General features: G+C 62.7%; 41 protein-coding genes and 1 other RNA gene. 9 read left to right on the top strand and 33 right to left on the bottom strand.

Annotation, left to right across the window (positions count from 1 at the left end; all coding sequences use genetic code 11):
- From mutT to secA, 4 genes are all read right to left on the bottom strand, one after another.
- Positions 1 to 387: 8-oxo-dGTP diphosphatase MutT (gene mutT, locus VA602_RS07385; RefSeq protein WP_323452878.1), on the bottom strand; the 387-nt coding region annotated here is incomplete at its 3' end.
- Positions 384 to 1,016 carry a glutathione S-transferase family protein gene (locus tag VA602_RS07380; RefSeq protein ID WP_323452877.1) on the bottom strand — a complete coding sequence of 211 codons (633 nt, stop codon included), beginning with the start codon at positions 1,014 to 1,016 and terminating at the stop codon, positions 384 to 386. The genes VA602_RS07380 and mutT, both read right to left, overlap by 4 nt.
- A 106-nt stretch (positions 1,017 to 1,122) precedes the next feature.
- The gene (gene argJ, locus VA602_RS07375; protein WP_054894017.1) at positions 1,123 to 2,340 is read right to left on the bottom strand and encodes a bifunctional glutamate N-acetyltransferase/amino-acid acetyltransferase ArgJ; all 1,218 of its coding nucleotides are present in this window, start codon (positions 2,338 to 2,340) and stop codon (positions 1,123 to 1,125) included.
- A 163-nt stretch (positions 2,341 to 2,503) separates the two neighbouring features.
- Positions 2,504 to 5,239 (bottom strand): preprotein translocase subunit SecA, encoded by a 2,736-nt coding sequence (gene secA, locus VA602_RS07370; protein WP_054894016.1) that lies wholly within the window; start codon positions 5,237 to 5,239, stop codon positions 2,504 to 2,506.
- 350 nt (positions 5,240 to 5,589) lie between these two features.
- On the opposite strand from secA, the gene VA602_RS07365 reads away from it, so the two are divergent.
- Positions 5,590 to 6,045 carry a DUF721 domain-containing protein gene (locus VA602_RS07365; protein WP_063546007.1) on the top strand — a complete coding sequence of 152 codons (456 nt, stop codon included), beginning with the start codon at positions 5,590 to 5,592 and terminating at the stop codon, positions 6,043 to 6,045.
- A gap of 106 nt (positions 6,046 to 6,151) precedes the next feature.
- On the opposite strand, the gene lpxC is transcribed toward VA602_RS07365, so the two are convergent.
- The 18 genes from lpxC to rsmI all read right to left on the bottom strand — a co-directional run bounded on the left by lpxC (position 6,152) and on the right by rsmI (position 25,567).
- Positions 6,152 to 7,063 carry a UDP-3-O-acyl-N-acetylglucosamine deacetylase gene (lpxC, locus tag VA602_RS07360; RefSeq protein WP_054894014.1) on the bottom strand — a complete coding sequence of 304 codons (912 nt, stop codon included), beginning with the start codon at positions 7,061 to 7,063 and terminating at the stop codon, positions 6,152 to 6,154.
- 112 nt (positions 7,064 to 7,175) lie between these two features.
- On the bottom strand, positions 7,176 to 8,372 hold the full coding sequence (ftsZ, locus tag VA602_RS07355; RefSeq protein ID WP_054894013.1) for a cell division protein FtsZ: 1,197 nt from the start codon (positions 8,370 to 8,372) through the stop codon (positions 7,176 to 7,178).
- Between the two features lie 55 nt (positions 8,373 to 8,427).
- Positions 8,428 to 9,684 (bottom strand): cell division protein FtsA, encoded by a 1,257-nt coding sequence (ftsA, locus tag VA602_RS07350; protein ID WP_054894012.1) that lies wholly within the window; start codon positions 9,682 to 9,684, stop codon positions 8,428 to 8,430.
- Between the two features lie 14 nt (positions 9,685 to 9,698).
- Positions 9,699 to 10,568, bottom strand: a complete 870-nt coding sequence (locus tag VA602_RS07345) for a cell division protein FtsQ/DivIB (protein WP_054894011.1) — start codon at positions 10,566 to 10,568, stop codon at positions 9,699 to 9,701.
- 5 nt (positions 10,569 to 10,573) lie between these two features.
- Positions 10,574 to 11,530, bottom strand: coding sequence for a D-alanine--D-alanine ligase (locus tag VA602_RS07340; RefSeq protein WP_054894010.1), 957 nt, complete (start codon positions 11,528 to 11,530; stop codon positions 10,574 to 10,576).
- Positions 11,527 to 12,981 carry a UDP-N-acetylmuramate--L-alanine ligase gene (murC, locus tag VA602_RS07335; RefSeq protein WP_054894009.1) on the bottom strand — a complete coding sequence of 485 codons (1,455 nt, stop codon included), beginning with the start codon at positions 12,979 to 12,981 and terminating at the stop codon, positions 11,527 to 11,529. The genes VA602_RS07340 and murC overlap by 4 nt, the downstream gene beginning before the upstream one ends.
- Complete coding sequence (gene murG, locus VA602_RS07330; RefSeq protein WP_112899083.1) at positions 12,974 to 14,053, bottom strand: undecaprenyldiphospho-muramoylpentapeptide beta-N-acetylglucosaminyltransferase; 1,080 nt, start codon at positions 14,051 to 14,053, stop codon at positions 12,974 to 12,976. Before murG ends, murC begins: the two co-directional genes overlap by 8 nt.
- Complete coding sequence (gene ftsW / locus VA602_RS07325) at positions 14,043 to 15,257, bottom strand: putative lipid II flippase FtsW (protein ID WP_065864182.1); 1,215 nt, start codon at positions 15,255 to 15,257, stop codon at positions 14,043 to 14,045. The genes murG and ftsW overlap by 11 nt, the downstream gene beginning before the upstream one ends.
- Complete coding sequence (murD, locus tag VA602_RS07320; RefSeq protein WP_323452876.1) at positions 15,254 to 16,600, bottom strand: UDP-N-acetylmuramoyl-L-alanine--D-glutamate ligase; 1,347 nt, start codon at positions 16,598 to 16,600, stop codon at positions 15,254 to 15,256. Before murD ends, ftsW begins: the two co-directional genes overlap by 4 nt.
- A 6-nt stretch (positions 16,601 to 16,606) precedes the next feature.
- Positions 16,607 to 17,689, bottom strand: coding sequence for a phospho-N-acetylmuramoyl-pentapeptide-transferase (gene mraY / locus VA602_RS07315; RefSeq protein ID WP_054894005.1), 1,083 nt, complete (start codon positions 17,687 to 17,689; stop codon positions 16,607 to 16,609).
- Positions 17,689 to 19,056, bottom strand: coding sequence for a UDP-N-acetylmuramoyl-tripeptide--D-alanyl-D-alanine ligase (locus VA602_RS07310; RefSeq protein ID WP_323452875.1), 1,368 nt, complete (start codon positions 19,054 to 19,056; stop codon positions 17,689 to 17,691). Before VA602_RS07310 ends, mraY begins: the two co-directional genes overlap by 1 nt.
- On the bottom strand, positions 19,049 to 20,536 hold the full coding sequence (locus VA602_RS07305; RefSeq protein WP_323452874.1) for a UDP-N-acetylmuramoyl-L-alanyl-D-glutamate--2,6-diaminopimelate ligase: 1,488 nt from the start codon (positions 20,534 to 20,536) through the stop codon (positions 19,049 to 19,051). Before VA602_RS07305 ends, VA602_RS07310 begins: the two co-directional genes overlap by 8 nt.
- Complete coding sequence (locus VA602_RS07300) at positions 20,536 to 22,266, bottom strand: peptidoglycan D,D-transpeptidase FtsI family protein (RefSeq protein ID WP_162714455.1); 1,731 nt, start codon at positions 22,264 to 22,266, stop codon at positions 20,536 to 20,538. The genes VA602_RS07305 and VA602_RS07300 overlap by 1 nt, the downstream gene beginning before the upstream one ends.
- A complete protein-coding gene (gene ftsL / locus VA602_RS07295; protein WP_054894001.1) occupies positions 22,266 to 22,559 on the bottom strand; it encodes a cell division protein FtsL in 294 nt (97 codons plus the stop codon). The genes VA602_RS07300 and ftsL overlap by 1 nt, the downstream gene beginning before the upstream one ends.
- A complete protein-coding gene (gene rsmH / locus VA602_RS07290) occupies positions 22,556 to 23,503 on the bottom strand; it encodes a 16S rRNA (cytosine(1402)-N(4))-methyltransferase RsmH (protein ID WP_407682498.1) in 948 nt (315 codons plus the stop codon). Before rsmH ends, ftsL begins: the two co-directional genes overlap by 4 nt.
- Entirely contained in the window at positions 23,500 to 23,955 is a 456-nt protein-coding gene (gene mraZ / locus VA602_RS07285) for a division/cell wall cluster transcriptional repressor MraZ (RefSeq protein ID WP_004575120.1), read from the bottom strand. The genes rsmH and mraZ overlap by 4 nt, the downstream gene beginning before the upstream one ends.
- A 309-nt stretch (positions 23,956 to 24,264) precedes the next feature.
- An RNA gene (gene rnpB / locus VA602_RS07280) (RNase P RNA component class A) lies at positions 24,265 to 24,624 on the bottom strand.
- 67 nt (positions 24,625 to 24,691) lie between these two features.
- On the bottom strand, positions 24,692 to 25,567 hold the full coding sequence (rsmI, locus tag VA602_RS07275) for a 16S rRNA (cytidine(1402)-2'-O)-methyltransferase (protein ID WP_323452873.1): 876 nt from the start codon (positions 25,565 to 25,567) through the stop codon (positions 24,692 to 24,694).
- A 187-nt stretch (positions 25,568 to 25,754) separates the two neighbouring features.
- Between rsmI and VA602_RS07270 the strand changes: the two genes are divergently transcribed.
- The 5 genes from VA602_RS07270 (at position 25,755) to VA602_RS07250 (ending at position 29,499) form a co-directional block, all read left to right on the top strand.
- Positions 25,755 to 27,572, top strand: a complete 1,818-nt coding sequence (locus VA602_RS07270) for a penicillin-binding protein activator (protein ID WP_323452872.1) — start codon at positions 25,755 to 25,757, stop codon at positions 27,570 to 27,572.
- Positions 27,572 to 27,943 (top strand): YraN family protein, encoded by a 372-nt coding sequence (locus tag VA602_RS07265; protein ID WP_323452871.1) that lies wholly within the window; start codon positions 27,572 to 27,574, stop codon positions 27,941 to 27,943. Before VA602_RS07270 ends, VA602_RS07265 begins: the two co-directional genes overlap by 1 nt.
- A gap of 88 nt (positions 27,944 to 28,031) precedes the next feature.
- Positions 28,032 to 28,625 carry a phosphoheptose isomerase gene (locus VA602_RS07260; protein ID WP_054893997.1) on the top strand — a complete coding sequence of 198 codons (594 nt, stop codon included), beginning with the start codon at positions 28,032 to 28,034 and terminating at the stop codon, positions 28,623 to 28,625.
- Positions 28,622 to 29,200, top strand: a complete 579-nt coding sequence (locus VA602_RS07255; protein WP_063546017.1) for a BON domain-containing protein — start codon at positions 28,622 to 28,624, stop codon at positions 29,198 to 29,200. The genes VA602_RS07260 and VA602_RS07255 overlap by 4 nt, the downstream gene beginning before the upstream one ends.
- An 80-nt stretch (positions 29,201 to 29,280) precedes the next feature.
- Positions 29,281 to 29,499 carry a YgdI/YgdR family lipoprotein gene (locus VA602_RS07250; RefSeq protein ID WP_063546018.1) on the top strand — a complete coding sequence of 73 codons (219 nt, stop codon included), beginning with the start codon at positions 29,281 to 29,283 and terminating at the stop codon, positions 29,497 to 29,499.
- Between the two features lie 46 nt (positions 29,500 to 29,545).
- Here VA602_RS07250 and VA602_RS07245 read toward each other — a convergent pair whose 3' ends face one another.
- The 7 genes from VA602_RS07245 to rplM all read right to left on the bottom strand — a co-directional run bounded on the left by VA602_RS07245 (position 29,546) and on the right by rplM (position 34,414).
- Complete coding sequence (locus VA602_RS07245) at positions 29,546 to 29,977, bottom strand: ClpXP protease specificity-enhancing factor (protein WP_054893994.1); 432 nt, start codon at positions 29,975 to 29,977, stop codon at positions 29,546 to 29,548.
- A 10-nt stretch (positions 29,978 to 29,987) separates the two neighbouring features.
- The gene (locus VA602_RS07240) at positions 29,988 to 30,611 is read right to left on the bottom strand and encodes a glutathione S-transferase N-terminal domain-containing protein (protein ID WP_153773195.1); all 624 of its coding nucleotides are present in this window, start codon (positions 30,609 to 30,611) and stop codon (positions 29,988 to 29,990) included.
- A gap of 121 nt (positions 30,612 to 30,732) precedes the next feature.
- The gene (locus VA602_RS07235) at positions 30,733 to 31,512 is read right to left on the bottom strand and encodes a cytochrome c1 (RefSeq protein ID WP_054893992.1); all 780 of its coding nucleotides are present in this window, start codon (positions 31,510 to 31,512) and stop codon (positions 30,733 to 30,735) included.
- Positions 31,512 to 32,723 (bottom strand): cytochrome b, encoded by a 1,212-nt coding sequence (locus tag VA602_RS07230; RefSeq protein ID WP_054893991.1) that lies wholly within the window; start codon positions 32,721 to 32,723, stop codon positions 31,512 to 31,514. Before VA602_RS07230 ends, VA602_RS07235 begins: the two co-directional genes overlap by 1 nt.
- Entirely contained in the window at positions 32,723 to 33,316 is a 594-nt protein-coding gene (petA, locus tag VA602_RS07225; protein WP_054893990.1) for a ubiquinol-cytochrome c reductase iron-sulfur subunit, read from the bottom strand. The genes VA602_RS07230 and petA overlap by 1 nt, the downstream gene beginning before the upstream one ends.
- 262 nt (positions 33,317 to 33,578) lie before the next feature.
- Complete coding sequence (rpsI, locus tag VA602_RS07220) at positions 33,579 to 33,971, bottom strand: 30S ribosomal protein S9 (RefSeq protein WP_054893989.1); 393 nt, start codon at positions 33,969 to 33,971, stop codon at positions 33,579 to 33,581.
- Between the two features lie 14 nt (positions 33,972 to 33,985).
- Positions 33,986 to 34,414: a 50S ribosomal protein L13 gene (gene rplM / locus VA602_RS07215; RefSeq protein ID WP_054893988.1), complete on the bottom strand. Its 429-nt coding sequence runs from the start codon at positions 34,412 to 34,414 to the stop codon at positions 33,986 to 33,988.
- A 257-nt stretch (positions 34,415 to 34,671) separates the two neighbouring features.
- Here rplM and VA602_RS07210 point away from each other — a divergent pair, with 257 nt between their 5' ends.
- The gene (locus VA602_RS07210) at positions 34,672 to 35,712 is read left to right on the top strand and encodes an NADP(H)-dependent aldo-keto reductase (RefSeq protein WP_323452870.1); all 1,041 of its coding nucleotides are present in this window, start codon (positions 34,672 to 34,674) and stop codon (positions 35,710 to 35,712) included.
- Positions 35,713 to 36,004: 292 nt separating this feature from the next.
- A complete protein-coding gene (locus VA602_RS07205) occupies positions 36,005 to 36,901 on the top strand; it encodes a GlxA family transcriptional regulator (RefSeq protein ID WP_172964850.1) in 897 nt (298 codons plus the stop codon).
- Between the two features lie 61 nt (positions 36,902 to 36,962).
- Here VA602_RS07205 and zapE read toward each other — a convergent pair whose 3' ends face one another.
- The 3 genes from zapE to VA602_RS07190 form a co-directional block, all read right to left on the bottom strand.
- Positions 36,963 to 38,057, bottom strand: coding sequence for a cell division protein ZapE (gene zapE, locus VA602_RS07200; protein WP_054893986.1), 1,095 nt, complete (start codon positions 38,055 to 38,057; stop codon positions 36,963 to 36,965).
- An 84-nt stretch (positions 38,058 to 38,141) separates the two neighbouring features.
- Positions 38,142 to 39,491 (bottom strand): tryptophan--tRNA ligase, encoded by a 1,350-nt coding sequence (locus VA602_RS07195; protein ID WP_323452869.1) that lies wholly within the window; start codon positions 39,489 to 39,491, stop codon positions 38,142 to 38,144.
- A 25-nt stretch (positions 39,492 to 39,516) separates the two neighbouring features.
- Positions 39,517 to 40,152 carry an alpha/beta hydrolase gene (locus VA602_RS07190; protein ID WP_323452868.1) on the bottom strand — a complete coding sequence of 212 codons (636 nt, stop codon included), beginning with the start codon at positions 40,150 to 40,152 and terminating at the stop codon, positions 39,517 to 39,519.
- A gap of 135 nt (positions 40,153 to 40,287) precedes the next feature.
- Here VA602_RS07190 and VA602_RS07185 point away from each other — a divergent pair, with 135 nt between their 5' ends.
- Positions 40,288 to 40,725: a YhcB family protein gene (locus VA602_RS07185; RefSeq protein ID WP_054893983.1), complete on the top strand. Its 438-nt coding sequence runs from the start codon at positions 40,288 to 40,290 to the stop codon at positions 40,723 to 40,725.
- Between the two features lie 61 nt (positions 40,726 to 40,786).
- Here the strand turns inward: VA602_RS07185 and VA602_RS07180 are convergent.
- On the bottom strand, positions 40,787 to 41,387 hold a 601-nt coding region (locus VA602_RS07180), incomplete at its 5' end, for a PLP-dependent transferase (RefSeq protein ID WP_323452867.1).

The raw sequence follows: 41,387 nt of genomic DNA, 5'->3' as shown, positions 1-41,387 counted from the left end.
CGGCAGGCGCGTGGCCGCCACGATCGGTTTATTGGCCTCGGGAAATGCATACTGGTCCAGGTCTCGCGGAGCAACCCACGCCAATGGCTGGCCCTCGGCGCCATGGGGCTCGCCGGTGAAAGCCGACACCTCGCGCACGTCCAGCAGCACCTGCTTGTCCGAGTAGTCATGGCTGACCTTGATCAGCGGCCGAGAGGCGCTGACGACGATACCCAGCTCCTCGTGGAGCTCACGGGCCAGTGCGGCCTCGACGCCCTCGCCCTGTTCCACCTTGCCGCCGGGACATTCCCACAGACCGCCCTGGTGCTGAGTATCGGCGCGGCGCGCGATGAGGATGCGCCCGTCGACGCCGCGAATGACGGCTGCAACTACATGGATCCGTTTCACCCGTTACACTCCATCAAGCCCGCCTTCTGCCAGGCCTGGAAGGCCTGCCAGTTGTAGATCGTTTCGATGTACGCCGCAGCCTGCGCGGGCACTTGCACACGGTAGGTTCGCAAACGCACCGCCACCGGGGCGAAGAAAGCATCGGCCAGCGTAGGCCGTCCGAACAGGAACGGGCCGCCGTCCTTGGCCATCAGGCGGCACTCGCCCCACAAGGCGACGATGCGGTCGATATCGACCTGCACTTCGAGCGGCACGCAATCCAACGCCTGATCGCGCGACAGATCGAACGGCATCGCACCGCGCAAGGCGAAGAAACCACTGTGCATCTGCGCACACGCCGAGCGCGCCTGGGCACGCGCAGCGACATCAACCGGCCAGAGCTGCGCCTCGGGGTGCTGTTCGTTGAGGTATTCGGCGATGGCCAGGGAGTCGGCGATCACGCCGTGCTCGGTCTTGAGCAACGGCACCTTGCCGGTGGCCGAGAATTCGAGAATGCGCTTGCGGGTATCAGGCTGGTTGAGTTTGATCAGTGTCTCGTCATAACCGACGCCAGCCAGCTCCAGGGCCAGGGCGCCGCGCAGCGACCAGGAAGAATACAGCTTGTCGCCGATGATCAGGTGATAGCTCATGGTTCGGCTCCATTGCTCTTTGGATTCAGGGCTGCTGCGCAGCCCATCGCGACACAAGGCCGCTCCACAGGTCCCCTTCGAGCCTGTGGCAGCGGCCTTGGGTGGATCAGGTACGGTATTCGGCGTTGATCTTCACGTACTCGTGGGACAGATCAGTGGTCCAGATGGTTTCGCTGCACTGGCCGCGACCCAGTTCGATACGAATGGTGATCTCCTCCTGGGCCATCACCGCCGAACCTTGCTCTTCGGTGTAGCTCGGGCTGCGACCGCCCTTGCTGGCGATGCACACGCTGTCCAGGTACACATCGATCAGGCTGACGTCCAGTTCCGGCACGCCTGCACGGCCGACGGCAGCCAGAATGCGGCCCCAGTTGGGGTCGGAGGCGAACAGTGCAGTCTTGATCAGCGGCGAATGAGCGACGGCATAGCCGACATCCAGGCACTCCTGATGATTCCCGCCGCCATTGACCTGCACGGTCACGAACTTGGTGGCACCTTCGCCATCACGGACGATGGCCTGGGCCACTTCCATGCACACATCGAACACAGCCTTCTTCAGCGCTTCGAACAGCGCGCCACTTGCCTCGGTCACCTCCGGCAGGTTGGCCTTGCCGGTGGCGATCAGCATGCAGCAATCGTTGGTCGAGGTGTCGCCATCGATGGTGATGCGGTTGAACGACTTGTTGGCACCGTCGAGCATCAGGTCCTTGAGCACAGCCGGGGCGACCTTGGCGTCGGTGGCGATGTATCCGAGCATGGTGGCCATGTTCGGGCGGATCATGCCTGCACCTTTGCTGATCCCGGTAACCGTGACGGTGACGCCGTCGTGCTGGAACTGACGGCTGGCACCCTTGGGCAGGGTGTCGGTGGTCATGATGCCAGTAGCGGCTTCGGCCCAGTTGTTTTCCGAAAGGTTGTCCAGCGCAGCCTGCAGCGCACCTTCGATCTTCTCGACCGGCAGCGGCTCGCCGATCACCCCGGTGGAGAATGGCAGCACGGACTCGGCAGGCACGCCGGTCAGCTCGGCCAGCTTGGCGCAGGTGCGCTCGGCGGCGGCCAGGCCCGGCGCACCGGTACCGGCGTTGGCGTTACCGGTGTTGGTCAGCAAGTAGCGCACGGTGCCCTGCACGCGCTGCTTGGAGAGGATTACGGGAGCGGCGCAGAAGGCGTTGAGGGTGAACACGCCGGCAACGCTGGAGCCTTCGGCGCAGCGCATCACCACCACGTCCTTGCGCCCAGGGCGCTTGATGCCCGCCGAAGCGATGCCGAGTTCGAAACCGGGAACCGGGTGCAGGGTAGGCAGGGGACCGAGACCGACAGCCATTGGAGCGCTCCTAGAAAATGAATGAGTTGCGAAAAGCGGGGCCGCTTTGCGCCCCATCGCGGCACAAGGCCGCTCCTACAGGTTCTGTGCGATGCCTGTGGGAGCGGCCTTGTGCCGCAATGGGCCGCCAAGCGGCCCTGTAGATGTCAGGTGACGGATCGAATCACTCGATCTGACCATGGCAATGCTTGAACTTCTTGCCCGAACCACACCAGCACGGCTCGTTGCGGCCCAGCTTCTGTTCGTTGCGAACGGGCGCAGAGGCTACAGCCACTTCGGCGCCCTCCTCGCTCAGTTGCTCGCTTTCCAGACCTGGGGCTGCGGCATGCTGGAACTGCATGCGGCTGGCCAGTGCCTCGGCCTCGCGGCGCAGGCGGGCTTCTTCTTCGGCAGGGTCTTCGCGGCGAACCTGGACGTGCGAGAGCACACGGATGGTGTCGCGCTTGATCGACTCGAGCAGCTCCTGGAACAGGGTGAACGACTCGCGCTTGTACTCCTGCTTCGGGTTCTTCTGGGCGTAGCCGCGCAGGTGGATACCGTGACGCAGGTGATCCATGGTCGACAGGTGGTCTTTCCAAAGGTCGTCCACCACGCGCAGCAGAATCTGCTTCTCGAAGGTGCGCAGGGCGTCGATGCCGGCCTGGTCTTCCTTCTCGGTGTAGGCAGTGGTGATCTCGTTCAGCAGCTTCTCGCGCAGGGTCTCCTCGTAGAGGTGATCGTCCTCGTCGAGCCACTGCTGGATCGGCAGCTTCATGGCGAAGTCGCTCGACAGCGCGGCCTCAAGGCCCGCCACGTCCCACTGCTCGGGCAGCGACTGCGGCGGAATGTGCTGGCTGATGGTGGCGTCGAGCACTTCCTTGCGGAACTCGGCGATGGTGTCGCCGATGTTCTCGGCAGCCAGCAGGCTGTTGCGCATGTGGTAGATCACCTTGCGCTGCTCGTTGGCCACGTCGTCGTATTCGAGCAGCTGCTTGCGGATGTCGAAGTTGCGACCTTCGACCTTGCGCTGCGCTTTTTCGATGGCGTTGGTGACCATGCGGTGCTCGATGGCTTCGCCGGACTGCATGCCCAGCGCCTTCATGAAGTTCTTCACCCGGTCGGAGGCGAAGATACGCATCAGGCTGTCTTCCAGCGACAGGTAGAAGCGGCTCGAACCGGCATCGCCCTGACGGCCGGCACGGCCACGCAGCTGGTTGTCGATACGACGCGACTCGTGACGCTCGGAAGCGATCACGTGCAGGCCACCGGCTTCCAGCACCTGCTGGTGGCGCTTCTGCCAGTCGGCCTTGATCTGCGCGATCTGCTCGCTGGTCGGGTTTTCCAGGGCAGCGACTTCGGCTTCCCAGTTACCGCCCAGCAGGATGTCGGTACCACGACCGGCCATGTTGGTGGCGATCGTCAGGGCGCCCGGCGCACCGGCCTGGGCGATGATCTCGGCTTCCTTCTCGTGGTACTTGGCGTTCAGGACCTTGTGGTCGATGCCTTCCTTCTGCAGAAGGTTGGACATGTGCTCGGAGGTCTCGATGGTCGCGGTACCCACCAGGACGGGACGGCCCTTGGCCATGCTTTCCTTGATGTCGGCGATGATCGCCGCGTACTTCTCGTCGGCGGTGAGGTAGACCAGGTCGTTGAAGTCCTTCCGTGCCAGCGGCTTGTTCGGCGGAATGACCATCACGTTGAGGTTGTAGATCTGGGCGAACTCGAACGCTTCGGTATCGGCAGTACCGGTCATGCCGGACAGCTTGGTGTAGAGACGGAAGTAGTTCTGGAAGGTGGTCGAAGCCAGGGTCTGGCTCTCGGCCTGGATGTTCAGGTTTTCCTTCGCCTCGATGGCCTGGTGCAGGCCTTCGGACAGGCGGCGGCCCGGCATGGTACGGCCGGTATGCTCGTCGATCAGCAGGATCTGGCCGTCCTGGACGATGTACTCGACGTTGCGGTGGAACAGCTTGTGCGCACGCAGGCCCGCGTAGACATGGGTGAGCAGGCCCAGGTTGTGGGCCGAGTAGAGGCTCTCGCCTTCGGCCAGCAGGCCGGACTGGGTGAGCATCTCCTCGATGAACTGGTGACCGGCCTCGTTGAGCTCGACCTGGCGGCTCTTCTCGTCGATGGTGAAGTGACCCTCTTGAGTCACCTGGCCTTCGACTTCCTCGATGTGCTGCTTCAGGCGCGGGATCAGGCGGTTGATCTCGATGTACAGCTTGGAGCTGTCTTCGGCCTGACCGGAGATGATCAGCGGGGTACGCGCTTCGTCGATAAGGATGGAGTCGACTTCGTCGATCACGGCGAAGTTCAGCTCACGCTGGAACTTCTCGTCCTGGCTGAACGCCATGTTGTCGCGCAGGTAGTCGAAACCGAATTCGTTGTTGGTGCCGTAGGTGATGTCGGCAGCATAGGCGGCTCGCTTTTCTTCCGGCGGCTGGAAGGCCGAGACGATGCCCACCTTGAGGCCGAGGAATTCATACAGCGGACGCATCCAGTTGGCGTCACGGCGAGCCAGGTAGTCGTTGACCGTGACCACATGCACGCCCTTTCCGGACAGCGCATTCAGGTAGACCGCCAGGGTACCGACCAAGGTCTTGCCTTCACCGGTACGCATTTCTGCGATCATGCCCTCATGCAGGGTCATGCCACCGATCAGCTGGACATCGAAGTGGCGCATGCCCATGACACGCTTGCCGGCCTCACGGGCCACGGCGAAGGCTTCGGGCAACAACTGGTCGAGGGTTTCGCCTTTGGCCAGGCGCTCTTTGAACTCTGCGGTCTTGCCACGCAGTTGCTCGTCGGAGAGGGCCACCATCTTCTCTTCGAAGGCATTGACGGTGCTGACCGTCTTGAGCATGCGCTTGATTTCACGCTCGTTCTTGCTTCCAAAAAGTTTTTTTAACAAAGGCGCAAACATATCGGCAGGATCTTCCACACTTAGGGATGGAGGGCGGCCCCGTGAGTCGCCCGTGCAGCCCTTGGGCCGCATGCGAACGAGCATTCTACCCGGAAACGTTGGTGAGGAAAGTGGTGGATTTCCACGATGCTGGCACAGCGCTTTAAACGGGGCCTCTCTAACATAGGGACATTTTCCTCAAGTTCAAGGCGGCCAGAGATGAAACGTGTTTGGCGTCCTCGCGGGCGGGCCTGCGCCTGCACCCTCTGCACCGCCCCCGGGATCGGTGCTGCCGGCAAAGCGTCCGGCACAGGCAACGGCCCTGGCGGCATCTGTTAGACTGCCAATCTTGTAACCTCATGCGTACTCCGATGGCCTACAAACCCCCTTCTGCCCAGCCACCCGCCGCCTTGCTGCGCCAGGCCAGGCCGCTGCGCCTGCTGCTCAACCAGGCCGAGCGCCTCGAGCACCTGCAGCGTTTGCTGGAAAGCCAGTTGCAGCCCGCTGCCAGGGCACACTGCCATGTGGCCTCCTGGCGCGATGGCTGTCTGCTCCTGGTGGTGACGGACGGCCATTGGGCAACGCGTCTGCGCTACCAGCAGAAGCGCCTGCTGACAACGCTGCGAGCCATGGAAGCCTTCGCCAACCTGCAGCGCATCAAGTTCCAGGTGCAACCACCAGTTGGCGCACCCGCGCGCCCGACACACACCACCGAGTTGTCGCAACAAGCGGCACAAAGCCTGCGCGAGACGGCGCAAGGCATTGATGACGAAAAACTGCGGGCCGCGCTGGAACGGCTTGCAGCACACGCCCACGACAAGACCTGAAGTTCCAGGCGTTATCTGCGAAGGCGTCAAACACCGCTCGGCCATGGGCGCGCCAATAAAAAAGGCCACCCGAAGGTGGCCTCAATGAACTAGAGAGTGTTCGAACTTACACGGCCGCAACAGGGCGCATGTAGGAGATCGGTGCCGTACTGGCATCTTCGAAAGTCACCACTTCCCAGGCGTCCGTTTCTGCGATCAGCTTGCGCAGCAACTGGTTGTTCAGCGCGTGTCCGGACTTGTAGCCCTTGAACTCGCCGATCAGGCTGTTGCCCAGCAGATAGAGGTCGCCAATGGCGTCGAGGATCTTGTGCTTGACGAATTCGTCATCGGAGCGAAGTCCGTCTTCGTTGAGCACACCGGTCTCGTCGACCACGATGGCGTTCTCGACACTGCCACCCAACGCAAGGTTGTGCTTGCGCAGGTACTCGATGTCACGCATGAAACCGAAGGTGCGTGCTCGGCTGACTTCCTTCACGAACGACGTGCTGGAGAAATCAACCACTGCACTCTGGGTCTGGCCCTTGAGGACCGGGTGATCGAAGTCGATCTCGAAGCTCACCTTGAACCCGTCGAAGGGCAGGAAGGTGGCGCGCTTGTCGCCCTCCTCCACGCTGACTTCGCGCAGGATACGGATGAACTTTTTAGCGGCGTCCTGTTCTTCCAGGCCGGCGGACTGAATCAGGAATACAAAGGGACCGGCGCTGCCATCCATGATCGGCACTTCCGAGGCGGAGAGCTCGACGTAGGCGTTATCGATGCCCAGGCCCGCCATGGCAGAGAGCAGGTGCTCGACCGTATCGACCTTGACGTCACCGTTGACCAGCGTCGTCGACATGGTTGTCTCGCCGACGTTGGCCGCACGCGCCGGGATCTCGACCACAGGGTCGAGGTCAGCGCGGCGGAAAACGATGCCGGTATCCACGGGTGCTGGCTTGAGAGTCAGGTAGACCTTCTCTCCGGAATGCAGGCCGACACCTGTGGCACGAATGGTATTCTTCAGGGTGCGTTGTCTAATCATGGCATTGGCCGCTTTAGCGCTAATTGCGAATTGGTATCAACAAAGGCTGAGAATGATAGCAGACCCGGCCTTTGCTGAACACCAATCACCCTTATACCCCTGATAAATTCCATCAATCGGCCTGGCGACGCAGGAAGGCCGGGATGTCAAGGTAGTCCAGATCGTCCTGTGGGTTGAGTTTAGCCGCAGCCGCAGCGCCTGCGTGTGCCTGGTTGCGCATCACGGTCGGACGCTCCAGGTCACGGTAGTTCACCGCCGACTGCTCCTGGCGAACCGGAGCCGGGTTGGAGGACTCGTACACCTGCTGTGCGGTCTGCAGCGTGTTGTCGACGACCTTGACCGGCTTCTCGATGCGCGCACCCAGGCCAGTAGCGACCACGGTGACGTGCAGCTCGTCGCGCATGTCAGGATCGATCACGGTGCCGACCTTGACCATCGCGTGGTCGGAGGCGAAGGCCTCGATGATGCTACCCACGTCGGAGTACTCACCCAGCGACAGGTCAGGACCTGCGGTGATGTTCACCAGGATACCGCGGGCACCCTGCAGGTTGACGTCTTCGAGCAGCGGGTTGCGGATCGCCGCCTCGGTGGCTTCACGAGCACGGTTCGGACCGCTGGCGCAGCCGGTGCCCATCATGGCCATGCCCATCTCGCCCATCACGGTACGAACGTCGGCGAAGTCGACGTTGATCATGCCCGGACGCTTGATGATGTCGGAGATACCGCGCACGGCGCCAGCCAGCACGTCGTCGGCCTTGGCGAAGGCAGACAGCAGGCTTGCATCCTTGCCCAGGATGGTCAGCAGCTTCTCGTTGGGGATGGTGATCAGCGAGTCAACGCTTTCAGCCAGCATGCGGATGCCTTCATCGGCGATCTGCATGCGCTTGCGCCCCTCGAACGGGAACGGACGGGTCACCACCGCAACGGTGAGGATGCCCATTTCCTTGGCCACTTCGGCGATGATCGGCGCAGCACCGGTACCGGTACCGCCGCCCATGCCAGTGGTGATGAACACCATGTTGGTGCCTTGCAGCACTTCGGCGATGCGCTCACGGTCTTCCAGCGCGGCCTGACGACCGACTTCCGGATTGGCACCGGCACCCAGGCCCTTGGTCACACCGGTCCCCAGTTGCAGGATGGTGCGTGCGCCAATGTTCTTCAGCGCCTGGGCATCGGTGTTGGCGCAGATGAATTCCACACCTTCGATGCTGCTTTTGACCATGTGGTTGACGGCGTTGCCACCACCACCACCGACACCGATCACTTTGATGACCGGGCTTTGCGGGACGTTGTCTACGAGCTCGAACATTTTCCCTCTCCTTACAGTTCTCTAGTTTTTGCGCCTACCACTACTGCTTTGAAACTTAGAAGTTGCCTTGGACCCAGCGCTTGAAGCGCTCAAGCACCGGGGCCTTAGGTTCATCGCCATAGCTGTTGCTGCTACTGTTGCCGGTCAGGGGCAGGTCCTCGGTCTGCTTTTGCAGGCCGTAGGTGAGCAGTCCCACGCCGGTTGAATAGATCGGGTTGCGCACCACGTCGCTCAGCCCCCGAACGCTGTGCGGCACGCCGAGGCGTACCGGCATGTGGAAGATTTCCTCGGCCAGTTCCACGGCGCCTTCCATCTTCGATGTACCGCCGGTCAGGACGATGCCGGCCGGCACCAGATCCTCGTAGCCGCTGCGACGCAACTCGGCCTGGATCAGGGTGAAGAGCTCGTCGTAACGCGGCTCGACCACTTCTGCCAGGGCCTGGCGCGACAGTTCGCGCGGCGGACGATCGCCGACGCTCGGCACCTTGATGGTCTCGCCGGCGCCGGCCAGCTTGGCCAGGGCGCAGGCGTAGCGGATCTTGATTTCCTCGGCGTACTGCGTAGGTGTACGCAGGGCCATGGCGATGTCGTTGGTGACCTGGTCGCCGGCGATCGGGATCACCGCGGTGTGGCGGATCGCGCCTTCGGTGAAGATGGCGATGTCGGTAGTGCCGCCGCCGATGTCCACCAGGCACACGCCCAGTTCTTTCTCGTCATCGGTCAGCACCGAATAAGCCGAGGCCAGTTGTTCGAGAATGATGTCGTCAATCTCGAGGCCGCAGCGGCGCACGCACTTCTCGATGTTCTGGGCGGCGTTGACCGCACAGGTGACCACATGGACTTTCGCTTCCAGACGCACGCCAGACATGCCCAGTGGCTCGCGCACACCTTCCTGGTTGTCGATCACGTAGTCCTGGGGCAGGGTGTGCAGCACGCGCTGGTCGGCCGGGATGGCCACGGCCTGGGCAGCGTCGAGCACGCGCTCGAGGTCGGCGACGCTGACCTCACGGTCGCGGATGGCGACGATGCCATGGGAGTTCAGGCTGCGGATGTGGTTGCCGGCTACACCGACGAACGCCGAGTGGATGCGGCAGCCGGCCATCAGCTGCGCTTCTTCCACCGCGCGCTGGATCGACTGCACGGTCGACTCGATGTTCACCACCACGCCTTTCTTCAAGCCGCGGGACGGATGCGTACCGATCCCGACGATCTCGAGGGTGCCGTCCGCCGCCACTTCGCCAACCAGCGCCACCACCTTGGAGGTGCCAATGTCCAGCCCGACGATCATTTTGCCGCTATGCGCGTTTGCCATGGTCCTGCCTCTCTCTAATTCTTCGCAACGGCGGGTTGGGCCGTCGTCGGTGCATTCGGTTCCCGCCAGCCAACCGCTAATCCGTTGGCGTATCGCAGATCGATGCGGGCGATGTTGGTGATCTGCTCTTTGAGTGTCTTGTCGTATATGGCAATGAACCGGCGCATCTTCTCCACCAGATGATCGCGCCCCAACAGCAGCTCGATGCCAGGACCGGCGCTACCCGCACCGGTGGTCAGGAACCAGCTGCCTCGCTCGCGCAGCTCCAGGCGAGCGATGGAGAAGCCCATGGGGCGCAGCATCTGGCTCAATACCTGATACTGCTGCATGACTTGTTGCTGAGCGCGCTGCGGCCCGAACAGCTGCGGCAAATGCTCATAGTTGGCCAGCTCGCGCGGGGTGAACGCCTGGCCCTGGTTGTTGAGCAAGGCCTCATCGCCCCAGCGCGCGACCGGCAGTTGTTCCTCGAGGCGGATCACCACCTCGTCCGGCCATACCCGACGCACTTCGGCGTGGGCGATCCATGGCATCTGCTCGAGTTCTGTACGCATCGCCGGCAGATCGACACTGAAGAAGCTCGCCGCGACATAAGGCGCGATACGCTGCTGCACCGCCTGCTGGCTGATGTAGCTCAGGTCGCCTTGCACGGCGATCTTGGTGATCGGGCGGTCGGCGTAAGGCATCAACCGGATCGCGCCTTCGTAGGCACCGAAGCCGGCAGCGACCAGCAGCACCGGCCACAGCAGGCGTTTCAACCCACCGAAGCTGGGCCGTGGCAGGCGCGCCGATACGGGCTCGTCGGCCACCAGTCGGCTGGCACCGCGCGGCACCGGCTTGCTGCGGCCGGTGACGGGTTGCTGCTGACGTATCATTGCGCCTTGCATGGCTCTTAACCTCGCGTCGCTACGCTTTCGGCCAGGATCGCCAGCACCAGCTGCTGGAAGTCCAGACCTGCCGCGCGGGCCGCCATGGGCACCAGGCTATGATCGGTCATGCCGGGTGCGGTGTTGACTTCGAGCAGCCAGAACCGGCCCTGCTCGTCCTGCATTACATCCAGACGGCCCCAGCCCTCGATGCCGATGGCATCGCAAGCGCGGGCAGTCAGGTCCATCAGTTCCTGTTCCTTGCCAGCGTCCAGGCCGCATGGAATGCGGTACTGGGTGTCGTTGGCGATGTACTTGGCGTCGTAGTCGTAGAACACGTGCGGCGTACCCAGTGCGATCGGTGGCAGCACCTGCCCGCGCAGCACCGCAATGGTGAACTCCGGACCGTGGATCCATTGCTCGACCAGTACCTGGGAGTCGTACTTGGCGGCGTCCTTCCAGGCGGCAACCAGCTCTTCGACGCTGTTCACCTTGGCCATGCCGATGCTGGAACCTTCATGGGCCGGTTTGACGATCAGCGGGAAGCCCAGTTCCTTGCCGGCCTCGACACAGTCGCTTTCGCTGGCCAGCACGGCGTGACGCGGGGTCGGAATGCCCAGGCTCTGCCACACCTGCTTGGTGCGCAGTTTGTCCATGGCCAGCGCCGAGGCGAGGATGCCGCTGCCGGTGTAGGGAATGCCCAGGCACTCGAGCAGGCCTTGCATGCTGCCGTCTTCACCACCACGGCCGTGAAGAATGATGAAAGCGCGGTCGATCTTCTCGCTTTGCAAGCGGGCGAGCAGATCGTCACCCACATCGATGGCAACCACATCCACGCCGGCCGAGGTCAGCGCCTCGATCACCGCGGCGCCCGACTTGAGCGAAACCTCGCGCTCGGCGCTCTTGCCTCCATACAGCACGGCGACGCGGCCGAAGGCCTTGACGTCGAGCGTGGAGTGCAGTTTGTCGTAGGCGGTACTCACAGCGGTTTCTCCTGCTTGGCGACAGCGCCAGCGAACAGCGGGCTTTTCATCAGTTGCGGGGCCAGGCCACCCACATCGCCGGCACCCTGGCAGATCAGGATGTCGCCAGCGCGCAGCAGTGGCTTGACCAGTGGCGCGAGCTCGGCACCACGTTCGATGTAGATCGGGTCCAGCTTGCCGCGCTGGCGGATGCTGTGGCACAGCTGGCGGCTGTCGGCGCCGGGGATCGGCTCCTCGCCGGCCGGATAGACCTCCATCAGCAGCAGCACGTTGGCATCACCCAGCACCTGCACGAAGTCGTCGTAAAGATCGCGGGTGCGGCTGTAGCGGTGCGGCTGGTAAACGATCACCAGGCGCCGGCTCGGCCAACCGCCGCGCACGGCCTTGATCACCGCCGCCACCTCGGTGGGGTGATGGCCATAGTCGTCGACCAGCATCACGCTACCGCCCTCGACTGGCAGCTCGCCGTACACCTGGAAGCGTCGCCCCACACCCTGGAAGCCTGACAGGCCCTGGATGATGGCGTCGTCACTGATGCCCTCGTCGGTGGCAATGGCGATGGTGGCCAGGGCGTTGAGCACATTGTGGTTGCCCGGCATGTTCACCGACACCTCCAGCGGCTCGCAGTCGCGACGCAGCACGGTGAAATGCGTCTGCATGCCCTGCTGGCGCACATTGATGGCGCGGATGTCGGCTTCTTCGCTAAAGCCGTAGGTGACGGTCGGACGTTTGACCTGAGGCAGAATCTCGCGCACGACCGGATCGTCCAGGCACATCACGGCCAGGCCGTAGAACGGCAGGTTGTGCAGGAACTCGACGAAGGTCTTCTTCAGTTTGTTGAAGTCACCCTCGTAGGTCGCCATGTGGTCGGCATCGATATTGGTGACGACAGCGACCATCGGCTGCAAGTGCAGGAAGCTCGCGTCGCTCTCATCGGCTTCGGCGATCAGGTAGCGGCTGGTGCCGAGCTGGGCGTTGGTGCCAGCCGCAGTCAGACGGCCACCGATGACGAAGGTCGGATCCAGGCCACCGGCAGCGAACACCGAGGCCAGCAGGCTGGTGGTAGTGGTCTTGCCGTGGGTACCGGCGACAGCGATGCCGTGGCGGTAGCGCATCAGCTCGGCCAGCATCTCGGCACGCGGCACCACCGGAATACGGCGTTCGAGCGCCGTGGCAACTTCAGGGTTGGCCGGATTGATTGCGCTGGAGACGACCAGTACATCGGCGGTGGCAGCGTTCTCGGCACGGTGACCCACGAAAATTTCGGCGCCGAACGACTCCAGGCGCTGGGTGACCGGCGAGGCCTTGAGGTCGGAACCGGACACTTCGTAGCCCAGGTTCAGCAGCACTTCGGCGATACCGCACATGCCCACGCCGCCGATACCGACGAAGTGAATGCGGCGAATGCGGCCCATCTTGGGCTGCGGCATGGCTTTCTGGCTTTCAACCATGGGCCACCTCCAGGCAGATATCGACCACGGTGCTGGTTGCAGCAGGCTTGGCCAGGCGGCGCGCAGTGCCGGCCATGGTGTTGAGTTTCTCGGGTTGCATCAGCACCTCGTTCAGGCGTTCAGCGAGCTGCGCTGCGCCAGTTGTCGCTTGTGGCATCAGGAAGGCGGCACCTTCGCGAGCCAGATATTGGGCGTTGTGAGTCTGGTGATCGTCGATCGCGTGGGGCAAGGGCACCAGCATCGAGGGCAGGCCTGCCGCCGCGAGTTCGCTGACGGTCAGGGCGCCGGCCCGGCACACCACCATGTCGGCCCAGCCATAAGCGTGGGCCATGTCTTTGATGAAAGGCTCTACCTGAGCCTCGATACCGGCCTCGCGATAACGCTCGGCGGTGATCGACGCATGTTGCTTGCCAGCCTGGTGGAACACCTCTGGCCGCAGGTCTGCAGTCACTTCGGACAGGGCCTTAGGCAGCAATTTGTTCAATGGTTCCGCACCGAGGCTGCCACCGAGCACCAGAAGACGCGCACGACGCTCGGCAAGTGCCGCACGAGGCGTTTCCAGGAACAGTTCGGGGCGCACCGGGTTACCGGTGGTCCGACGCTTCTCGCTGGCAGCGAACGTGTCGGGGAAAGCTTCGCAGACTCGCGCGGCCAGTGGCACCAGCAGGCGATTGGCGGTACCTGCACGGGCGTTCTGTTCGTGAATCACCAGCGGCACACCGCACAGCCGCGCGGCAACACCGCCTGGGCCTGTGACATAGCCGCCAAAGCCCAGCACGCACACCGGCTTGAGCTCACGAATGATGCGCCGCGCCTGCAGCACGGCCTTGACCAGGGTGAACGGCGCCTTGAGCAGCGACAGCTTGCCCTTGCCACGCAGCCCGCTGACCTGGATCAGGTGCAGCGGCAAGCCTGCCTGAGGCACCAGTTCGTTCTCGATACCCCGTGGCGTACCGAGCCAGTGCACGCTGTAGCCGCGCGCCTGGAATTCGCGGGCGCAGGCCAGGGCCGGGAACACATGCCCCCCGGTGCCACCGGCCATGATCAGTACGTTCTTGCCATCAGCGGCCATGACTGGTCTCCTCGGCAAAATCGCTCTCCTTGAACTCGTGCTCCTCGCTGCCCAGGTGCGTTCGACTCTCCCACTCGATACGCAGCAACAGCCCCACGCAGGCGCAGCAGATCACCAGCGAGCTGCCCCCGTAGCTGAGGAATGGCAGCGTCAGCCCCTTGGTCGGCAGCAGGCCCACGTTCACACCAATGTTGATCAGGAACTGGCCGATCCACAGGAAGGCCAGGCCGAAGGCCATGTAGGCGGCGAAGAACTGCTTGGCCTTCTCGGCCCACAGGCCGATGTACAAGGCGCGGATGGTGACAAACACGAACAGCGCGACGGTGCACAGCGAGCCGACTACACCAAGCTCTTCGGCCAGCACCGAGAACACGAAGTCGGTGTGCGCCTCAGGCAGGTAGAACTGTTTCTGTACGCTGTTGCCCAGGCCAACGCCCAGCCACTCGCCACGACCGAAGGCGATCAGTGCCTGGGTCAGCTGGTAGCCCGAACCGAACTGATCGGACCAGGGGTCGGTGAAGGTGATCAGACGCGCCATCCGGTAGGGTTGCGCCTGGACCAGGACGAACACCGCGACCACCGCCAGCACCACCATCAGCGAGAAGCGGAACAGCCCCACCCCTCCCAGGAACAGCATGGCCGCCGCAGCGCCCATCATCACCACGGTGGCGCCGAAGTCCGGCTCCATCAGCAGCAGGCCGGCCATGGGCAGCAGGACGATGAACGGTTTGAAGAAGCCCATCCAGCTCTCGCGCACCTCGGTCTGGCGGCGTACCAGGTAACCCGCCAGATAGATGACCACGAAGACCTTGGCGATCTCAGAAGGCTGGACGTTGAAGAAGCTGAAGCCGATCCAGCGCATCGAACCGTTCACTTCCCGACCAATGCCCGGCACCAGTACCAGCACCAGCAGGCCGAAGGCGCCGATCAGCATCATGAAACCCATGCGCTGCCAGGTGGCGATCGGCACCATCATGGTCACACCGCAGGCAACAAGGCCGATCGCGACATACACCAGATGGCGGATCATGTGATAGAGCGGATTGCCGGACTGCACGGCGGCCACTTCCGAGGACGCCGAGGTGATCATTACCAGGCCCAACCCCAGCAAGGCCAGGCAGCCAGCAAGGAAGGCGAAGTCGATGTCGATGCCACGACCGCTGATCAGCGGCGACGGATACGGCTTGATGATGCCGAAGATCATGCCAGCCCCTCCGCTGCCTGGGCGAACAGGCGCCCGCGTTCTTCGAAGTTCTTGAACATGTCGAGGCTGGCGCAGGCCGGCGACAGCAGCACCGCGTCACCTGGCTGGGCGAGCTCGGCGCAGCGCTGCACGGCTTCGTCCAGGGTCTTGACCCGGACCAGCGGCACGCTGTCGCCGAACGTCTCGGCCAGGCGCTCGGCGTCACGCCCCAGCAACACCACAGCGCGGCAATAGGCAGCGACCGGCTGGCGCAAGGCGGCGAAATCAGCGCCCTTGCCATCGCCACCGGCGATCAGCACCAGCTTGCCTTCGATGTCGGCACCCAGGCCTTCGATGGCCGCCAGGGCAGCACCGACGTTGGTAGCTTTGGAGTCGTCGTACCAGTTCACGCCATTGCGCTCGCGGATCCACTGGCAGCGATGGACAAGCCCCTTGAACTCGCGCAGAGCCTCGAGCATCGGCTCGAACGGCAGACCGGCGGCATGGCCCAGAGCCAGGGCTGCCAGGGCATTGCTCTGGTTATGGGCACCGCGGATCTTCAGCTCACGCACCGGCATCAGGGTCTGGAACTCGAAGGCCAGATACTTCTCGCCCTCCACTTCACGCAGGCCAAAAGCCTTGAAGTCCGGGGCGTTGAGGCCGAATGTCCAGCATGGACGACCTTCGACGGGCAGGGGCCGGCTGAGGGCGTCCTGACGGTTGACTACCACCTGGCGCGCACCGCGGAAGATGCGGTGCTTGGCCAGGTGATAGGCCGGCAGGCCGCTGTAGCGATCCATGTGGTCTTCGCTGATGTTCAGCACGGTGGCCACTTCGGCGTTGAGCTGGTCGGTAGTCTCCAGCTGGAAGCTCGACAGCTCCATGACGTACAACTCGACCGCATCGTCGAGCAGGTCCAGCGCCGGGGTGCCGAGGTTGCCGCCGACAGCGACACGCTTGCCGGCCTTGGCAGCCATTTCGCCGACCAGGGTGGTCACCGTGCTCTTGGCGTTGGAGCCGCTGATGGCAACGATGGGCGCCTTGGCATGGCGTGCGAACAGCTCGATGTCACCGGAGAGTTTCACGCCGCGCGCGGCGGCCTGCTGCAACGCCGGGGTAGCCAAGGCCAGGCCCGGGCTTACGTAGAGCTCGTTAGCGCGGCACAGGAAGTCCACATCCAGTTCACCACAGCGCACTTCCACCTGCGGGTATTCACGGCGCAGGGTGTCCAGTTCCGGCGGTTGCTCGCGGGTATCGGCGACCGCAAAGGCAATGCCCCGGTTCGCCAGGAAGCGAACCAGGGACATGCCGCTCTTGCCGAGGCCGACAACGATGCGGAATTGGTCGGAAGCGATCAGTGACACGCTCGTTTACCTCAGTTTCAGGGTGGCAAGGCCGATCAGCACCAGAATCACGGTGATGATCCAGAATCGGACGATCACCCGCGGCTCGGGCCAACCCTTGAGTTCGAAATGGTGATGGATCGGCGCCATGCGGAACACACGCTTGCCGGTCAACTTGAACGATGCGACCTGGATCACCACCGACAGGGTTTCCACCACGAAGATGCCGCCCATGATGAACAGCACGATTTCCTGGCGGACGATCACGGCGATGGTGCCCAGCGCCGCACCCAGCGCCAGGGCACCGACGTCACCCATGAAGACCTGTGCCGGGTAGGTGTTGAACCAGAGGAAGCCCAGGCCTGCACCGATCAGCGCACCGCAGAACACGATCAGCTCACCCGAGCCCGGCACATAAGGGATCAGCAGGTACTCGGCGAACTTCACGTTGCCCGACAGGTAGCAGAAGATGCCCAGCGCACCGCCGACCATCACCGTCGGCATGATCGCCAGACCATCGAGGCCGTCGGTCAGGTTGACCGCGTTGCTCGAACCGACGATGACGAAGTAGGTCAGCACCACGAAGCCAACGCCCAGGGGGATGGTGAAGTCCTTGAGGAACGGCACGATCAGCGTGGTTTCGACGCTGGTCGGGGCGGTCATGTAGAGGAAGACCGCAGCCCCGAGTCCGAACACCGACTGCCAGAAGTACTTCCAGCGGCTCGGCAGGCCACGCGAGTTCTTCTCGATCACCTTGCGGTAGTCGTCGACCCAGCCGATGGCGCCGAACAGCAGGGTGACGATCAACACGACCCATACATAGCGATTGGTAAGGTCGGCCCACAGCAAGGTGCTGATGGCGATGGCGGACAGGATCAGCGCACCGCCCATGGTCGGGGTGCCGGACTTGGACAGGTGCGATTGCGGGCCGTCGTTACGCACAGCCTGGCCGATCTGGCGAATCTGCAGGGTACGAATCATCCAGGGCCCCAGCCACAGTGCCAGGGACAACGCCGTCAACACACCCAGGATCCCGCGCAGGGACAGGTACTGGAAGACCGCGAAGCCCTTGTAGAACTGTTGCAGATACTCAGCCAACAGCAGCAGCATTAATGTTTCTCCCCGCTGGCACCACACAATGCAGCCACGACGTTTTCCATCGCAGCGCTGCGCGAGCCCTTGATCAAGATAGTGGTATCGCTGACGCTCTCGGCACGAACGGCGTCGATCAGCTCAGCTTGAGTAGCGAAATGGCGAGCATTGGCGCCGAACGCCTGAACCGCATGAACCATGTTGGCGCCAGTCGCGTACAAGGCATCGACCTTGCCGCGCGCATAGTCGCCCACCTGACGATGGCCTTCCTCGGCCCATTGCCCCAGTTCACCGATATCCCCGAGCACCAGGACGGTGCGTCCGGAAAAGCCGGCGAGTATATCAATGGCGGCACACATCGAGGTGGGATTTGCGTTGTAGGTGTCGTCGATCACCCGCGCACCGCTGGGTGCGATCTGTGCCACGGAACGGCCCTTGACCGGCTGCACTGCGGCAAGGCCGGCGGCGATGCCCGGCAGGCTCACACCTACGGCATGGGCGCCAGCCGCAGCGGCCAGCGCGTTGGCGACGTTATGCGTGCCAAGCAGGTTCAACTGCACCGGCGCACTACCGCTCGGGCCGTGCAGGGTGAACGAGGGGCAGCCGCGCGCGTCGCGACCGACGTCGCTGGCGTGGAAGTCGGCCTTCTCGTTGCTCAGGGCAAAGCTCAGCACCTGGTGCGCGCCGGCGCGCTTGTGCCAGATGTCAAAGGCCTTGTCGTCCAGATTGAGCACGGCGATACCGCCCTCACCCAAACCTTCGAGAATCTCGCCCTTGGCCTCGACGATCTTCTCCGGGCCGCCGAATTCACCTACGTGGGCCGTGCCGGCGTTGTTAAGGATGACGACTTGTGGCTGGGTCAGGCCAACGGTGTAGCGAATCTCGCCGATGCGCGAGGCACCCAGCTCGATCACCGCAGCACTGTGATCGGGCGCGATCTCCAGCAACGTCAGTGGCGCGCCGAGGTCGTTGTTCAGGTTGCCACGGGTGGCATGTACAAGGCCGCGGGTGCGCAGAATGGAGGCCAGCATCTCCTTGACCGTGGTCTTGCCGCTGGAGCCGGTGATGGCGACCACCGGTTTGTCAAAGGCGGCGCGATTGAGCGCGCCCAGCAGGCCAAGCGCCACGCGGCAATCGGCGACCAGCAGTTGCGGCAGGTCGACATCGGCGATTTCGCGCTCGACCAACGCGGCCACGGCGCCCTTGGCCTTCACATCGGCAAGGTAGTCGTGGCCATCGAAACGCGGACCGGTCAGTGCAATGAACAGTTGCCCCGCAGCCACGCTGCGGCTGTCGATGCTGACACCGGTGAAGGTGGCGTCGGCCCCGACCAGACGAGCACTCAGTGCTGCGGTCAGCTGGCTGAGTGTCATGGGCTTAAGCATGTGGAGCCTCCCAGGCTGAAAGCGCCTTCTCGGCTTCGACCAGATCGGAGAAAACAAGGCGCTCGCCATTGATCTCCTGGTAATCCTCGTGCCCCTTGCCGGCCAGCACGATCACATCGTCGGCGGCAGCGGTGGCGATCAGGTGTGCGATGGCTTCGCCGCGACCGGCGACGAACTCGGCGTCGGCAGGCTTGGCGAAACCAGGGCGAATGTCATCGAAGATCCGCAGCGGATCCTCGGTACGCGGGTTGTCGTCGGTGACCAGCACGCGGTCGGCAAGACGCTCGGCCACTTCGGCCATCAGCGGACGCTTGCCGCGATCGCGATCCCCGCCGCAACCGAACAGGCACAGCAGCTTGCCGTGGGCGTGCGGACGCAGGGCTTCGAGCACCTTTTCCAGCGCATCGGGGGTGTGCGCGTAATCGACCACCACCAGCGGTTTGGCTCCCCCGCCCAGGCGCTGCATGCGACCGACAGGCCCTTGCAACTGCGGGATGACTTTCAGGATTTCGTCCAGCGAGTAATCCAGCGCCAGCAGCGTGGCCACGGCAGCGAGCATGTTGCTCAGGTTGAAACGCCCGAGCAGTTGGCTGCGCAGTGTGCGTTCGCCTTGAGCGGTGACCAGGAGGGCGCGCACGCCATCGTCGTCGAAATGGGCTTCGCGGCAGAACAGCGAGGCGTCCGGGTTTTCCAGGCTATAGCTGAGCAGCCGGGTCTCGATATGATCGGCACTCGGGCGGCGGGCAAAGTCCTCGGCCAGACGACGGCCAAAGGCGTCGTCCAGGTTGACCACCTGCCAGCGCAGGTCCGGCCAGGCGAACAGCTTGGCCTTGGCGGCCTCGTAGGCCTGCATGCTGCCGTGGTAGTCAAGGTGATCGCGCGACAGGTTGGTCATCACCGCGATATCGAAGGCCAGTGCTGCCACGCGCCCCTGCTCCAGGGCATGGGAAGACACTTCCATCGCCACAGCCTCAGCGCCACCCTTCTTCAGGTCGTTGAGCGTGGCTTGCACGGCGATCGGATCCGGCGTGGTCAGGCGGCCGCTCTGCAAGTCCCCGTAGAAACCGGTGCCCAAGGTGCCGATCAGACCGCAGCGCTGGCCCAACTGATCAAGGGCCTGGGCGAGCAGTTGCGTCACGCTGGTCTTGCCGTTGGTGCCGGTCACACCGACCAGATTGAGTTGGCGGCTCGGCTCGCCATAGAAGCGGCCGGCGATGGCCGACAGTTGCGCGATCAGGCCCTTGACCGGAATCAGCGGCACGTCGGTCAGCGGCAACACCGTGGCGCCCTGCTCTTCATAGGCGATGGCGGCGGCACCGCGGGCAAGCGCATCGACGATGTGATCACGACCATCGACCTTGGCACCCGGCACTGCCAGGAACAGATCACCCGGCCGCACCTGGCGGCTGTCGAGCGTCAGCTCGCGAATCAACGGATCGCGGCTGGCGTGGGCGAAAAGCTTGCTCAATGGCATCGTCATCAACCACGCCCTCCCTTGGCGGGTACTGCACTGGCCTGCTGCGCGTTCGCGGGCGGCAGGTTATCCGGCGGCACGTTCATCAGCCGCAGGGTGCCGGACATGACCTTGCTGAACACCGGCGCCGAGACCAGGCCACCGAAGTAGCCGCCCTTGCCCGGCTCGTCGATGACCACAACGATGGCGTAGCGCGGGTCGCTCATCGGGCCGAAGCCTGCGAACAGCGAGCGGTAGGCGTTTTCGGTGTAGCCCTTGGAGCCGACCGTGGCCTTGCGCGCCGTACCCGACTTGCCAGCGACGTGGTAGAACGGCACCTGGGCGCGGAACACACCACGCGGCGCCTCGATCACCTGCTGCAACATGCCCTGCACGGTCTTTGCGGTTTCTTGCGGAATGGCTTGCACGGCTTCCGGCGCCTTGTCGACCTTGAGAATCGACAGCGGCACCATCTTGCCGTCGTTGGCCAGCGCGGCGTAGGCGTGAACCAACTGCAGAGCGGTGACCGATACGCCGTATCCATAGGACAGCGTGGCTGTCTCGGCCTTGCGCCACTCACGATGATTGGGCAGGTTGCCAACACGCTCGCCCGGGAAGCCCAGGCCGGTGTACTGCCCCAAGCCGACCTGCGACATCACCCGATAGATGGCTTCGCCGCCGATATCGAAGGCGATCTTGCTCATGCCGACGTTACTGGAGTTGATCAGGATGCCGGTCAGGTCGAGAATCGGGCCCTCGCTCCTGGACACGTCCTTGATCGTGTAGCGACCGATCTGCAGGCTGCCCGGATACACCTCGACCTTGTCGGTCGGTTTCCAGCGCCCGCTCTGCAGCGCCGCACTCATGGAGATCGGCTTGACCGTGGAGCCGGGCTCGAAGACATCGATGATGGCCCGGTTACGCATGGCTGCCGGGAACATGCTGCGGCGGTTGTTGGGGTTGTACGTTGGCTGGTTGACCATCGCCAGGACCTCGCCGGTCTTGACGTCCATGATCACCAGGCTGCCGGCCTTGGCGTCCTGTTCGGCGATGGCGTTGCGCAGCTCGCGAGTCGCCAGGTACTGCAGGCGCAGATCTATCGACAACGCCAAGGTCTTACCGGCCTTGGCGTTCTTGGTGACTTGAATATCCTTGATCAGGCGACCGCGCCGGTCCTTGATCACTTGTCGCTTGCCAGGCACCCCGGCCAGCCACTCGTCATAGGCGAGCTCGACACCTTCACGGCCATGGTCATCCAGGTCGGTGAAACCCACCATGTGCGCGGTGACATCACCCGCCGGATAGAAGCGGCGGAACTCTTCGAGGCCGTAGACACCGGGCACTTTAAGGTCGAGCACCTGCTGGCCCTGCTCGGGCGTGAGGCCACGAACCAGATAGATGAACTCCTTGTTGGCCTGCTGGGTGAGGCGCTCGATCAATTGCTGCGGGTTCTGCCCCAGCACAGCGGCCAGTTGCGGCCAGCGATCCTTGGACGCCTGCATTTCCTTGGGGTTGGCCCACAGCGTGGTGACCGGCGTACTGACAGCCAGAGGCTCACCATTGCGATCGGTGATCAGGCCACGGTGTGCAGGAATCGGAATATGGCGCAGGCTGCGAGCATCACCCTGGCCCTTGAGGAAGTCGCGGTCGACCACCTGCAGGTCGATGATCCGCCAGCTGATGGCGCCGACCATCAACGCCAGCAGGCCAACGACGACCCGGAAGCGCCAGGGGTAGAGTGCACCCTCGAGCTTCATCATGGCGTCACCATCCGCACTTCGTCAGCGTTGGGCACGCGCATCTTCAACTGGCCGGCGGCCAGGTTTTCGATGCGGCTGTGGGCAGTCCAGGTGCTCTGCTCGAGAATCAGGCGCCCCCACTCAGCCTGGGCCTTGTCGCGTTCGCTCAGCTCGTTGTAGAGCGTGTTGAGCAACTGGCGGTTCCAGTGCGCGCTGTAGGAGACAGCGATGGCCGACACCAGCACGCCAACGAACAGCAGAAGCATCAGGAAGCTTCCGCCTGGCAATGGCTTGGCGAACAGGCGACTCACCGCAGCTTCTCCGCCACGCGCATGACGGCACTGCGCGCACGCGGGTTGGCCTTGAGTTCCGCATCGGAGGCGAACTGCGCCTTGCCGATCAGCTTGATACGAGGTTCGAAGACCTTGTGCTGCACCGGCAGGTTGCGTGGCAGGTTATCCGCCTCGCCCTTGACCAGCTTGCGCATGAACAGTTTGACGATACGGTCTTCCAGCGAGTGGAAGCTGATCACCGCCAGGCGGCCGCCGACTTCCAGCGCCTCGAGCGCGGCGTCGAGGCCGGCTTCCAGGTCACCCAGCTCGTTATTGACGTGAATGCGCAGCCCCTGGAAGGCGCGAGTTGCCGGGTTCTTACCCTTTTCCCACGCAGGGTTGGCGACCTTGAGCACTTCGGCCAGGTCGGCAGTACGGGTGAAGGGCTGCTTCTCGCGACGCTCGACCACCGCACGCGCCATGCGGCCGGCAAAACGCTCCTCGCCGTACTCCTTGAACACGCGGGCTATTTCTTCGACGGGGGCGCTCGCGATGAACTCGGCCGCGCTGATGCCCTGGCCCGGATTCATGCGCATGTCCAGCGGGCCATCGTTGAGGAAACTGAAGCCGCGCTCGGGATCGTCCAACTGCGGCGAGGAGACACCCAGGTCGAGCAGGATACCGCTGACCTTGCCGTCCAGCGCGCGCGCGCGCACTTCATCACCGAGCTCGGCGAAGCTGCGCTGCACAATGACAAAGCGGCCGTCTTCGGCCGCCAGCGCTTGCCCCGTGGCAATCGCCTGTGGATCCTTGTCGAAGCCCAACAGCCGCCCTTGCGGCCCGAGCTTGCTGAGAATGAGACGACTGTGCCCTCCGCGACCGAAGGTCCCGTCCAGATAGCAACCGTCGGCGCGCAGGGCCAATGCCTCGACAGCTTCGTCGAGCAATACGGTGATGTGGTTGAAGCCGCTATCTATCGTCACAGGATCAGGTCACGCAGTTCATCGGGCATGGCGCCCGGTTGTTGAATAGCTGCGAGGTCGGCTGCCGAAACCGCGTTCCAGGCATCCTCATCCCACAGCTGGAATTTGTTCAGTTGCCCCACCAGCATCGCCTTCTTGTCGAGCTTGGCGTACTCACGCAAACGGGGCGGCACCAGGAAACGACCACTGCCATCGAGCTCCAGGTCCACTGCGTTACCGATCAGCAAACGCTGCAGGCGACGGTTTTCCTCACGCAGCGACGGCAAGGCACGCAACTTGGCTTCTATCTGTTCCCACTCATCGAGGGGATAAACACACAAGCAGGGGTCAACAGCGTCGATGGTCACGATAAGTTGACCATTGCAACGCGAATCGAGCTCGTCACGGTACCGGCTCGGCATGGCGAGACGGCCCTTTGCATCGAGGCTGACGGCGTTGGCTCCGCGGAACACGGCTGCGATTCCCCACAATGTTAACTTTTTTGTGCCAGAAAACCCACTTCATCCCACTTTCTGCCACTTGCGCACACTATAGGAATCCGTCCGCCACACCGTCAAGGCGCGTTCATAAGGAAAACCCTTACAGGACCGAGATTTAGCGCAACAAAGGAAGGCGGAAGGACTACCGGGAGAAAAAACTGGCGGGAAAAATCAAGCGCACTCAAACGGATAGAGTGTGAAGTTAAAGTGAATTATCAAGAGTAAGAACTTTTCGGCATTACCAGGAGGGATCTGCTATCGATTCAAGCAGGGAAAGAAGAGGTGGAGAGTCGATCTGTAAGCCGGGTTTTGTCGAGGACAGTCATTCCTCTACGACGGCCATCACTGGACGCCTCTAGCAACCTACCCGGTTCCGACGCGGGCCACGCCATAAGGAACCCTATTTGGTCTTGCTCCGAGTGGGGTTTACCTAGCCACGAACTGTTGCCAGTCGTGCGGTGCGCTCTTACCGCACCTTTTCACCCTTACCGGCACCGAAGTGCTTAGGCGGTTGTTTTCTGTGGCACTTTCCGTAGGCTCGCGCCTCCCAGGCGTTACCTGGCACTCTGCCCTGCGGAGCCCGGACTTTCCTCCCCCTGCTTTTGCGGAACAAATGCAGGCAGCGACTGTCCGATCGACTCTCCGCCGGTAAGGGTAACGGCAGGCGCGAGCAAGAACAAGCAATACCGCAAACAATATCATTACGCCACTAGTGGCTCTTTTGTTTATCCAGCGCCGCTTGATAAAGAAGATTCTTGCGCACGCCGGTAATTTCCGCCGCCAATGCCGCCGCCCGCTTGAGCGGCAATTCTGCCAGCAACAGGTCCAGTACACGCATGGCGTCGCTGCTGACCGCCTGATCGTCTTGCGGCGCACTCCAGCCCGCGACCAGCACCACGCATTCCCCACGCTGCTGATTGGTATCCGCTGCGACAAAGGCGCGCAACTCGGCCAACGGCAACCCCTTGAGCGTCTCGAACGTCTTGGTCAGCTCTCGCGCCAGAACGGCCGGGCGCTCTCCCCCGAATACCGCCTCCATGTCCTCCAGGCATTCGAGGATGCGATGCGGCGCCTCATAGAAGATCAAGGTCCGAGGCTCCTCCTTGACCTGCTCCAGTCGCGCACGGCGCCCGACAGCCTTTGCCGGCAGGAAGCCTTCGAAGATGAAGCGATCAGAGGGCAGCCCCGCTGCCGACAGCGCAGCGATCAGCGCACACGCCCCTGGCACCGGCACCACCCTCACCCCGGCAGCCCGCGCCTGGCGCACCAGGTGATAGCCCGGATCGGAAATCAGCGGTGTGCCGGCGTCGGACACCAGCGCCACATCGTCACCCGCCAGCAAGCGCGTGATGAAGCGACTGCCTTCGTCACGCTCGTTGTGCTCATGACAGGCCGCCAGCGGCGTCTCGATGCCGAAGTGCTGAAGCAGGCGCACAGAATGGCGGGTATCCTCGGCCGCGATCAGCGCCACGCCGGCCAGCACCTTGAGTGCCCGGGCGCTCATGTCGTCGAGGTTGCCGATGGGCGTCGCAACGACGTAAAGCGTACCCGCTATGGATTTTGGAACCCCTGCAACATCAGTCACTGCACACACCTGCCTTGCCGATCAAAGGCGCCATTGTAGCCCGAGCGCCCGCAACAAGGCGCAAAGAACTTGGCCGTCATCCCCTGACATGCGACCTATAGTGAAGGATCAGCGTCAGCAAGATCGCGCCCCGGCCAGCGCTTGGGTACAATTGCCGGCCAACTTGATCGAGTAACAGGACCCTTACATGATCGCTTGCCTGCGGCTGCTCACAGCCCTCTGTCTCGCTGCCCTGCTGGCAGCCTGCGCCAGCTCGCCCTCATCCAGCCTGGGCGAACTGCCACGCACCCCGGACGCCAGCATCGAGCAACTGCTCGAGAAGGCGGCTTCCAGCAAGTCCGCCGAAGACGCCGCGCTGCTGCGCCTGAGCGCCGCCGACATGGCCTACCGGCAGAAGGACTTCCCACGCGCCGCACGCATCCTCGAGCAGGTTCCACTGGACACGCTCAAACCCGCGCAACAGGTGTTCGCCAGCACCCTGGCCGCCGAACTGGCGATGAGCCGCAACCAGCCCAAAGCCGCCCTCGGCGCACTGTCGCACCCAAGCCTGCAACGTGTCGGCGAGCTGCCCGAAGAGCTGCAGGTACGCACCTATGGCGTGCATGCTGCAGCCCTCGAAGCCGACGGCCAGGCACTTCCTGCGGCCCAGCAGCGCGTCTTGCTCGCCCCACTGCTCAGCGGCCCGGCCGCAGCCAAGAACAACGATGCTATCTGGTCGCTGGTAGCCTCGCTGCCCGCCGACCAATTGCAGCAACCGACCAGCAATCCGACCCTCGCCGGCTGGACCAGCCTGGCCCTGGCGGTCAAGACCGCCGGCACCCTGGAACAGCAACAGGCCGCCATCGACACCTGGCGCCAGCAACATGCCGATCATCCGGCCGCCAAGCAGTTGCCTGACGCACTGGTCAAACTCAAGCAACTGGCCAGCCAGCCACTGACCAAGATCGCCCTGCTGCTGCCACAGGAAGGCCCGCTGGCCGGTGTAGCCCGTGCACTGCGCGACGGCTTCATGGCAGCCAACTTCCAGGCCCAGCAATCCGGCCAGCCAGCGCCGGCGGTTCAGGTTTTCGATAGCTCGCGCCTCACCTCGCTGGATGACTTCTATCGCCAGGCCCAGGCGGCCGGCGTACAGCTGGTGATCGGTCCGCTCGAAAAACCACTGGTGAAGAAACTCGCCGACTACCCGCAACTGCCCATCACCACCCTGGCGCTGAACTACGCCGAGGCCGGGCAGAAATCGCCACCACAACTGTTCCAGTTCGGCCTCGCCGCCGAGGACGAAGCCCGCGAAGTCTCTCGCCGTGCCCGCGCAGACGGCCTGGTCCGCGCCGTGGCCCTGGTGCCGAGCGGCGAATGGGGCGACCGCGTGCTCGCAGCTTTCCGCCAGGACTGGGAAGGCAACGGCGGCACCCTGCTCGCTGCCGAGCGCATCGCCCAGCCGGTGGCCCTGGCTCAACAGATCGCCGATCTGTTCCAGCTGCGCCAGAGCGAAGGTCGCGCCAAGAGCCTGCAGAGTGCCGTGGGGGGCAATGTCGCCGCACAACCGTCGCGTCGCCAGGACATCGATTTCATCTTCCTTGCTGCCACCCCGCAGCAGGCCCAGCAGATCAAGCCGACCCTCAACTTCCAGTACGCGGGCGACGTGCCGGTCTATGCGACCTCCAACCTCTACAGCGCCAGTGGAGACGTGAACCAGTACAACGACATGAACGGCATTCGCTTCTGCGAAACCCCATGGCTACTGGACAACACCAACAGCCTGCGCCAGCAGGTGGTCCAGCAGTGGCCTCAGGCTGCCGGCAGCCTGGGTCGCCTGTACGCGATGGGGGTCGATGCCTATAGCCTCGCGCCACGCCTCGGCCAGCTCAAGGCGCTGCCTGACAACCGCGTCGAGGGCCTGTCCGGCAGCCTGAGCATCAACGCCAACCAGCGTATCGAGCGCCAACTGCCTTGGGCCGAGTTCTCCGGCGGTCAGGTCAAGCGCCTGCCGGACACGGCTCGCTGATGCCCGACGCCTCGCCTACCAGCGCCGGGCTCGCGGCAGAAAACCAAGCCCTCGATTATCTTCGAGGGCAAGGCCTGCAGCTGCTGACGCGCAATTGGCGATGCAAGGGAGGCGAGCTTGATCTGGTCATGCTCGACGCCGATACAGTAGTATTCGTCGAAGTCCGCTACCGCTGGCACGTGGACTTCGGCGGCGCCGTCGGAAGTATCGACGGGCGCAAGCAGAAACGTCTAGCGCTTGCCGCCAACATGTTCCTGCTGAAGGAGCCCCGCTGGGCCGATCACCCCTGCCGCTTCGACGTAGTCGCCCTGCAGGGCAGCCACCATGCAGGTCGGCCGCTTCAATGGCTGAAAAACGCCTTCGAATGCTGAACCCATTCCGATTTCTTTGCTCTATGTTTCGCGGGCTGGCCCCTGTCGCGCGTCGCGCAGGCCTCCGCCGCACTTAAGGTCACACCAGATGGACATGCAATCCCGAATTCGCCGGCTGTTCCAGGCCAGCATCGATACCAAGCAACAGGCAATGGACATCCTGGCACCGCACATCGAGCAGGCCAGCCTGGTCATGGTCAACGCGCTGCTCAACGAGGGCAAGATGCTCGCCTGCGGCAACGGCGGCTCGGCGGGTGACGCCCAGCATTTTTCCTCGGAACTGCTCAACCGCTTCGAGCGCGAGCGTCCGAGCCTGCCGGCCATCGCCCTGACCACCGACAGCTCGACCATCACCTCGATCGCCAACGACTACAGCTACAACGAAGTCTTCTCCAAGCAGATCCGCGCCCTGGGCCAACCAGGCGATGTATTGCTGGCGATCTCCACCAGCGGCAACTCGGCCAATGTGATTCAGGCGATCCAGGCCGCACATGATCGTGAAATGATTGTCGTAGCATTGACCGGGCGTGACGGCGGCGGTATGGCTTCGCTGCTGCTGCCCGAGGATGTGGAGATCCGCGTCCCCTCCACGGTCACTGCGCGCATCCAGGAAGTCCACCTGCTGGCGATCCATTGCCTGTGCGATCTGATCGACAGCCAACTGTTCGGGAGTGAAGAATGATCCCCAAGCGCCTCGGCCTCATGGCCCTGACCCTGTGCCTCGGTATTTCCGGCTGCAGCTCGGTATTGACCTCGACCCGCAACTCGCCGATCGAGGATGACCGCGGTACACGCACCATTGGTAGCAAGATCGACGATTCGCTGATCGAAACCAAGGTTTCGGTCAACGTGGCCAAGGCAAGCCCAGACCTGGACAAGGGCTCGCACATCGTCGTCAGCAGCTACAACGGCATCGTCCTGCTCGCCGGCCAGACCCCGCGCGCCGACCTGAAGAGCCTCGCCGAGCAGACCGCCGGCCAGGTACAACGGGTCAAGAAGGTGCATAACGAACTGCAGGTGATGCAGCCCTCGTCGATCCTGGCACGCAACAACGACACCTGGCTGACCACCAAGATCAAGACCCAGATGATCGGTGACGCCAACGTGCCCAGCTCGCGCATCAAGGTGATCACCGAGAACGGCATCGTCTACTTGCTCGGCCTGGTCACCCAGCAGGAAGCCAACGCCGCCACCAACGTGGTTCAAGGTGTGTCTGGCGTACAGAAGATCGTCAAGCTGTTCGAGTACATCGATTGATATCCAGGGCCACGGCGCGCGATGAATGCGCGCTGTGGCCCATCGCACCAGGTATTGCCGCAAACAACCCAGGAAAGCCCATGAAGAAGTCCCTGCTGTCCCTTCTCGCCATCACCGCCTTCGCCACCTTGGCCGGCTGCTCCACCCCGAGCACGATCACCCTCAACGACGGCCGCGAGCTGCAGACGCTCGACACGCCGAAGTTCGACAAAGACTCGGGCTTCTACGAATTCAAGCAGCTGGACGGCAAGCCGACCCGCATCAACAAGGACCAGGTCCGCACGATCAAGGACCTGTAATCCGAACTTGAATAAAAAAGGCGATCCGGATGGATCGCCTTTTTTATTACTTGACCACTTTCAAGCTCGGCCGCCCAGTGGGTCGCGGCGGCTGGCCACCACCCTCCGGCGGGCCATCATCATCAGGCTCGACGCCTTCCTCATCGAGCTCTTCGCCATCCATCAACGGCGGCTCCAGCTCGAACACCATGCCCTGGCCATTCTCTCGAGCATAGATCCCCAGGATCGCGCCTGCCGGCACATAGAGCGAATGGGCCACGCCACTGAAGCGCCCCTCGAAGCTCACCGCGTCGTTGTCCATGTGCAGGTTACGCACAGCGCTGGGCGAAATGTTCAAGACGATCTGGCCATCGCTGGCAAATCCCTGGGGCACCTGGACCGCCGGATACTCGGCGTTGACCAGCATATGGGGGGTGCAATCGTTGTCGACGATCCACTCGTACAGTGCTCTAACCAGATAGGGGCGACTGGAGTTCATCAACGGCTCCTTAAAGCTTGCGCATTTCACGTTCAGCAGCGGACAGGCTCGCCTGGAAAGGCTCGCGGGCGAACTGTCGCTCCATATAATCCAGCAGCGGCTTGGCTTGCCGCGGCAGTTCGATACCCAGGACCGGCAATCGCCAGAGTATGGGCAGTAGACAACAATCGACCAGGCTTTGCTCCTCGCTCATGAAGCAGGGAAACTCGCCGAACAGCGCCGAGACACCCGTCAGACTCTCGCGCAGCGTCTTGCGCGCCTCGCCACGGGCAGCCTCGGCGGCACGCGGATCGAGAATGACATCAGCCAGTGCACACCAGTCACGCTGGATACGGTGCATCAGCAGGCGGCTGTTGCCGCGCGCCACCGGGTATACCGGCATCAGCGGCGGATGAGGATAACGCTCCTCGAGGTATTCCATCACCACGGTCGATTCGTACAACGCCAGGTCGCGGTCGACCAGGGTTGGCACGCTGCCATAGGGGTTCACTTCGATCAGTTTGGGCGGCAGACGATCGGCGATGACGTCGATGATCTGCACACTGACGCCCTTCTCGGCGAGAACAAGGCGTACCCGATGAGAATAATGGTCAGCGGGGTCGGAATAGCAGGCTAACCTGTTGGTCGCGCCCATGTAGCTCCTCCTCGCATGGGGATGCTTGTGAAACTGCAAATGCAAACGCGCCCTGGGAGGCTCCTCGCGATTGCGCAGGAGCGCCCCAGGGCGCGTTCAACTACCAGAAACTACTGCGTGATCAGTGCACGTCCTTCCAGTATTCGCGCTTGAGCAAGTAGGCGAACACGAAGAAGAAAGCCAGGTACAGCAGGACATAGGTGCCGATGCGCTGACTCTCCAGTTTGACCGGGTTGGCCGAATAGGCCAGGAAGGTCACCAGGTTCTTGACCTTCTCGTCGAACTGCTCGGGCGTCAGGGTACCGGATTTCGGCTCGATGGTCAGCTGGTCACAGGCTTCATGGGTCAAAGGACTGCCAGTCAGCGGGTCGAATTGCTTCTTGCCGTCGACCACTGTCTGGATCTGTTTGCACCCAATCACCTGGTTGCCCTGCAGCCCGACCAGCACGTTGGGCATGCCCACGTTCGGGAAGACCTTGTTGTTCACCCCATAAGGGCGCGACTTATCTTCGTAGAAGCTGTGCAGGTAGCTGTACAGCCAATCGTTACCCCGCACTCGGGCGACCAACGTGAGATCGGGCGGCGCCGCACCGAACCAGGTCTTGGCATCGCTGGGCTGCATGCCGATCTTCATGTGATCGCCAATCTTGGCCCCCGTGAACACCAGCTTTTCGAGCATCAGCTCGTGGGGGATGCCGAGGTCATCGGCAACCCGCTCGTAACGCTGGAACTTGGCGCTGTGGCAACCCATGCAATAGTTGGCGAAGGTTCGCGCCCCATCCTGCAACGCGGCCTTGTCGGTCAGGTCGATATCGACCTTCTGCAGCTCCACACCCTGCTCGGCAGCAAAGGATAAGGCAGGCATCAATGCCAGGAACATTACTGCAATAAACTTTTTCATCAGCCAGTCACCCTTTCCGGAACCGGTTTTGTCTTCTCGAGCCTTGTGTAGAACGGCATCAGCAGGAAGTAGGCGAAATACAGCACGGTGCAGACCTGGGACAGCAGGGTCCGTCCGGGCGTAGGCGCCAGCACACCGAGCACGCCGAGAATGATGAAGGCCACGCAGAACACCAGCAGGAAGATCTTGCTCAACCAGCCCTTGTAGCGCATGGAGCGCACCGGACTGCGATCGAGCCAGGGCAACACGAACAGCACCGCGATCGCCGCGCCCATGGCGATGACGCCGAACAGCTTGTCAGGCACCGCCCGCAGGATCGCGTAGAAGGGCGTGAAGTACCATACCGGCGCAATGTGCTCGGGCGTCTTGAAGGCGTTGGCCTGCTCGAAGTTTGGTTTTTCCAGGAAATAGCCACCCATTTCCGGGAAGAAGAACACCACAGCACAGAACACGAAGAGGAATACCACGACCCCGACGATATCTTTCACCGTGTAGTACGGGTGGAAGGGGATGCCATCCAGCGGTACGCCGTTTTCGTCCTTGTGCTTCTTGATGTCGACACCGTCCGGGTTGTTCGAGCCCACCTCGTGCAGCGCCAGGATGTGCAGTACCACAAGCCCGAGAATGACGATCGGCAGCGCTACCACATGCAGGGCGAAGAAGCGGTTCAGGGTGATGCCGGAGATCAGGTAGTCACCACGGATCCATTGAGTGAGGTCATCACCGATCACCGGAATGGCACCGAACAGCGAGATGATCACCTGGGCGCCCCAGTAGGACATCTGCCCCCAGGGCAGCAGGTAACCCATGAAGGCCTCGGCCATCAGCGCCAGGTAGATCAGCATGCCGAACAGCCACACCAGCTCACGGGGCTTCTGGTAGGAGCCGTAGAGCAATCCGCGGAACATGTGCAGGTAGACCACGATGAAGAACGCCGAGGCGCCGGTGGAGTGCAGATAGCGCAGGATCCAGCCGTACTCGACATCGCGCATGATGTACTCGACCGAGGCAAACGCCTCTTCTGCCGAGGGCGTGAAACTCATGGTCAGCCAGACTCCCGTGACAATCTGGTTGACCAGCACCAGCAGCGCGAGGGAGCCAAAGAAGTACAGGAAGTTGAAGTTCTTGGGCGCGTAATACTTGCTCAGGTGGTCTTCCCACATTTTCGTGGCGGGGAAGCGAGCGTCAATCCAGTCCATGAACTTGCTCATCATGCGTTCTCCTGATCGACGCCGATGACGATGATGTCGTCCGACTCGTACGAGTGCGGCGGCACTGGCAGATTGAGCGGGGCTGGCTGCGACTTGTAGACGCGACCTGCCAAATCGTAGTGCGAGCCATGGCAAGGGCAGAAATAGCCACCGACCCACTTAGGACCGAGGTCGGCGGGGGCCACTTCCGGACGGAAAGTCGGCGAGCACCCCAGGTGGGTGCACAAGCCAACGAGAATGAGGATTTCCGGCTTGATCGAGCGGACCTCGGGATCGACGTAGGTCGGCTGCACCGAAGCCTTGGACTCGGGGTCGGACAAGTCTGCGGTGATTTTTTTCAGATTGCCGAGGATCTCTTGCGTTCGCCGCACGATGAACACCGGTTGACCGCGCCATTCGGCAACCATCTGCTGCCCGGGCTCTACCTTGGCGATGTTGACCTTCACCGGTGCACCAGCGGCTTTCGCCTTGGCACTGGGGAACCATGACCCCACGAACGGTACCGCAGCCCCCACTGCCCCCGCAGCCCCCACCACGGATGTGGCAGCTACGAGGAAGCGGCGCCGGCCTGCGTTGACGCCGTCATTGCTCATTCAGTCCTCTCCCATCAGCTTTCTTCTCGCCCGCTGGATCAGGCGTCTATTAGTAATGTCTGTGGCGCTAAAAATTGGCCGCCATGGTAAGAAACAAATCCACACACTGACAAGGTGATTACCCCTGGTTCGGGCTACAACCCTCGCTTTGCTTGATCTGCGTCTATGTGGCAACTCGGCCCGGACATGCTGACAGGTTAGTTCAAGACATAAAAAAAGCCCGGTTCCAAGGAACCGGGCTTTTTCGACTGCCGAAGCGGTATTAACGCTTGGAGTACTGAGGACGCTTACGCGCTTTACGCAGACCCACTTTCTTACGCTCGACTTCACGAGCGTCGCGGGTGACGTAGCCAGCACGACGCAGAGCGCCACGCAGGGTTTCGTCGTATTCCATCAGGGCGCGGGTGATACCGTGGCGGATAGCACCGGCCTGACCGCTGACACCACCACCGGCGACGGTGACGTAGATGTCGAACTTCTCAACGGTCTCGGTCAGTTCCAGCGGCTGGCGAACAACCATGCGAGCGGTTTCGCGGCCGAAGAAAGTGTCCAGAGGACGGTTGTTGATGGAGATGTTACCAGTACCCGGACGCAGGAAAACGCGAGCGGTTGCGGTCTTGCGACGGCCAGTGCCGTAATTTTGAGTCGCCGACATAATGAACTATCCCGTTAGATCTTCAGTTCTTGAGGCTGCTGAGCAGTGTGAGGGTGGGTAGCACCCGCGTACACTTTCAGCTTGCGGTACATGTCGCGACCCAGCGGGTTCTTCGGCAGCATGCCTTTGACCGCGGTCTCGATGACGCGCTCAGGGGCCTTGTCGATCAGCTTCTCGAAGCTGATTTCCTTGATGCCACCTGGGAAGCCGGAGTGGGAGTAGTACATCTTGTCCGAAGACTTGGCACCAGTTACACGAACCTGCTCGGCGTTGATGACGACGATGTAGTCGCCGGTGTCAACGTGAGGAGTGTACTCAGGCTTGTGTTTGCCGCGCAGACGGGTAGCGATTTCGGTAGCCAGACGACCCAGGGTCTGACCAGCGGCATCGATTACGAACCACTCGCGCTTTACTGTTTCCGGTTTAGCAGTAAAAGTTTTCATTCTCTAAAGCCTCAGAGGCCGCCCAGCGAAAAATAGACGGCGAATCTTACTGGATAGTGCACAACTTGCCAAGGGCAAGCGCGCAGCCGAGCACGGACGCTTTTGGGGGCTCGGGTCGGGCACGCCCATGATCGACGGGGTTCTTCCTGCGTGGTGGTGCATCACTTCCGCCACACGGAGAGGCCCAGCATTATCCAGATTGCGCAAAGATTTTCAACCTGCTTTGATGGTTTCTTTGTCCCGCAGAGAGCCTTCCGATGGAATACCGCAAGCTCGGCCGTACCGACCTCAACGTCAGCGCACTGTGCCTGGGCACCATGACCTGGGGTGAGCAGAACGTCCAGGATGAGGCCTTCGAGCAGATCGCCCTGGCCAAGACCGCCGGCATCAACTTCATCGATACCGCCGAAATGTACCCGGTGCCGCCGCGCCCGGAGACCTACGCGGCCACCGAACGCATCATCGGCAACTGGTTCGCCGCCAATGGCGACCGTGACGACTGGATCCTCGCCAGCAAAGTCGCCGGCCCCGGCAACGGCATCAGCCATATCCGCGACGGCCAGCTCAAGCACAACCGCCAGCACATCGTCGCCGCGCTGGACGAAAGCCTCAAGCGCCTGCAGACCGACCGCATAGACCTCTACCAACTGCACTGGCCGGAACGTTCGACCAACTTCTTCGGCAAGCTGGGCTACCAGCACCTGCCCAACGACCTGTTCACGCCGCTGGAGGAAACGCTGGAGGCGCTCGACGAGCAAGTGCGCGCCGGCAAGATCCGCCACATCGGCCTGTCCAACGAAACGCCGTGGGGCACCATGAAGTTCCTGCACCTGGCCGAAAGCCGGGGCTGGCCAAGGGCAGTTTCGATCCAGAACCCGTACAACCTGCTCAATCGCAGCTTCGAGGTGGGCCTGGCGGAAGTAGCGATCCGCGAGCAGTGCGGCCTGCTGGCTTATTCGCCGCTGGCCTTCGGCATGCTGTCGGGCAAGTACGAAAACGGCGCGCGCCCTGAAAATGCACGCCTGACCCTGTTCAGCCGCTTCGCCCGCTACTCCAACCCGCAGACCGTGGCCGCCTGCAGCCGCTACGTGCAATTGGCCCGCGAACATGGCCTGGATCCGGCACAGATGGCTCTGGCGTTCGTCACCCGCCAGCCGTTCGTGACCAGCAACATCATCGGGGCGACCGATCTCAAGCAATTGCAGAGCAACCTGGACAGCGCCAACCTGGTGCTGAGTGACGAACTGTTGGCGGCGATCGAGGCACTGCACCAGCAGCAGCCAAACCCGGCGCCCTGAGCGTAATCCTGTACTGCCCTCTTCGCGGGCAAGCCCGCTCCCACAAGGCCTGTGATGAACCTTGCGGGCGGTTCACCGCTGCGACTTGCCTGCGAAGAGGGCAGCGCATTTCTTCGGGGTAGACACAATCGCCAAAAAATAAGACGATCCAGCCGGTGATTGACCACTCTACCCTATAAGAACAATGACAATGATGTTTACCCAACCCTCCGCGTCGTTGCGGCGCGTCAGCATCCTGGCCATTGATAAGGTGTTCGCTTCGACACTAATGCAGGCCAAGGACTTCTTCCACCTGGCCAGCCTGCGTTACAGCAAGCAACTGGGCCTGGGGCTGCAATCGATGTTCGAAATTCACCTGGTGAGCCCTGACGGCCAGCCGGTGGACAGCTTCAGCGACGTACAACTCCCCGTGGACAGTGGCCTGGGTGACGCCGATGTGATCATCCTCCCGGCGTTCTGGGACGACTTCGACAACCTGCTCGCCCGCTACCCGCAAGTCCTACCCTGGCTGCGTGAGCAGCACGCCCGTGGCGCCGTGCTGTGCGGCGAAGCCAGCGGCGTGTTCTGGCTCGCCGAGTCAGGCCTGCTCGACGGCAAGGAGGCGACCACCTACTGGCGCTTCTTCAACAGCTTTGCCGAGCGCTTCCCCACTATCCGTCTGAACCAGGACAAGCACCTGACCGACGCCGACAACCTGTACTGCGCCGGCGGCACCACCTCGGCCTGCGACCTGTACATCTACCTGATCGAGCGCTTCTGCGGCGCCAACGTCGCGCGGGCGGTGGCTCGCGACATCCTCTACGAAGTGCAGCGCAACTACACGCCGGGGCGCATGGGCTTTGGCGGCCAGAAGCTGCACCAGGACCTGATCATCCTGCAGATCCAGCACTGGCTCGAGGAGCACTTCGCCGACAAGTTCCGTTTCGAGGACGTGGCGCGCAACCATGGCATGAGCATCCGCAACTTCATGCGCCGCTTCCAGAGCGCGACCGGGGACAAGCCACTGCACTACCTGCAGCGCCTGCGCATCGAGACAGCCAAGGGCCTGCTCTCGAGCACCCGCAAGAGCATCAAGACCATCAGTTATGAGGTGGGATACGACGACGCGAGCTTCTTCGCCCGACTCTTCCGCCAGCACACTGAACTGTCGCCGAACCAGTATCGGCAGCAGTTCATGCAGGAAGCCTGAGAACACCAACCTCCCCTAGCGGGTGCGCCAAGCCCGCGCCTGCCAGGGGTCAGGCATGGCTTCAGGGTTTGTGCGCGCGAGCCAGGAACTCGTGGGACTGCATTTCCAGCAGTCGGCTGAGGGTACGCTGGAACTCGAAGCTCAGGCGCCCGCCGGTGTAGAGGTCCTTGAGCTCGACTTCGGCCGAAATGATCAGCTTGACGTTGCGATCATAGAACTCGTCGACCATGTTGATGAAGCGGCGGGCGATGTCGTCGGTGGTGACGCCCATCTGCTCGACATTGCTCAGCAGCACGGCATGGAAGATCTTGCCCAACTCGATGTAGTCGTTCTGGCTACGCGGACCGTCGCACAGGGCGCGGAAGTCGAACCAGGCGACGTCGTCACAGGTGCGCAACGCGTGGATCTCGCGATTCTCGATCATCAGCACGTCGTTCTCGACCGCCTGGGTGCAATCGGGGGTCAGTGCCTTGAAACTGGCGCGCAGACTCTCGTGGGCAGCTTCGTTGAGCGGGAAGTGGAACAGCTCGGCCTGCTCCAGGTGGCGCAAGCGATAGTCGACGCCACTGTCGACGTTCACCACATCGGTGTACTGCTTGATCATGGCGATGGCCGGGAGGAAGCGCGCACGCTGCAGGCCGTCCTTGTACAGGCCGTCCGGCACGATGTTGGAGGTCGCCACCAACGAGACGCCGTTCTTGAACAGCTCTTCCATCAAAGTGCCGAGGATCATCGCATCGGTGATGTCGGACACGAAGAACTCATCGAAGCAGATCACCTTGGCTTCCTGGGAGAAGCGCTTGGCGATGATGGTCAGCGGGTTCTTCTCACCCTTGAGGGTTTTCATTTCCTCGTGCACACGCTTCATGAAGCGGTGGAAGTGGGTGCGCATCTTCTCCTTGAACGGCAGCGCCTCGAAGAAGGTGTCGACCAGGTAGGTCTTGCCACGCCCCACCCCGCCCCAGAAATACAGGCCTTTGACCGGCGTCTGCTCCTTCTTGCCGAACAGCTTGCCGAACACGCCCGGCTTGTTGTTCTGCGCGGCGACCAGGTCGTCGTACAGGCGCTGCAAGTGACGCACAGCCGTTTCCTGCGCCGCGTCATGGAAGAAATCGGGGCGTTTCAGATCTGCTTGATATCGTTCTAGGGGCGTCATGATTCGTTAGCGAGGCAACAAAAAACGGGCCGTCACTGTAGCGACCGGCCCGCTTAATGGCAATCAGACTTGTGTCAATATGCCTCAGTCCTGCTGGGGCGCCAACGCCTCACGCAGGCTCAGCACCGCCGCATCACGGGCGCTTGCATCGGCGAACTGCGGCCCGTCGGCCACCTGCTCGCCATCGAGCCACAGGCTGAAGCCGAGGCCATCTACACGCACATCCGCCTCGCCACCCTGCTGCAGTTGCTTGCTCACCGCGCCTGCACTCTTGCCGTCGGCGAAGCTGCGCGACAGCAACAATTGCTCGCCATCGGCGGCGAGCAGGCGGAAGCGGAAGCTGCCGTCTTCATCGCGGAAGCTGACGAAGCGCGCGCTCTTGGCAGCCTTCTTCTTCACTTCGGCATTGACCTGGACGCTGCTGCGGAAGGAGCGCAGGCCCACCGATTCGCGCAACTGCTCGAGGAACGGCGTGGCAATCTTGCGGGCCTTGGCGGCGCCGGCCAGGAGGATGTCTTCCAGGTCCGACGGCCGCGAGATCAGTTGATGGTAGTGCTCGCGCTTCTCGGCCAACTGGCCGTCGAGCAACTGGAACAGGCGGTTTTTCGCCTCACCCCAGCCCAGGCCCTGCAGCAGCTCTTCGCGGAACTCGCCGGCTTGTGCGGCGCTGGCGAAGGCCTGGTACAGGGTGAACAGGTGGGAGTTGTCCGGATCCTTAGCCTCGCCTGGGGCACGCGAATCGGTGACGATGCGCGAGATGGCGTCCTTCATGTCCTTGGCGCTGGTGAACAGCGGAATGGTGTTGTCGTAGCTCTTGGACATCTTGCGACCGTCCAGGCCCGGAAGCGTGGCCACGCTCTCCTCGATCACCGCCTCGGGCAGGACGAAGAACTCCTTGCCCTGGCCGAACAGGTGGTTGAAGCGCTGGCCGATGTCACGGGCCATTTCAACGTGCTGGATCTGGTCACGACCGACCGGGACCTTGTGGGCATTGAACATCAGGATGTCGGCAGCCATCAGCACCGGATAGCTGTACAGGCCCATGGACACACCGGCATCCGGGTCTTCGCCGTTTTCCAGGTTCTTGTCGACCGAGGCCTTGTAGGCGTGGGCACGATTGAGCAGGCCCTTGGCAGCCACGCAGGTCAGCAGCCAGGTCAGCTCGGGGATCTCGGGAATGTCGGACTGGCGGTAGAACGTGACCTTGTCCGGATCCAGGCCGCCGGCCAGCCAGGTGGCGGCGATTTCCAGGCGCGAGCGCTGGATGCGCAGCGGGTCGTCGCACTTGATCAGGGCGTGATAGTCGGCCAGGAAGTAGAACGAGTCGGCACCGGGCTGCTGGCTGGCGAGGATCGCCGGGCGGATGGCACCGGCGTAGTTGCCCAGGTGCGGAGTGCCGGTGGTGGTGATACCGGTGAGAATGCGCGTGGTCATGGGTGATCGCTTATTCAGGCTTGGCTCAGTTCGAAAGACGCGGCAGCACTAGATCCTTCAGATCGGTCAGCTTGCCATGGAAGAAGTGTCCGCATTCTGCCACTTTCAGCAGCTCATGGGGGCGCGTCAGTGTGTCGGACCATTCATAGACCAGCGCAGGGTCGACCACCTCGTCGGTGTCAGGCTGGACCACGGTGATCGGGCACTGCTGCGCCAGCGGGAACTGCTCGGTCAGGCGCATCACCGCCGGGGCAATCATGAACAGATGTTGCAGCGTCACCCCGTCGGCCTCGAGGCGTCCGGCCAGGCTGGCAGCGACGAAGCCCCCGAACGAGAAGCCCATCAGTACCAGCGCCCGCTCAGGGTGTTTGTCGCGCAGCCAGGCCGCGGCGGCCTCGGCATCGGCCACTTCGCCAGCGCCCATGTCGTGGCTGCCGGCACTCTGGCCAACGCCACGGTAGTTGAAGCGCAGGGTGCTGTAGCCGGCATCGCGAGCCGTGCGTTGCAGCGTCGAGACCACCTTGTTGAGCATGGTGCCGCCCTGGACCGGGTTGGGGTGGCAGATCAGCACCACGCCGCGGGCATCGGCCACGTCCAGGTACAAGGCTTCCAGCGGGCCACTGGGGCCGTCGATGAACAAGGGGGTTTCGCGGACAAGCAAGGCACTACTCCGTGACCTCGAGGGGGGTCGATTCGTCTAGAGGGGGAATTCTGTTCTGATTTGCGATCGCTCGCGGTATACAGCGCAGGTCTGAGCCGTTAACGTAAAGCAAAGCCGTTTATAGAGGAAGGACTCGTGGAACACTCGCTCCTTGTTTGGTTGCTGCCGACCCTGGCATTGGTCGTTGGTGTCGTCGTCGGTTTCGCCCTGGCCCGCCTTCTCCCCAACGCGGCTCCCAGCAGTACGCAACGCCAGCTGGACGACATCCAGCAGCGTTTCGACAATTACCAGAACGAAGTGGTCACCCACTTCAACAGCACCGCTTCGCTGGTCAAGAAACTGACCCAGAGCTACCAGGATGTGCAGGATCACCTGGCCGACGGGGCCAATCGCCTGGCCCTGGACGAACTGACCCGCCAGCGCCTGCTCGCTTCGTTGCACTCCGAAGCCGCGCAAGGTCCGCGCGATCGCCTGACACCGCCGAAGGATACCGCCGAAGTCCCACGCGACTACGCGCCCAAGGCGCCGAACTCGCCGGGCATGCTCGACGAGAGCTACGGCCTCAAGCGCTGAACCAGCAAGCATGACAAAGGCCGCGTAAAGCGGCCTTTTTTGTGCCCGTGAGAAGTGGCCATCACTCAACTCGAACACGGCTCCCGAGGGCCTGCCCAAGATCCGCCAGCAGGTCGTCGATATCCTCCAAGCCCACCGACAACCGCACCAACCCCTCGGAGATTCCGTGCTGCGCCCGTTCCTCGGGCGTATAGCTCGAATGGGTCATGCTCGCCGGGTGCTGCGCCAGCGACTCGGCATCCCCCAGGCTCACCGCCCGGCTGAACAACTGCAACGCGTTCATGAAGCGTCGCCCCGCCTGGATGCCACCCTTGAGCTCGAAGGCAATCATCCCGCCCGGCAAACGCATCTGCCGCTGCGCCAGGCCGAACTGTGCAAAGCTCGGCAGGCCTGGGTAGTGAATCAGCTCGACCTGCGGATGCCGCTCCAGAAACTGCGCCACGCGCAAGGCATTGCTGCAATGGCGCTCCATACGCAGGGCCAGGGTTTTCATACCGCGCATCAGCAGCGATGCGTCGTGCGGCGACAGCACGGCGCCGGTCATGTCCTTCAAGCCTTCCAGGCGAATGCGGTCGATCAGCGCCTTGCGCCCTACCACCAACCCGGCGGTGATATCGCCATGGCCACTGAGGTATTTGGTCGCCGAATGCACCACCAGGTCC

This window comes from Pseudomonas machongensis (genome assembly GCF_034961125.1).
In the GTDB taxonomy this organism is placed as follows: domain Bacteria; phylum Pseudomonadota; class Gammaproteobacteria; order Pseudomonadales; family Pseudomonadaceae; genus Aquipseudomonas; species Aquipseudomonas machongensis.
Note: the sequence above shows the minus strand (reverse complement) of the source record. Positions and strands in the feature narration are given on the sequence as shown.

What these genes read in the sequence shown, in the direction of transcription:
- VA602_RS07305 (WP_323452874.1), bottom strand. Translation starts at nt 20,536, where the DNA reads ATGACGATGCCATTGAGCAAGCTTTTCGCCCACGCCAGCCGCGATCCG.
- VA602_RS07240 (WP_153773195.1), bottom strand. Translation starts at nt 30,611, where the DNA reads ATGGGCGCGACCAACAGGTTAGCCTGCTATTCCGACCCCGCTGACCAT.
- VA602_RS07255 (WP_063546017.1), top strand. Translation starts at nt 28,622, where the DNA reads ATGATCCCCAAGCGCCTCGGCCTCATGGCCCTGACCCTGTGCCTCGGT.
- VA602_RS07210 (WP_323452870.1), top strand. Translation starts at nt 34,672, where the DNA reads ATGGAATACCGCAAGCTCGGCCGTACCGACCTCAACGTCAGCGCACTG.
- VA602_RS07230 (WP_054893991.1), bottom strand. Translation starts at nt 32,723, where the DNA reads ATGAGCAAGTTCATGGACTGGATTGACGCTCGCTTCCCCGCCACGAAA.
- ftsZ (WP_054894013.1), bottom strand. Translation starts at nt 8,372, where the DNA reads ATGTTCGAGCTCGTAGACAACGTCCCGCAAAGCCCGGTCATCAAAGTG.
- secA (WP_054894016.1), bottom strand. Translation starts at nt 5,239, where the DNA reads ATGTTTGCGCCTTTGTTAAAAAAACTTTTTGGAAGCAAGAACGAGCGT.
- VA602_RS07195 (WP_323452869.1), bottom strand. Translation starts at nt 39,491, where the DNA reads ATGACCACGCGCATTCTCACCGGTATCACCACCACCGGCACTCCGCAC.
- VA602_RS07265 (WP_323452871.1), top strand. Translation starts at nt 27,572, where the DNA reads ATGCCCGACGCCTCGCCTACCAGCGCCGGGCTCGCGGCAGAAAACCAA.
- ftsW (WP_065864182.1), bottom strand. Translation starts at nt 15,257, where the DNA reads ATGATCTTCGGCATCATCAAGCCGTATCCGTCGCCGCTGATCAGCGGT.
- VA602_RS07345 (WP_054894011.1), bottom strand. Translation starts at nt 10,568, where the DNA reads ATGCAAGGCGCAATGATACGTCAGCAGCAACCCGTCACCGGCCGCAGC.
- zapE (WP_054893986.1), bottom strand. Translation starts at nt 38,057, where the DNA reads ATGACGCCCCTAGAACGATATCAAGCAGATCTGAAACGCCCCGATTTC.
- mraY (WP_054894005.1), bottom strand. Translation starts at nt 17,689, where the DNA reads ATGCTGCTGCTGTTGGCTGAGTATCTGCAACAGTTCTACAAGGGCTTC.
- VA602_RS07365 (WP_063546007.1), top strand. Translation starts at nt 5,590, where the DNA reads ATGGCCTACAAACCCCCTTCTGCCCAGCCACCCGCCGCCTTGCTGCGC.
- murG (WP_112899083.1), bottom strand. Translation starts at nt 14,053, where the DNA reads ATGGCCGCTGATGGCAAGAACGTACTGATCATGGCCGGTGGCACCGGG.
- petA (WP_054893990.1), bottom strand. Translation starts at nt 33,316, where the DNA reads ATGAGCAATGACGGCGTCAACGCAGGCCGGCGCCGCTTCCTCGTAGCT.
- ftsA (WP_054894012.1), bottom strand. Translation starts at nt 9,684, where the DNA reads ATGGCAAACGCGCATAGCGGCAAAATGATCGTCGGGCTGGACATTGGC.
- lpxC (WP_054894014.1), bottom strand. Translation starts at nt 7,063, where the DNA reads ATGATTAGACAACGCACCCTGAAGAATACCATTCGTGCCACAGGTGTC.
- VA602_RS07250 (WP_063546018.1), top strand. Translation starts at nt 29,281, where the DNA reads ATGAAGAAGTCCCTGCTGTCCCTTCTCGCCATCACCGCCTTCGCCACC.
- VA602_RS07245 (WP_054893994.1), bottom strand. Translation starts at nt 29,977, where the DNA reads ATGAACTCCAGTCGCCCCTATCTGGTTAGAGCACTGTACGAGTGGATC.
- rpsI (WP_054893989.1), bottom strand. Translation starts at nt 33,971, where the DNA reads ATGTCGGCGACTCAAAATTACGGCACTGGCCGTCGCAAGACCGCAACC.
- VA602_RS07300 (WP_162714455.1), bottom strand. Translation starts at nt 22,266, where the DNA reads ATGAAGCTCGAGGGTGCACTCTACCCCTGGCGCTTCCGGGTCGTCGTT.
- VA602_RS07310 (WP_323452875.1), bottom strand. Translation starts at nt 19,056, where the DNA reads ATGCTTAAGCCCATGACACTCAGCCAGCTGACCGCAGCACTGAGTGCT.
- VA602_RS07260 (WP_054893997.1), top strand. Translation starts at nt 28,032, where the DNA reads ATGGACATGCAATCCCGAATTCGCCGGCTGTTCCAGGCCAGCATCGAT.
- rplM (WP_054893988.1), bottom strand. Translation starts at nt 34,414, where the DNA reads ATGAAAACTTTTACTGCTAAACCGGAAACAGTAAAGCGCGAGTGGTTC.
- murC (WP_054894009.1), bottom strand. Translation starts at nt 12,981, where the DNA reads ATGGTTGAAAGCCAGAAAGCCATGCCGCAGCCCAAGATGGGCCGCATT.
- VA602_RS07235 (WP_054893992.1), bottom strand. Translation starts at nt 31,512, where the DNA reads ATGAAAAAGTTTATTGCAGTAATGTTCCTGGCATTGATGCCTGCCTTA.
- argJ (WP_054894017.1), bottom strand. Translation starts at nt 2,340, where the DNA reads ATGGCTGTCGGTCTCGGTCCCCTGCCTACCCTGCACCCGGTTCCCGGT.
- VA602_RS07380 (WP_323452877.1), bottom strand. Translation starts at nt 1,016, where the DNA reads ATGAGCTATCACCTGATCATCGGCGACAAGCTGTATTCTTCCTGGTCG.
- VA602_RS07270 (WP_323452872.1), top strand. Translation starts at nt 25,755, where the DNA reads ATGATCGCTTGCCTGCGGCTGCTCACAGCCCTCTGTCTCGCTGCCCTG.